Annotated in this window: 54 protein-coding genes (1 of these 54 cut by a window edge); 32 read left to right on the plus strand and 22 right to left on the minus strand. The window is 67.2% G+C overall.

All coding sequences use genetic code 11. The annotated features are described in order from the left end of the window. From IEW19_RS11165 to IEW19_RS11175, 3 genes are all read right to left on the minus strand, one after another. The coding region (locus IEW19_RS11165) for a DUF3618 domain-containing protein (RefSeq protein WP_188571703.1) at nt 1–317 on the minus strand (317 nt) is incomplete at its 3' end. Then, nucleotides 314–745, minus strand: a complete 432-nt coding sequence (locus tag IEW19_RS11170) for a phage holin family protein (RefSeq protein WP_188571704.1) — start codon at nt 743–745, stop codon at nt 314–316. The genes IEW19_RS11165 and IEW19_RS11170, both read right to left, overlap by 4 nt. Then, the gene (locus IEW19_RS11175) at nt 745–1719 is read right to left on the minus strand and encodes a hypothetical protein (RefSeq protein WP_188571705.1); all 975 of its coding nucleotides are present in this window, start codon (nt 1717–1719) and stop codon (nt 745–747) included. The genes IEW19_RS11170 and IEW19_RS11175 overlap by 1 nt, the downstream gene beginning before the upstream one ends. A gap of 185 nt (nt 1720–1904) precedes the next feature. Here IEW19_RS11175 and ccmD point away from each other — a divergent pair, with 185 nt between their 5' ends. Beyond that, nucleotides 1905–2558, plus strand: a complete 654-nt coding sequence (ccmD, locus tag IEW19_RS11180) for a heme exporter protein CcmD (RefSeq protein WP_188571706.1) — start codon at nt 1905–1907, stop codon at nt 2556–2558. A gap of 46 nt (nt 2559–2604) precedes the next feature. Here the strand turns inward: ccmD and IEW19_RS11185 are convergent, their stop codons facing one another. Beyond that, nucleotides 2605–3648, minus strand: a complete 1044-nt coding sequence (locus IEW19_RS11185) for an NAD-dependent epimerase/dehydratase family protein (protein ID WP_188571707.1) — start codon at nt 3646–3648, stop codon at nt 2605–2607. 147 nt (nt 3649–3795) lie between these two features. Here IEW19_RS11185 and IEW19_RS11190 point away from each other — a divergent pair, with 147 nt between their 5' ends. From IEW19_RS11190 to IEW19_RS11240, 11 genes are all read left to right on the plus strand, one after another. Further along, nucleotides 3796–4755 carry a sigma-70 family RNA polymerase sigma factor gene (locus tag IEW19_RS11190; protein WP_188571708.1) on the plus strand — a complete coding sequence of 320 codons (960 nt, stop codon included), beginning with the start codon at nt 3796–3798 and terminating at the stop codon, nt 4753–4755. 237 nt (nt 4756–4992) lie between these two features. Then, a complete protein-coding gene (locus IEW19_RS11195) occupies nt 4993–5529 on the plus strand; it encodes a D-glycero-alpha-D-manno-heptose-1,7-bisphosphate 7-phosphatase (RefSeq protein WP_188571709.1) in 537 nt (178 codons plus the stop codon). Continuing rightward, nucleotides 5529–6617 (plus strand): glycosyltransferase family 9 protein, encoded by a 1089-nt coding sequence (locus IEW19_RS11200; protein WP_188571710.1) that lies wholly within the window; start codon nt 5529–5531, stop codon nt 6615–6617. The genes IEW19_RS11195 and IEW19_RS11200 overlap by 1 nt, the downstream gene beginning before the upstream one ends. Continuing rightward, nucleotides 6614–7648 carry a glycosyltransferase gene (locus tag IEW19_RS11205; RefSeq protein WP_188571711.1) on the plus strand — a complete coding sequence of 345 codons (1035 nt, stop codon included), beginning with the start codon at nt 6614–6616 and terminating at the stop codon, nt 7646–7648. The genes IEW19_RS11200 and IEW19_RS11205 overlap by 4 nt, the downstream gene beginning before the upstream one ends. Beyond that, on the plus strand, nt 7645–8910 hold the full coding sequence (locus tag IEW19_RS11210) for a glycosyltransferase (protein WP_188571712.1): 1266 nt from the start codon (nt 7645–7647) through the stop codon (nt 8908–8910). The genes IEW19_RS11205 and IEW19_RS11210 overlap by 4 nt, the downstream gene beginning before the upstream one ends. Then, on the plus strand, nt 8907–9632 hold the full coding sequence (locus IEW19_RS11215; RefSeq protein ID WP_188571713.1) for a D-sedoheptulose-7-phosphate isomerase: 726 nt from the start codon (nt 8907–8909) through the stop codon (nt 9630–9632). Before IEW19_RS11210 ends, IEW19_RS11215 begins: the two co-directional genes overlap by 4 nt. Continuing rightward, nucleotides 9629–11026 carry a PfkB family carbohydrate kinase gene (locus tag IEW19_RS11220; RefSeq protein ID WP_188571714.1) on the plus strand — a complete coding sequence of 466 codons (1398 nt, stop codon included), beginning with the start codon at nt 9629–9631 and terminating at the stop codon, nt 11024–11026. Before IEW19_RS11215 ends, IEW19_RS11220 begins: the two co-directional genes overlap by 4 nt. Nucleotides 11027–11071: 45 nt before the next feature. After that, complete coding sequence (locus IEW19_RS11225; protein WP_188571715.1) at nt 11072–11788, plus strand: SDR family oxidoreductase; 717 nt, start codon at nt 11072–11074, stop codon at nt 11786–11788. Between the two features lie 86 nt (nt 11789–11874). Then, entirely contained in the window at nt 11875–13332 is a 1458-nt protein-coding gene (locus tag IEW19_RS11230) for an aldehyde dehydrogenase family protein (protein WP_188571716.1), read from the plus strand. Beyond that, complete coding sequence (rfaE2, locus tag IEW19_RS11235) at nt 13329–14864, plus strand: D-glycero-beta-D-manno-heptose 1-phosphate adenylyltransferase (protein ID WP_188571717.1); 1536 nt, start codon at nt 13329–13331, stop codon at nt 14862–14864. The genes IEW19_RS11230 and rfaE2 overlap by 4 nt, the downstream gene beginning before the upstream one ends. 32 nt (nt 14865–14896) lie before the next feature. Continuing rightward, nucleotides 14897–15826, plus strand: a complete 930-nt coding sequence (locus IEW19_RS11240; RefSeq protein ID WP_188571718.1) for a spermidine synthase — start codon at nt 14897–14899, stop codon at nt 15824–15826. 55 nt (nt 15827–15881) lie between these two features. Here IEW19_RS11240 and IEW19_RS11245 read toward each other — a convergent pair whose 3' ends face one another. After that, complete coding sequence (locus IEW19_RS11245; RefSeq protein ID WP_188571719.1) at nt 15882–16823, minus strand: LysR family transcriptional regulator; 942 nt, start codon at nt 16821–16823, stop codon at nt 15882–15884. Nucleotides 16824–16950: 127 nt separating this feature from the next. Here IEW19_RS11245 and IEW19_RS11250 point away from each other — a divergent pair, with 127 nt between their 5' ends. Next, nucleotides 16951–18327, plus strand: a complete 1377-nt coding sequence (locus IEW19_RS11250; protein ID WP_188571720.1) for an MFS transporter — start codon at nt 16951–16953, stop codon at nt 18325–18327. Nucleotides 18328–18403: 76 nt separating this feature from the next. Then, the gene (locus IEW19_RS11255; protein ID WP_188571721.1) at nt 18404–19153 is read left to right on the plus strand and encodes a 3-hydroxybutyrate dehydrogenase; all 750 of its coding nucleotides are present in this window, start codon (nt 18404–18406) and stop codon (nt 19151–19153) included. Here the strand turns inward: IEW19_RS11255 and IEW19_RS11260 are convergent. Then, entirely contained in the window at nt 19150–19413 is a 264-nt protein-coding gene (locus tag IEW19_RS11260) for a hypothetical protein (RefSeq protein WP_188571722.1), read from the minus strand. The genes IEW19_RS11255 and IEW19_RS11260 overlap by 4 nt on opposite strands. Nucleotides 19414–19580: 167 nt before the next feature. Continuing rightward, nucleotides 19581–19955, minus strand: a complete 375-nt coding sequence (locus IEW19_RS11265; RefSeq protein ID WP_188571723.1) for a winged helix-turn-helix transcriptional regulator — start codon at nt 19953–19955, stop codon at nt 19581–19583. 120 nt (nt 19956–20075) lie between these two features. Between IEW19_RS11265 and IEW19_RS11270 the strand changes: the two genes are divergently transcribed. Beyond that, a complete protein-coding gene (locus tag IEW19_RS11270; RefSeq protein ID WP_188571724.1) occupies nt 20076–20939 on the plus strand; it encodes an SDR family oxidoreductase in 864 nt (287 codons plus the stop codon). An 88-nt stretch (nt 20940–21027) separates the two neighbouring features. On the opposite strand, the gene IEW19_RS11275 is transcribed toward IEW19_RS11270, so the two are convergent. The 3 genes from IEW19_RS11275 to IEW19_RS11285 form a co-directional block, all read right to left on the minus strand. Then, the gene (locus IEW19_RS11275) at nt 21028–22110 is read right to left on the minus strand and encodes an ABC transporter substrate-binding protein (protein ID WP_188571725.1); all 1083 of its coding nucleotides are present in this window, start codon (nt 22108–22110) and stop codon (nt 21028–21030) included. A gap of 69 nt (nt 22111–22179) precedes the next feature. Continuing rightward, the gene (locus IEW19_RS11280; protein ID WP_229748436.1) at nt 22180–23043 is read right to left on the minus strand and encodes an ABC transporter permease; all 864 of its coding nucleotides are present in this window, start codon (nt 23041–23043) and stop codon (nt 22180–22182) included. Next, nucleotides 23040–23879, minus strand: coding sequence for an ABC transporter ATP-binding protein (locus IEW19_RS11285; protein WP_188571726.1), 840 nt, complete (start codon nt 23877–23879; stop codon nt 23040–23042). The genes IEW19_RS11280 and IEW19_RS11285 overlap by 4 nt, the downstream gene beginning before the upstream one ends. Nucleotides 23880–24110: 231 nt before the next feature. Between IEW19_RS11285 and IEW19_RS11290 the strand changes: the two genes are divergently transcribed. From IEW19_RS11290 to IEW19_RS11300, 3 genes are all read left to right on the plus strand, one after another. After that, nucleotides 24111–24884 (plus strand): IclR family transcriptional regulator, encoded by a 774-nt coding sequence (locus IEW19_RS11290; protein ID WP_188571727.1) that lies wholly within the window; start codon nt 24111–24113, stop codon nt 24882–24884. Between the two features lie 140 nt (nt 24885–25024). Beyond that, nucleotides 25025–26353, plus strand: coding sequence for a CaiB/BaiF CoA transferase family protein (locus IEW19_RS11295; protein WP_188571728.1), 1329 nt, complete (start codon nt 25025–25027; stop codon nt 26351–26353). After that, nucleotides 26353–27282, plus strand: a complete 930-nt coding sequence (locus IEW19_RS11300; RefSeq protein WP_188571729.1) for a hydroxymethylglutaryl-CoA lyase — start codon at nt 26353–26355, stop codon at nt 27280–27282. The genes IEW19_RS11295 and IEW19_RS11300 overlap by 1 nt, the downstream gene beginning before the upstream one ends. Nucleotides 27283–27339: 57 nt before the next feature. On the opposite strand, the gene IEW19_RS11305 is transcribed toward IEW19_RS11300, so the two are convergent. Then, nucleotides 27340–27507 (minus strand): hypothetical protein, encoded by a 168-nt coding sequence (locus IEW19_RS11305; protein WP_188571831.1) that lies wholly within the window; start codon nt 27505–27507, stop codon nt 27340–27342. Between the two features lie 200 nt (nt 27508–27707). On the opposite strand from IEW19_RS11305, the gene IEW19_RS11310 reads away from it, so the two are divergent. The 4 genes from IEW19_RS11310 (at nt 27708) to IEW19_RS11325 (ending at nt 32465) form a co-directional block, all read left to right on the plus strand. Further along, nucleotides 27708–28535, plus strand: coding sequence for an IclR family transcriptional regulator (locus IEW19_RS11310; RefSeq protein WP_188571730.1), 828 nt, complete (start codon nt 27708–27710; stop codon nt 28533–28535). Between the two features lie 128 nt (nt 28536–28663). Next, a complete protein-coding gene (gene hutU / locus IEW19_RS11315; protein ID WP_188571731.1) occupies nt 28664–30361 on the plus strand; it encodes a urocanate hydratase in 1698 nt (565 codons plus the stop codon). A 103-nt stretch (nt 30362–30464) separates the two neighbouring features. Then, nucleotides 30465–32057 (plus strand): histidine ammonia-lyase, encoded by a 1593-nt coding sequence (hutH, locus tag IEW19_RS11320; RefSeq protein WP_188571732.1) that lies wholly within the window; start codon nt 30465–30467, stop codon nt 32055–32057. Between the two features lie 162 nt (nt 32058–32219). Then, nucleotides 32220–32465 (plus strand): hypothetical protein, encoded by a 246-nt coding sequence (locus IEW19_RS11325; RefSeq protein WP_188571733.1) that lies wholly within the window; start codon nt 32220–32222, stop codon nt 32463–32465. Nucleotides 32466–32555: 90 nt separating this feature from the next. Here IEW19_RS11325 and IEW19_RS11330 read toward each other — a convergent pair whose 3' ends face one another. Then, entirely contained in the window at nt 32556–32816 is a 261-nt protein-coding gene (locus tag IEW19_RS11330; protein WP_188571734.1) for a hypothetical protein, read from the minus strand. A gap of 205 nt (nt 32817–33021) precedes the next feature. Here IEW19_RS11330 and IEW19_RS11335 point away from each other — a divergent pair, with 205 nt between their 5' ends. Then, on the plus strand, nt 33022–33912 hold the full coding sequence (locus IEW19_RS11335; RefSeq protein ID WP_188571735.1) for a fumarylacetoacetate hydrolase family protein: 891 nt from the start codon (nt 33022–33024) through the stop codon (nt 33910–33912). A 1-nt stretch (nt 33913) separates the two neighbouring features. Here the strand turns inward: IEW19_RS11335 and IEW19_RS11340 are convergent, their stop codons facing one another. The 4 genes from IEW19_RS11340 to IEW19_RS11355 are packed head-to-tail and all read right to left on the minus strand — an operon-like array spanning nt 33914 to nt 37403. After that, nucleotides 33914–34306, minus strand: a complete 393-nt coding sequence (locus IEW19_RS11340; protein ID WP_188571736.1) for a universal stress protein — start codon at nt 34304–34306, stop codon at nt 33914–33916. After that, the gene (locus IEW19_RS11345) at nt 34303–35892 is read right to left on the minus strand and encodes a tripartite tricarboxylate transporter permease (protein ID WP_188571737.1); all 1590 of its coding nucleotides are present in this window, start codon (nt 35890–35892) and stop codon (nt 34303–34305) included. Before IEW19_RS11345 ends, IEW19_RS11340 begins: the two co-directional genes overlap by 4 nt. Then, nucleotides 35893–36396, minus strand: a complete 504-nt coding sequence (locus IEW19_RS11350; RefSeq protein WP_188571738.1) for a tripartite tricarboxylate transporter TctB family protein — start codon at nt 36394–36396, stop codon at nt 35893–35895. It lies immediately after the preceding gene. Then, the gene (locus tag IEW19_RS11355; protein ID WP_188571739.1) at nt 36393–37403 is read right to left on the minus strand and encodes a Bug family tripartite tricarboxylate transporter substrate binding protein; all 1011 of its coding nucleotides are present in this window, start codon (nt 37401–37403) and stop codon (nt 36393–36395) included. The genes IEW19_RS11350 and IEW19_RS11355 overlap by 4 nt, the downstream gene beginning before the upstream one ends. A 236-nt stretch (nt 37404–37639) precedes the next feature. Between IEW19_RS11355 and IEW19_RS11360 the strand changes: the two genes are divergently transcribed. Both IEW19_RS11360 and IEW19_RS11365 read left to right on the plus strand, forming a co-directional pair. Then, entirely contained in the window at nt 37640–39220 is a 1581-nt protein-coding gene (locus IEW19_RS11360; protein ID WP_188571822.1) for a sensor histidine kinase, read from the plus strand. After that, complete coding sequence (locus IEW19_RS11365; protein WP_188571740.1) at nt 39217–39882, plus strand: response regulator; 666 nt, start codon at nt 39217–39219, stop codon at nt 39880–39882. Before IEW19_RS11360 ends, IEW19_RS11365 begins: the two co-directional genes overlap by 4 nt. 18 nt (nt 39883–39900) lie before the next feature. Here the strand turns inward: IEW19_RS11365 and hutG are convergent, their stop codons facing one another. Next, nucleotides 39901–40890, minus strand: coding sequence for a formimidoylglutamase (gene hutG, locus IEW19_RS11370; protein WP_188571741.1), 990 nt, complete (start codon nt 40888–40890; stop codon nt 39901–39903). Between the two features lie 194 nt (nt 40891–41084). Between hutG and IEW19_RS11375 the strand changes: the two genes are divergently transcribed. After that, entirely contained in the window at nt 41085–42389 is a 1305-nt protein-coding gene (locus IEW19_RS11375) for a cation:proton antiporter (RefSeq protein WP_188571742.1), read from the plus strand. Here the strand turns inward: IEW19_RS11375 and IEW19_RS11380 are convergent, their stop codons facing one another. Then, entirely contained in the window at nt 42390–43832 is a 1443-nt protein-coding gene (locus tag IEW19_RS11380) for an NCS2 family permease (RefSeq protein ID WP_188571743.1), read from the minus strand. It abuts the gene before it with no gap. Nucleotides 43833–43943: 111 nt separating this feature from the next. Here IEW19_RS11380 and IEW19_RS11385 point away from each other — a divergent pair, with 111 nt between their 5' ends. Then, nucleotides 43944–44588 carry a copper resistance CopC family protein gene (locus IEW19_RS11385; protein WP_188571744.1) on the plus strand — a complete coding sequence of 215 codons (645 nt, stop codon included), beginning with the start codon at nt 43944–43946 and terminating at the stop codon, nt 44586–44588. A gap of 55 nt (nt 44589–44643) precedes the next feature. On the opposite strand, the gene IEW19_RS11390 is transcribed toward IEW19_RS11385, so the two are convergent. Next, a complete protein-coding gene (locus IEW19_RS11390) occupies nt 44644–45282 on the minus strand; it encodes an FAD-dependent monooxygenase (RefSeq protein WP_188571823.1) in 639 nt (212 codons plus the stop codon). Between the two features lie 424 nt (nt 45283–45706). Here IEW19_RS11390 and IEW19_RS11395 point away from each other — a divergent pair, with 424 nt between their 5' ends. From IEW19_RS11395 to IEW19_RS11415, 5 genes are all read left to right on the plus strand, one after another. After that, nucleotides 45707–46747 (plus strand): universal stress protein, encoded by a 1041-nt coding sequence (locus IEW19_RS11395; protein ID WP_188571745.1) that lies wholly within the window; start codon nt 45707–45709, stop codon nt 46745–46747. Between the two features lie 86 nt (nt 46748–46833). Next, nucleotides 46834–49680, plus strand: a complete 2847-nt coding sequence (locus tag IEW19_RS11400) for a PEP/pyruvate-binding domain-containing protein (protein WP_188571746.1) — start codon at nt 46834–46836, stop codon at nt 49678–49680. 9 nt (nt 49681–49689) lie between these two features. Next, complete coding sequence (locus IEW19_RS11405) at nt 49690–50871, plus strand: LolA family protein (RefSeq protein ID WP_229748437.1); 1182 nt, start codon at nt 49690–49692, stop codon at nt 50869–50871. Between the two features lie 29 nt (nt 50872–50900). After that, nucleotides 50901–51893: an ABC transporter ATP-binding protein gene (locus IEW19_RS11410; RefSeq protein ID WP_188571747.1), complete on the plus strand. Its 993-nt coding sequence runs from the start codon at nt 50901–50903 to the stop codon at nt 51891–51893. Then, entirely contained in the window at nt 51883–52767 is an 885-nt protein-coding gene (locus IEW19_RS11415) for an ABC transporter permease (RefSeq protein WP_188571748.1), read from the plus strand. The genes IEW19_RS11410 and IEW19_RS11415 overlap by 11 nt, the downstream gene beginning before the upstream one ends. Before the next feature lie 46 nt (nt 52768–52813). Here IEW19_RS11415 and IEW19_RS11420 read toward each other — a convergent pair whose 3' ends face one another. The 3 genes from IEW19_RS11420 to IEW19_RS11430 all read right to left on the minus strand — a co-directional run. Then, complete coding sequence (locus IEW19_RS11420) at nt 52814–54352, minus strand: C40 family peptidase (RefSeq protein WP_188571749.1); 1539 nt, start codon at nt 54350–54352, stop codon at nt 52814–52816. 183 nt (nt 54353–54535) lie between these two features. Next, nucleotides 54536–55456, minus strand: a complete 921-nt coding sequence (locus IEW19_RS11425) for a cation diffusion facilitator family transporter (RefSeq protein WP_188571750.1) — start codon at nt 55454–55456, stop codon at nt 54536–54538. Between the two features lie 10 nt (nt 55457–55466). Continuing rightward, a protein-coding gene (locus IEW19_RS11430) for a metallopeptidase family protein (RefSeq protein ID WP_188571751.1) crosses the window boundary here: on the minus strand, nt 55467–55762 show its 3' portion. 166 nt of this gene lie beyond the right edge of the window; 296 of the gene's 462 nt are visible here — the last part of the coding sequence; the start codon falls outside the window, past its right edge; its stop codon occupies nt 55467–55469.

A 55762-nucleotide genomic window follows, 5' to 3' on the forward strand; every position in this document is an offset into this window, starting at 1 on the left:
GAGACGGCGTGGCCTGCGTCGGTGAGTTTGGCCGAGACGGTGTCTGATGCCTGGTGCAGGCTGTCGCCGGCGGAGTGCATGGCGTCGGTGGTGTGGCCGGTGCCGGCAGTGGTGGTGTGGTGGACGTTGGTGGTGGCGGTGTCTGCTGCGCCCATGATTTTCTCCTTCACCCCGGTCATTGCGTCGCGGACTTTGTCGGTTTGGCGGTGGACGATGTTGGACGGGGTGACTTTGTCGGCCACGGCGTCAACGTTGGTGCCCAGGCGTGCCCGGGTGGCTTCTATGTCTGCGCGGATGGCATCGGGGTTTTCGCTCATCGGTTTACCTCACCTGGTTTTAGGGTTGGGGGAATTCCTGAGAGGGTTTCGCCGGTTTGGGGCAGGCCCTTGATCTGTTTGAGTTCCTTGCGGCCGATCGAGGCCAGGACTGCGGCGATGATGGCCCAGATCACGGCGACGATCAGCGCGGCCCAGCCCAGGGCCATGATGGCGCCCAGGGCCCACATCAGGGCCAGGGAGAGGAAGATCAGGACGAAGTGTCCGCCCACGCCGGCGCCGGCGAGCATGCCGGCGCCTTTGCCTGCGCGGGTGGTTGTTTGCTTGAGTTCGGCCTTGGCGAGTTCGACTTCCTGGCGCATCAGGGTGGACAGGTCGCGGGTCACGTCTCCGAGCAGTTCACCGATTGAGGCGTTGTCCGCTTTGACGTGCGCCGCGCTGGGCGGCGGCTCGGGAATCTGGCTACTCATCACAACCCACCCGTCTGGCCGCCCCGGGTGCGGTCCTGGGTGAAGGGATCGTTTGCCATCGGATCGTCGGCGAGGGCGCGGTCACGCAGGGGGTCGTTGGAGAACTGGTTCCCTGACCAGGGTTCCTCCACCAGTTGCGGGCTGTCGAGGCCACTGGCCGGCCCTGCGGCCTCGGGATAGCTGCTGCCCGGAGCCCCGCCGTCGTAGCCGGCCGTGGTAGTGGCCGGGCCGGGGAGCTGGACCGGCGGGGGCGGAACCGTCCCACCGGCAACGGGATATGACTGGTTGTACTGGTCACCGTAAGTGGTGCCGGAGTACTGGCCGGACAGGCCAGCCGCGCCGGTGCCGGCAGGGGCATTGGCGGATGTTTCGGGGGCGCCTGCGGTGAGGCCGCGGGTGAGGCGTCCGGCCAGGACACCGGCGCCGGCGGCGAGGAGCAGGAACGTTCCGGGACGGTTGCGGGCGAACCGCTGGACCTCGTTCAGGAGGTCACCGGGCTCCCGGTTTTCCAGCCAGGATGCGACCGAGGAGGTTCGCTCGGCTGCCTGCCGGACCAGGTCGCTGGCCATGCCCTGCTGGTCCGGTGCGCTGGCCATGCTGTGCAGTTGGCTGGAGATGTTGCGGATGCCCTCGGCAGCCTTCTGCTGTTGGGTGCCTGCCTCGCTGGTCAGTCCCGACTTCGCCTGGTGCAGCAGGTCCTGGGCATTGGCCTTCGCTTCATGCGCCACGTTCGCGGCCTCACCCTTGGCAGTCTGGGCCACGTTCTGCGCGGACCCCGCGGCGGTACGGGCGACGTCGGCGGCTTCTTCCTTGGCTGCGTCCTTGCGCGACGAACCGGAGGTGTCAGCAGCCTGGCTGTCTCCGGAAAGGGGAGTGGCGGCTGATGGGAAGGTGGCGGGCTCCCGCTCGCCAGGGATTCCGGTATTGGCCGGGGGAGCCGTGTAGGGATCCGCGGGCCATTGGTTCTCTGTCATCTTCGCTCTCTTTCCAAGAAGGCCGGTTATTAATCAAGAACCAGCAATACTGGCCGTAAAATGATAAGCATGATTACTAATAAAAGGTAAGTACCCTTGCTAGGCGAGTTATAACCGTTCCAAAAAATGTCAGCCGGATGGCGAGGGCCTGCCCGGTCGCAACGAAGTGGAAAGTGGTGGGAAACGTGGACACAGCTCCATGGGTATGGGTGGTAGTTGCCGTTGTTGTAGTGGCGCTGATCGTGCTGCTTCTTCTGGCCGGTGGAAGGCGCCGGAAGGCAATGCAGGAGAAGCGGGACCGGGAGCACCGCGAAAAGGCGGCCGAGATACGGCGTGAAGCCGAAAATATGGAAATCGACGCCCGCGAACGGGAGGCCAAGGCCATTCGGGCGCGTGCCGACGCCGAACAGGCCCAGGTTGATGCGGCGCGGCTCCGGCAGGAAGCTGAACAGCGCAGCCAGGAGGCCCAGTCCCTGAGGGGCGACGTGGCCAGCCATGCCAGGAAGGCGGACGAGCTCGATCCGGACGTCGGAAGGGATGGCAGCCCGCGCGACCACCGGGAGGTTCATGAGGGCCGGCAGGTGCAGGCCGACGGTGCCGTCCGTAACGGGCGTGGGCCGTCCAACGTCGGTCCCGGCCAGGAGGCTGGCCGGCAGGCGGAGTACGTGGACGGCGGACATGCCGACGTCGGGCAGGGCCACGGGAGCCGTGAACCTCTCGCGGGTGACGCCGGGACAAGCATCCCGGAAGCCGAACCACGGAGGCGTCAGTCCGACGCCACGGACACCGCCGCGGGGCATGATGTGCGCGACGAGGGAAACCCGCGCACCGGCATCTGAGGCTGGTGGTCCGGTGCCGGCATAGTCGCCGCTGCTAAGACCGCTGCTAGGGCCGGCGCCGGGGCCTTAGGACGGGGGAAGGGTGAACCCCTTCCCCCGTTCCCATGCCCGCGAGAAGTTCCTTGACGGCGTCGATCGATGACACTCTTGGTTCCCACCCCAGAATCCGCCGGGCACGGCCAGTGTCCATGATGGGCACGCCGGCGGCCATCTCCACCCATCCTGAATCCGTGGGCTGAACCCGTGCCCGCCAGGTCAGGTCCACAACTGTGTGGAGGAGCCGCATGGGGATGGGGAGGATTCTCCTGGCACCAAGGATGCGGGCCAGTACCTGGGGAGTTAGGACGGGTTCGGCAGCGATGTTGAACGCGCCGCTGGCACGCTGGTCCACCACGCGCCAGTAGGCCTCTGCCACATCGTCCGCGTGGACCGCCTGGAAGATCAGATTGTCCGGGAGGGGCAGCAGCGGAATCCAGGGCCTGCGCGGTACGAGCCGCGGAAAAAGGTGCCCCAGGAAATACCTGCCGATTTCACTCCCCGCTTTTCCCTGGAAGATGAGCGCGGGCCGCAACCTGGCAACGGAAATGGCTGGCTCTTTAGCCGCGAATCGGTCCAGGAGCCTTTCCTGCTCGGCTTTGTGGCGGCTGTAGTGTGAGCCGGCCATGCCTGTTGCCGGCCAGGACTCGTCCCTGCGCTGGTCCTTGCCCGCCTTGCTGTAGGCGCCCACCGAGGACGCGCAGACAACCTGTTTCACGCCCACCTTGGCGGCGGCTGCCAAGACATTTTGCGTACCGGTGACATTGGTCCGGTGCAGGAGCGCCAAATTGCGGTTCGGCTGGATTTGCCAGGCCAGGTGCACCACGGCATCAACCCCGGCGAGCGCCGTCTCCAGCAAAGGCCTGTCCTGTTCCAGGCCCACATCCAGGGTGTGCCACTGCACGCCGCCGTAGGGCTCCGCGGACGTATCAGGCAGCCTGCGGCTGATTCCAACCAGTTGCAGGCTGCCGGGCTTTCGGGCGAGCTGGCCCTGCAGGTTGCGAAGCAGTGCTGTTCCGGCGTTTCCGCTGGCCCCGGTGATGGCGATGCGCATGACAAAGACTCCTTGGCGGGTTGGTCTGGGTGCCGGTTAACCCCGAGCCTACAGCGGAGGAGGATTGTTTTATAAGCAACCTTATGATTTGCTGCTTCTAAGTCTTGCCGCAGGCTTTCGGAACCAGACCGAGGGAAACCAACACTCATGCCCGAATCCTTTGCCACGCTCGCCGTTGAAGCTGCGCCTGTCCACGATCAACAGCCGGAACCGACACAACAACCGGCTCCTCCCGCCACGTCAGGGCGGCTGCGGGAGACGTTCGAAAACGACCTGGTCCTCCGGTACCTGGACCTCGCCGAAGCCCTGGCTGCGCGGTTTGAGGCCCGCGGCAGGGAGCGGGCGGACCTGAACCAGGTGGCCTACTTGGGCCTGGTGAAGGCAGCCCGCGGTTTCGACCAGGCCAAGGGGGAGAGTTTTCCTGCCTATGCGGCACCCACCATCACCGGCGAACTCAAGCGGTACCTTCGCGACCGGACGTGGGTTGTCCGTCCGCCGCGCCATATCCAGGATTTAAGGACCCGGTTGTTCCGGGCCGAGCCGGAGTTGACCCAGTCGCTTGGCCGGAATCCCAGCGTGGCGGAACTCGCCGGCGAGCTGGAGACCGACCCGGCTGACGTGCAGGAGGCTATTTCGGCGTCCAGCAGCATGCACCCGGACTCCCTCGACGCGGTCAACCCGAACTCGGACGCACCCTCCATCGGCGAGGTGCTGGCCTGCCCGGAGACTCCGCTGGAGCGGCTTGAAGAGCTCGCCTGCCTCCGTGATGCCATGCAGGACCTCGACGACTCTGACCGCGAACTCCTGTACCGGCGCTACTTCTGCGAGGAAACACAAGTGCAGTTGGGGAAGCGGTTGGGAATGTCCCAGATGCAGGTGTCCCGCCGCCTGGCCAAGGTGTTGGTGGAACTGCAGCGCCGGCTGGAGGCAAGTGCCCATTTCGGGGACACGGAGGCCGCAGCCGGCAACGGAACGTCAACGCGCGTTGGGTTGGCGGAACGCCGGCCCGGGACGGTTGCGCCGTTCCGCCAGGCTAGGAGCGCTGGAACCCCCGGCATGTCCGGCAAGGGAACCGGCCGCTGCCTCGGCGGTACAAGAAGCAGGTAGGGCCCCTACCACTGCGGTAGCGGAGCCGCGCGCATTCGCATGGGACGACGGCGTGCAGCCGGTTCAGTGGCGCCCGGACATCATGCCGAGCTGGCTTTTTGGGCGGAGTCCGGGAAGAACAGCTGCAGTCACGGAATTCGTATCTTGCCTGCTCAAGGCCCCACCGGAGCCCGCTCCTGCAGCCGAAACAGCCCAACGCCGTGTTTAGGAGAAGCAGCAAGAGGGAACAGGTTGATTATGGAAAGCTCTGAAACCTCCAAGCTCCGGGCTGTCCTGTTCGACCGGGACGGGACCCTGGTGGTCGATGTGCCCTACAACGGGGATCCCGGCAAGGTGCGGCCGGTGGCCGGTGCCAAGGCAGTGCTCGACAGCCTGCGGGCAGATGGTATGGCCACGGGTGTGATCACCAACCAGTCGGGTATTGCCCGCGGCCTTATCACGGCTGAAGACGTGGCAAAAGTCAACGCCCGGGTGGAAGAACTGCTGGGACCGTTCGATGTGTGGGAGGTCTGCCCCCACTCGGAACAGGACGGCTGCGCCTGCCGCAAGCCCGCTCCCGGCATGGTCCACAGTGCCTGCCGCAAACTGGGGATCTCCGAATCTGAAGCCGCCCTGATTGGCGATATCGGCGCCGACGTGGGGGCTGCCGAAGCCGCGGGTGCTACTGGAGTCCTGGTGCCCACCCCCGTTACCCGTACCGAGGAGGTAGGGGCAGCGCGGCTGGTCGCCCCGGACTTGGCGTCCGCCGTCGGCCTGCTGCAGGGGACGCCCTGATGGGGCGCGTCCTGGTGGCCCGGCTGGACAGCATGGGCGATGTCCTGCTGACCGGTCCGGCTGTCCGCGCGGTGGCCAACGGCCGCTCCCAGCACGGCGGCAGCACGAACCATGTGGTGATGCTGTGCGGCCGGCAGGGTGAAGCCGCCGCCGCCATGCTCCAGGGGGCCGCCGAGGTCTACAGCTGGGACAGCCCCTGGATCATGAACCCGGCGCCCCGGATGACAGGCCCCCACGCTGACAGGCTGATCGAATACGTCCGCAATTCCCGCATCACCGAAGCCGTCATCCTCACCTCCTTCCACCAGTCGCCGCTGCCGCTGGCATTGTTGCTGCGGCTGGCAGGCGTTGAGAGGATCACCGGCGCCTCCACCGATTACGCCGGCTCGCTGCTTGACGTGAGGCTGAAACCGGGGGAGGACTTCCCCGAGGACCAGCCCGAAGCGGAACGGGCGCTCGGCATCGCCGAGGCCGCAGGCTTCCGGCTTCCGCCCGGTGACGACGGAAAGCTTCACCTCAACTCCGTCCCTGACGTGACGGACCTCGTGGGCGCGGAGCCCTACGTTGTGGTCCACCCGGGTGCAGCCGTTCCGGCCAGGGCCTGGCCCCCGCTGCACCATGCTGCCGCCGTCGAACTCCTCCAGGGTGCCGGGTACCGGGTGGTGGTCACCGGCGGCCCCGGCGAGAAGTCGCTGACCGCCACGGTGGCCGGCCCCTCCGCCCTTGACCTTGGCGGCCGCACCGACCTTCCCACCATGGCAGGCGTCATGGCGGGGGCTGATGCCGTGGTCAGCGGCAACACCGGCCCCGCCCACCTGGCAGCCGCGGTAGGCACACCCGTAGCGTGCCTGTTTTCCCCCGTCGTCCCGGCGATCCGCTGGGCGCCGTACGGCGTGCCCCTGGAACTCCTCGGGGACCAGAATGCGCCCTGCCGCATGTCACGCGCCCGGATTTGCCCTGTCCCCGGCCACCCCTGCCTCGACTCGGTGTCGCCGGAGGAAGTGGTGGCGGCGGTGGAACGCCTGATCAGTGGAGTGAGCTCCTTCAGCACCCACGTCAGCACCCGTAGAAAGGCCCGCAACAGATGAGAATCCTGCTCTGGCATGTCCACGGTTCCTGGACGGACGCCTTTGTCCGCGGCCGCCACGAGTACCTTCTTCCCGTCCTGCCCGCAGGTGGGGCTTGGGGACTGGGCCGCGCGGGCAGGGACTGGCCGGAATCAGTGCGGGAGGTGGACCTGGCGACGCTCGACGCCGACGCCGTGGACGCCGTCGTCCTTCAACGGCCCGAAGAGATCGACGAAGTGGCCGGCAGGCTGGGACGGGTGCCCGGCGTGGACCTCCCGGCGGTGTTCGTTGAGCACAACACTCCCAAAGGGAATTTCCCGAACACCCGCCACCCGCTCGCGGACCAGAGCAGCATCCCGGTGGTCCACGTAACCCATTTCAACCGGCTGGCCTGGGACAACGGCTCCGCCACCACCACGGTGGTTGAGCACGGCATTCCCGACCCCGGACAGCTATACACCGGCGAGCTCCCGGAACTGGGCGTGGTGGTCAACGAGCCCGTGCGGCGCGGAAGGGTCACGGGAACCGACCTGCTGCCCGCCTTCGCTTCCGTAGCGCCCCTGCAGGTGTTCGGCATGAAGACGGACGGCCTGGCGGCGGCTGCGGGTATTGAGGCGTCCCGGCTGGCTGCCAGGGGCGACCTGAAGACCCGGGAGCTGCACCGGGAGCTTGCCCGCTGCCGGGTCTACGTCCACCCGATGCGCTGGACCTCGCTTGGGCTGTCCCTTTTGGAAGCCATGCACCTGGGCATGCCGGTGGTGGTGCTTGCCACCACCGAGGCACCGCGGGCCGTACCGCCGGAGGCCGGCGCTGTTTCCGCAGACATCGACGAGCTGCTCCGCTGCGCGGAGCGGCTGGTTGCCAACCCGGAGGAAGCCCGACGGCGGGGACTCTCCGCCAGGGAGGCGGCGCTGGAGCGTTACGGCCTGGGCAAGTTCCAGGACCGCTGGGATGAGCTCCTGGCGGACCTGCGGAACCGTCCCCGGCACTCCGCCAACGAGCGGCCGGACGAGCGGATCCTCGTTCCGTCGCGGGAGAGGAACACCCCATGAAGATCGCCATGATTTCTGAACACGCCAGTCCGCTGGCGGCGCTTGGCGGGGTGGATGCCGGCGGGCAGAACGTCCACGTTGCCGCCCTGTCCGAGGCCCTCGCCAAGCGTGGCCACCACGTCACCGTCTATACCCGCAGGGACGCAACGGAGCTTCCCGAACGGGTCCGGGTGGGACACCAACTGGAGGTGGTGCACGTGGACGCCGGGCCGGCCCGTCAGGTGCCCAAGGATGAGCTGCTGCCCTACATGGGCCAACTCGCGGACGGCGTGGCCAGGGACTGGGGGCAACGGCCGCCGGATGTGGTGCACGGCCACTTCTGGATGTCCGGGCTCGCTGCCCTGGATGCTGCCAGGCGGCCCGACACCGGGTACCGCGTGCCGATGCTGCAGACATTCCACGCCCTGGGCACCGTCAAACGGAGGCACCAGGGCGCCGAGGACACCAGCCCGGAAGCCCGCCGCTGGCTGGAGCCAGGCGTGGGACGCTCCGCGGACCGGATCATCGCCACGTGTTCCGATGAGGTCTTCGAGCTCAAGGCCATGGGCATCGCCACGGGCAAGGTCTCCATCGCGCCCTGCGGCGTGGACCTCAGCTTCTTTTCGACGGACGGGCCGGTAGCCCCAAGGAAGCGCCGCTACCGCATCCTGTCCGTAGGGCGCCTGGTGCCGCGCAAAGGCGTGGACCTGGTGATCCGCGCGCTCCCGTACCTCAAGGCGGCAGGATTCGACGACGTCGAACTCCTGATCGTGGGCGGCGGCGGTGACTCGAACGTGATGCACGCCGACCCGGAAATCCGCCGCCTGCTGGACCTTGCCGCCGAACTTGGCGTGTCCGAACAGGTGACGCTGCAGGGACAGGTGCCGCGGGCCGACATGCCGGGGATCTTCCGCAGCGCCGACGCCGTGGTGTGCGCACCCTGGTACGAGCCCTTCGGCATCGTACCGCTCGAGGCCATGGCATGCGGCGTCCCCGTGGTGGCTGCCGCAGTGGGTGGGCTGCGGGACACGGTGGTGGACCACGCCACCGGCCTGCACGTGCCACCGCGGGACCCGGAGGCCATTGCCTCCGCCCTGTCACTGCTGCTGGACAACCCCACGCTCAGGACAAAGCTCGGCCAGGCCGGAGAACGGCGCGCCCGCACCCGGTACTCCTGGGACCGGGTGGCCGCGGAAACTGAAAAGGCCTACCAGCTCGCCATCGCCGGTACCCAGGCCGGCGCCAGGGCTGGCATCGTACCAATGGAAGGAGCCGCACTGTGACTGCCGAATCGTCCCTGCGGGAAGTAGACCTGCGCACCCTGACCGCACCGCCGGCGCTGCCTGCAGCGCTCCCCGCCACGTTCGTGGACCCGGCAAGTGCCGACGCCGTCCGCAGCCACCTGGACAACGTGCTTCCGGCGCTGGATTCACTGCGCAGCCAGTCCGGCCGGCTCGCCGCGTGGGGTGTGGAGTTGGCGCAGCGGCTGCTGCGCGGACAGCGGCTCCTGGCAGCCGGCAATGGCGGCTCGGCCGCGGAGGCACAGCACCTGACCGCCGAGCTGGTGGGCCGGTTCGACGGCGAGCGGGTCCCCTTCTCGGCCATCTCCCTGCACGCCGAATCCTCCGCCATGACCGCCATCGCCAATGACTACGGCTTCGACGATGTCTTCGCCCGGCAGGTGCGCGCGCACGGCCGCTCCGGCGACGTGCTGTTGCTGCTGTCCACCAGCGGCAGGAGCCCCAACCTGCTGCGCGCCGCGGAAGCGGCCTCCCGGCTCAATGTGACCACCTGGGCGCTCACCGGCTCCGGACCCAACCCGTTATCGGAGGCCTGCGACGAGGCCGTGACAGTCGACGCCCTGAACGCCAATGCCCAGGAAGGGCACCTGATCGCGTTGCACGCAGTCTGCCGCGCCTTCGACCTTGAGGTTGCCCGGCACACCCCGTCCCTTGTCCCCGGGCCGGCAAAAGTCCCCGGGCCGGCGAACGGTGCCCGGCCATGAGGATCGTCGTCGTGGGAGACGTGATGCTCGACGTCGACCTCTCCGGCGAGGCCACCCGGCTCAGCCCGGACGCCCCCGTCCCGGTGGTGGACGTGTCAGCTATCCGGCGGCGCGCCGGCGGCGCGGGCCTGGTGGCGCGCATGCTGGCCCAGGACGGCTGGCCAGTCACCCTGGTGACGGTCCTGGGGGATGACGACGCCGGGAACCAGCTGCGCACGCACCTCGCCGGGGTCCGGGTCGTGGCGGGGACCAGCAGCTATTCCTCCCCGGTCAAGACCAGGATCCGCGCCGGCTCCCATCCGGTGGTCCGCTTTGACCAGGGGTGCGAAAAGACGCCGGTTCCGGACGTCACTCCCGCCATGCTCCGCGCCGTGGAAAAAGCCGCCGTGGTCATCGTTGCCGACTATGGCAGGGGATTGGCAGCCAACCCGCAGCTGCGTGACCTGCTGGCCCGCTTGGCGGCTGAGGTGCCCGTTATCTGGGACCCGCACCCCTCCGGGCCGGATCCGGTTCCAGGAGTGGCTGTGGTGACGCCGAACATCTCTGAAGCAACCAAGGCGGCGCAGGCCGCCGCCGCCAACGTCCCGGCGTCAGCTGAAGCTGTTTCGCAGGTCCTGCTGGAGCGTTGGCGCAGCCAGGCTGTCCTGGTGACCAAGGGCGAGGAGGGGGCTGTCCTGCTCCGGCAGGGAGACTCTTCGCCGAGTGCCGTTCCCGCGCCAAGGGTGGAAGCCGGTGACCCCTGTGGGGCCGGAGACCGCCTGGCGGCCAGCCTGGCAGTGCACCTCCTGGCTGGCCGCGACCTGCCGGAGGCGGCGGCCTTGGCAGTCCATGACGCCGCCGATTTCCTGGCCGCCGGAGGGGTTTCGGCGCTGCCTGATACCGACGCGGAAGATACTCCCGCCGGAAAGCCCAGGACTTCACCGGCACCGGGCCGGCGCACCACCGAACCGCTGCTGCTGGCCCGCTCCGTACGCGAAAGCGGCGGAAAGGTGGTGGCCACCGGTGGTTGTTTCGACCTGATCCACGCCGGCCACATCCGCTCCCTCGCCGCAGCCAGGGAACTGGGAGACTGCCTCATCGTGTGCCTGAACTCCGACGACTCGGTCCGGCGGCTCAAAGGGCCGCAGCGTCCCATCATCGGCCAGCACGACAGGGCGGAACTGCTCCTGGCGATGGAATGCGTGGACGCGGTGATGATCTTCGACGAGGACACCCCCGAAGCCGCGCTGGACCGACTCCGCCCCGATATCTGGGTCAAGGGCGGCGACTACAAGGGATCGCGGCTGCCCGAGGCGGACCTGGTTGAAAGCTGGGGCGGCCGCTGCCTCACCGTCCCGTTCCACCCCGCCCGCTCCACCACCGGCCTGGCGGACGCACTCGCCAAAGTCAGCTGAACCCTCTTTCCCCACTGTCTTGTTTTTCCCATTGAAAGGAACACCGTGACCGCAGAATCAACTCCAACTGCCTCCACCACCCCGGGCCGCGTCCTGGTCACCGGAGGTGCCTCCGGACTGGGGGCCGCCGTCGTCGACGCCGTCCTTCGCTCGGGCGGCACCCCGGTGGTCCTGGACCGCGACATCAGCAGCGTGTCCGGCGTTAAGGCGTTCGAAGTGGACGTTGCGGACCGCACGGCCGTGGAGCACGCGGTCCGTGAAGCCGCCGAAACCCTGGGCGGCCTGGACGCCGTGGTCACCGCTGCCGGGATCGACCGCTGCGGCAAGCTCGCCGACGTCGAAGCGACCGAGTGGGAAAAGGTCATCGGGGTCAACCTGATGGGCACCGTTTCCGTGGTGCGCGCAGCACTGCCCTACCTCAAGGAAACCCACGGCCGCGTGGTGACAGTGGCCTCCACCCTGGGCAAGCGCGCGGTGGCCGATGCCACCGCGTACTGCGCCTCCAAGTTCGGCGTCGTGGGGTTCAGCCACGCCCTGGCCGCGGAAACCGGAGGCGAAGTCGGCGTGACCACCATGATTCCCGGCGGCATGAAGACCCGGTTCTTCGATGACCGTACCGAGCAGTACAAGCCGCAGGACGACTCCCGGCTCAACGACCCCGCCAACACTGCCCAGGCCATCCTGTTCGCCCTGAACCAGCCCACCGGCTGCGAGGTCCGCGAAATGCTGATCTGCCACGAAGAAGAGGGCTCCTGGCCCTAAGCCGCAACGGGCCACAACATCGTTGGTGGCCACAACAGGACCACCAGCACCGACCATATCCAGCACCGAAAGGCGGGAGGAACACCATGCCCACCACAGCCACCGAAACAACCGCAGGCAACGAAACAGTTGAGGGCTCCGGCATCATCATCCAGGACCCGCGAACAGGTGAAGAGCTTTGGACGGTGCCCGAAGCGGGGCCGGACGCAGTGAACGACGCCGTGGCCACGGCCCGCACGGCAGCACCCGGCTGGGCCGCAACCGCCCCCGCAGAGCGGGGTGCGGCACTCCGCGCCGCCGCCAAGGCGCTTAACGGAGCCGCGCAGGAGCTCGCCGGGCTGAACGCCAGCGAAACCGGCCGCCCGGTGGAGGAAGCGCTGGCCGGCATTGCCGCGGCCGTCTCCACCCTGGAGCAATACGCCGAGCTGGGCCCGGTCCACCGCGGCCACAGCCTCCGCGGCAGCCGGCTCGCCTCCGATTACACGGTTGCCGAGCCGCGCGGCGTCGCCGTCCTGCTGACCCCGTGGAACGACCCCGTGGCTGTGGCCTGCGGGCTGATCGGCGCCGCACTGGCCACCGGCAACACGGTCATCCACAAACCCAGTGAGCGGTGCCCGCGCCTGGGGGAGGCGCTGGGCGAGGTCCTGGCACCGGCCTTCCCCGCCGGCGTGTTCCTGACCGTCCCCGGCGGGGCGGAGGTGGGGGCCGCCCTTTCCCAAGCGGACGTGGACGTGATTGCGCACGTCGGGTCGAGCGCCGCCGGTGCCCGGATCGCCCAGGCGGGAGCGCTCACCGGCGCCCACGTCATCAGGGAAAACGGTGGCAACGACCCCCTGTTGGTGGACCGCGACGTTGACCCCGTGTGGGCTGCCGAGCAGGCTGCCATCGGAGCTTTCAGCAACAGCGGCCAGATCTGCACCTCGGTGGAGCGGATCTATGTCCACAAGGACATCGCTGCAGCGTTCTGCACCGCACTGGAAGCTGAGGCCGCGCTCCGGAACAGCAATGGCACCGTGGCACCGCTGGTGGACCTCCGCATGCGGGACGCCGTCCACTCGCACGTGACCGACGCCTTGGCGCAGGGCGCCCGGGCCGTGGAAGGCGGTGCCCTTCCGGACGGACCGGGCTCGTTCTACCCCGCCACCGTGCTCCTCGGCTGCACCGGCGGGATGCAGGTCATGACGGAGGAAACGTTCGGCCCGGTTGCCCCGGTGCAGGTGGTGGAAACGTTCGACGACGGCCTGCGCCTTGCGTGCAGCGGCAGGTACGGCCTCGCAGCCACAGTCCTGAGCAGCAACATCGCGCACATCCAGCAGGCAGTGGCCGCACTGCCCGTGGGTACCGTGAAGGTCAACGCGGTCTTCGGCGGTGCTCCCGGAGGCGCAGCCCAGCCCCGCGGCGAGAGCGGCGCCGGTTTCGGCTATGGACCCGAGCTGCTGGACGAGTTCAGCCAGGTCAAGGTGGTGCACATCGCCGCTCCGCCGGCGCCCGGCGGCAACGGCGCGGAATCCGTGGCCGGCAGCGGTGAACAGGACCTGCCATGAGCGGGTCGCCGGAACCCATCGACCTTTCCACCCAGCGGGCATTGTCGGACTGGCTGCCCGGCCGGCTGGCCGCTGAACAGCCCTCCATCCTGGTGATCGGCGACGTCATGCTCGATGGCTGGTGGAGCGGCAGCATCGAACGGCTGTGCCGGGAAGCCCCTGCCCCCGTGGTGGACCTCCAGACCCGCGAATCGGTTCCCGGCGGCGCAGCCAACACCGCCATGAACCTGGCCGCCCTGGGCGCAAAGGTGTCCGTAGCCGGCATCATCGGCACCGACGACGCCGGCGCGGACCTGCGCGGACAGCTTGCCGCCGCCGGCATCGACGTGCAGCACCTGCACACCCACCCGGACATGGTCACCACCACCAAGATCCGGATCAGCAGCGGCGGCCAGGTAATGCTGCGCCTGGATGACTCGGCCAGGACTGTCCCGGCCGACGCCCTTGACGCGCTCGCCGCCTCGGTGCGTGCCGCCGTCGAACGCCAGGATGCCGTCCTGGTGTGCGACTACGGAACCGGCGTGGTGGCGGACCCCGTCCGCGCGGCACTCACCGGTGTCCTTGCGGGTGACGCTGCTGGAAAAGACCGCCCCTTGGTGGTGGTGGATGCCCACGACCCGCGGGCATGGGCAACCCTGCAACCTGACCTGGTAACCCCTAATGCCCTGGAAACCGCGCGGCTACTCGACCGGAAACTGCCGGAGGGCCAGGCTCGGGTTGAGGCCGTGGGCGCGGAGTCGGAGGCGCTGCTGAACGGCACCGGAGCCCGGGCCGTGGTGGTCACCCTGGACCGGGACGGAACCGTCCTGCTGACCTCCGACGGCGTGCGGCACCGTACGTGGGCCCGCCCTGCCGCGGAGAAACAGGCGTCCGGGGCGGGCGACACGTTCGTGGCGGCGCTGACCTTGGCCCGCGCCGCCGGGCTGCCGCTGACCGCGAGCCTGGACCTTGCCCAGTCGGCCGCGGATGTGGTGGTCCACCAGCCCGGTACCTCCGTCTGCAGCACTGCCCAGCTCAGCCGGTACCTGGAGGCCTTCGCGGACACTGCCCTGGGCGAAGACGAGCTGGAGCGGCAGATGGAGCTGCACCGCGCCCAGGGCCAGCGGATCGTGCTGACCAACGGCTGCTTCGACGTGCTGCACAGCGGCCACACCCGCTATTTGAACCAGGCCAAGCAGCTGGGTGACATCCTGGTGGTGGCGCTGAACAGTGACGATTCCGTCCGCCGGCTGAAGGGCGCCGGGCGGCCCATCAACAACATGGCGGACCGCGCGGCGGTGGTGGCCGCGCTGAGTTGCGTGGACTACGTGACGGTGTTCGACACCCCCACAGCCACCCCGCTGATTAAGCGGCTCCGGCCCGAGGTGTACGCCAAGGGCGGGGACTACACGCCGGAGATGCTGGCGGAGACCCCGGCCGTGGAGGAGTACGGGGGCCGCGTGGCCATCCTCGACTACGTGGCTGAACGGTCCACCACCGCGGTGGTGGACCGGATCCGGGGCGGTAAGGGGGCCGCCAGCCCGGTCAACTAGGGTTGAAGCATGACTGAAGCGGGGCACGGGTAATGGGCAAACGCGGAAGGTCTGCAAACCGGGCCGGCCGAGCTATGGCGGGCGTGGTAGAGCTTCCGAAGGGTTCCACGCCACCACCCGGTCCCGTGGAGGGTGTCTACTACATCGACACCGGCGACTGTGAGCTGATCGCGGACCAGGACAACTCCACCGGTTGGCTGCTGAAGATCAACGGCGTCATGAGCTCGCACATCGACCTCGCCGATCCGCTTTTCCTGGACTTCGAGTACATGCGCTGGATGGCGGCGCTCATCGAGTCCCGCTGGCCGCCGTCGGACGCTGCGGGCCCGTCGACTGGAGCCGCGGGGCACAAGCTGCGCGGGCTGCACCTGGGCGGCGGCGCCTGCTCCCTGGCACGGTACTTTTCCGCTTCCTACCCGGATGCGCGCCAGGTGGTGGTGGAACTGGACGGGAAACTGGCCGAGTACGTGCGCGGCTGGTTCGACCTTCCCAAGGCACCCCTGCTGCGGATCCGCGTGGGGGAGGCGCGCGCGGTGACGGAGACCCTCACCGCCCAGACCCGGGACTTCATCATCCGCGACGTCTTTGCCGGCGCCCACACCCCGCGGCCGCTGACCACCGCGGAATTCAACCAGCACGTCAAACGCGTCCTGGCCCCCGGCGGCCTGTATGTGGCCAACTCCGGTGACGCGCCGGACCTCAGGAACGCCCGGGAGGACGCCGCCACCATCGCGGCCGCCTTCACGCACACGGTGATCATCGCCGATCCCGCCATGCTGAAAGGCCGGCGGTACGGGAACATGGTGATGGCCGGCAGCGACATGCCCTTCGGGGACGACCCGCAGCTGCGGCGCCGGCTTCTGGGCGGGGCCGTCCCGGCCCACCTCTGGGACGACGCCCAGGTCCGGGCGTTCGCGGCTGGCACACCAGTCCGCCACGACCCCGCCCCACCTACTGCCTAACGGCCGTTTTCAGCGGTCAAAGGGGCAGCGTGTGGGCCCACGCCCGCCGGGTTCCCTAGCCGAGCTTGCGAGGCGAGGGCGCGGGTGGGGAGGATGGGGCTTTGCCCTTGCCCAGGAGTGCCCCGCGGTGCTCGGCCATCCGTTCCCGGAGGGCCTGCACGACGGCGGCCACCGCGGGGCGGCGCAGCGAGTCCGGGCGGAGAACCATCCAGTAGGGGAGAAGCTCGCCGATCTGGTCGGGCAGCAGGCGGACCAGATCATTGTGGAGGTCGGCCATGAAGCACGGCAGGAAGCCCACGCCCGCCCCGGCCCGGGTGGCCTCCACGTGGACGAACACGTTGGTGGAGGTCACGCCGTCGCGCATAGCGGGAACCAGCCGCCGCGGTGCGTCGAGGTCGTCCACCTGCAGCATCGAGTCCACGAAGTAGACCAGGGGGTGCTGGTTGAGCTCGGCCACGGTGGCAGGGATTCCATGCTCGGCGAGGTAGGTGCGGGAGGCGTACATTCCCAGCCGGTATTCGCCCAGCAGGATGGCCTCCGCCCGGTGCACCTGCGGCTCGCCCACCACCACCTCGATGTCCAGCCCGGACCGCTGCTGCAGGGCCCGGCGGGTCATGGTCACCACCTCCACGCTCAGGCCCGGATGGTCCCGCCGCAGCCGGGCCACGGCAGGAGCCGCAATATAGGCGCTGAAACCGTCGGTCGCGGTCATGCGCACCACGCCGGCAACGGGGTCGGGTGCCTGGCCTGCCGGTCCCAGCGTGGCCAGGACCGCCTCCACCTGTTCGGCAGCCAGCACGGCCCGTTCGCCGAGCTCAGTCAGTTCCCAGCCGCCTGCGGCGCGGGAAAGGACCCGGCCGCCGAGCGACTTCTCAAGCGCGGCGATCCTCCGGGAAACCGTGGTGTGGTTCAAGCCCAGGGCCTGGGCCGCCGTCGTGAACTTTGCCGAGCGTGACACCGCGAGAAGGACCAAGAGGTCATCGGGGTTCGCATTCATATCTGCAATTGTGCACACATTGGCTGCCTGTTTGGCCATTGAAGTGCCAGGCCTGTGCAGCAATACTCATCTGAGTCACTTGTGCTGGAGATCACAGCGCGTGTCAATGTGGACACTAGGAGAAACCATGAGCGTAGAGCAACAGCGGGCCAACGAGGCCGGGCATCCACCCAAAGGATCAGGACTGAAGAAAATCGTCGCCGCCTCCATGGTGGGGACGGTGGTGGAGTGGTACGAGTTCTTCCTCTACGCCACGGCTGCCACGCTGGTCTTCGGCAAGTACTTCTTCCCCGCCACAGGCAATGACCTGGACGGGATCATCCAGGCCTTCCTCACCTACGCCGTGGGCTTCATCGCACGCCCGCTGGGCGGCATCGTGTTCGGCCAGATCGGCGACAAGCTGGGCCGCAAGCCCACGCTGCAGCTCACCATCGTGATCATCGGTGTGTCCACGTTCCTGATGGGCTGCCTCCCGGGCTTCGCCGACATCGGCTACCTGGCGCCGGCACTGCTGGTGGCCCTGCGGTTCATCCAGGGCTTCGCACTGGGCGGCGAATGGGGCGGCGCAGTCCTCCTCGTCGCCGAACACAGCCCCAACAAGACCCGCGCCTTCTGGTCCAGCTGGCCCCAGGCCGCGGTTCCCGTGGGCAACCTGCTGGCCACCCTGGTGCTGTACATCATGTCCACCACGCTCAGCAGTGAGGCCTTCCTGGGCTGGGGCTGGCGGGTGGCCTTCTGGCTCTCTGCCGTGATCGTCTTCGTGGGCTACTACATCCGCACCAACGTCAGCGAGTCGCCCATCTTCCTCGAAGCCAAGGAACTGGTGGAAAAAGAACAGGCCGTCAGCTACGGCGTGTTCGAGGTGGTGCGCAAATACCCCAAGGGCATCTTCCAGGCCATGGGCCTGCGGTTCGCGGAAAACATCATGTACTACCTGGTGGTCAGCTTCGCCATTGTCTACCTCAAGAGCGTCCACAAGTACGACACGTCATCGCTCCTGCTGGCACTGCTGATCGCGCACGTCATCCACTTCGCCATCATCCCGCAGTACGGCCGCCTGGCTGACCGGATTGGCCGCAAGCCCGTCTACCTCGCCGGCGCCGTCCTGGGTGCCACCTGGCCGTTCTTTGCCTTCCCGATGTTCGATACCCGGAACCCGGTGGTCATCGTCCTTGCCGTGACCATTGGCCTGTGCCTGCATGGCCTCATGTACGCCGGGCAGCCGGCCATCATGGCGGAGATGTTCCCCACCCGCATGCGGTACTCCGGCGCATCCCTCGGCTCCCAGGTGACGTCGATCTTCGCCGGGTCACTCGCGCCGCTGCTGGCCACCCAGTGGCTGAAGGACACCGGATCGTGGGTGCCCACCGCCATCTACCTCGTGGTCGCGTGTGCCATTACCGTGGTATCCGTACTGAGCCTGAAGGAAACCAAGGGCGTCGCCCTGGAGGACGTGGACAAGGAAGACGCGGCCCGCGAGGGTCTGCTGACTGCCAACCGCTGAGCCGGCACCGGCTGGCCCGGCTGCCACTGAAGCGCCGGAGCTGTCCGACCGCCCGGGCGCACAAAGGAGAACTGGAATGGACAATACGTTGAATGGACGCAAGGCGCTGGTCACCGGCGGTGCCAGCGGAATCGGTGCCGCGTGCGTGCGCGCACTTGCCGCGCGGGGAGCGAAGGTGGTGGTGGCCGACGTCGACTCCGCCGCCGCTGCAGCCCTCGCCGATGAGGTGGGCGGGAGCGCCTGGGGCGTGGACCTGCTGGACGTTGACGCCCTCACCACCCTCAGCCTGGACTGCGACATCCTGGTCAACAACGCAGGGATCCAGCGCATCAGCCCCATCGAGGAGTTCGACCCTGCGGACTTCCGCCGGATCATCACCCTCATGCTTGAGGCGCCGTTCCTGCTGATCCGGGCCGCCCTGCCGCACATGTATGCCAACAAGTTCGGCCGCATCATCAACCTGTCCTCCGTGCACGGCATCCGGGCCTCCCCGTTCAAGAGCGCCTATGTCTCCGCCAAGCATGGGCTGGAGGGACTGAGCAAGGTGACGGCGCTGGAGGGCGGCCCGCATGGCGTCACGTCCAACTGCGTCAACCCCGGCTACGTCCGGACGCCCCTGGTTGAGTCGCAAATCGCGGACCAGGCGCAGGTGCACGGCATCCCCGAGTCCGAGGTCCTGGCCAAGGTGATGCTCACCGAGGCCGCCATCAAGCGCCTGGTGGAGCCGGAGGAGGTGGCATCCCTGGTGGCCTGGCTGGCCTCCCCGGATGCCGGCATGGTGACCGGCGCCAGCTACACGATGGACGGCGGCTGGTCCGCACGCTAGTCCAGGGGCTTGACCAGCCGGTGGTCAAAAAAGAAGACGCCGTACGGGGTTTTCACTCCCACTGATCTTCGGTCCTGCCATACGACGACCCCTTCGCGCCTGCCGCTGAAGGGGTCGTCGCCTATGACGGTGTCCCCCACCCGGTAGGGGCAGCGGGGGCTAAAGGCCGTCAGCGTCCGGCCCCACGCGCCGGCAAGTGCGGTGCCGAGGCTGACGGGCCGGCCCATGCGGGCAAGATCCTGCGTGTAGTCCTTGGCCATGCGACCAACTCCTCCAAGCGGCAGCCTGCCGCCTGCTAACGGTGCTGGTTGGCGGAACGCTCCCAGCAGAGGATGGTCCTCCCATTCCGGCCGCCACCGTGCGTTCACGCTATGCGCTGTTCACACCAGTCACACCAGTAACAGGTACTCAAATTCGGGAAGCGGTACTACTTGTCCTGCTGAATCCCGTTGATGATTACCTCGGCGTTCTCGAACGTCCACGCCGCCAGCGGCACCAGGAGCGCGGTCAATTCGTAGCCCCGCTCGGTCAGGCTGTAGTCCACCCTGGGTGGAATGACCGGCTGCGCGTCCCTGCTGACCAGGCCGTCGCGCTCCAGTGTCTTCAGCGTCTGCGCCAGCATTTTCTCGCTGATGCCCTCGGCCCGCCGTCGTAAATCACTCCACCGGTGCTTGCCCTCGGACAGTGCAAGCAGGATCAGGACGCCCCATTTGCTGGTGATGTGGTCCAGCAGGGTCCTGCTGGGGCACCCGGCAGGAAACACGCCGTCCGCAAAGGCGAGGGGCTGCGGGGCTGTTTTCATGACTCCAGCTTACCCAAAGGTCGGTACCTTACTTTGAAGTGCGTACTCCCTTTTGGGAAGTTCCCGTAGCATGCCGTGGTTGTGCCCCCTGACAGAGCAAAACTCCCGAAAGGAATCATCGTGAGCATCGTTGTTACAGGCGCCACCGGACAGTTGGGCCGCCACGTCATTGAAGCCCTCCTGGAACGGGGAGCACCTGCCGGGGATATCGTGGCTGCCGGCCGGTCAGTGGAGAAGCTCGCAGACTTCGCTGCGCGGGGCGTTCAGGTGCAGCCCATGGACTATGCCGACGCCGGTTCGGTTGCCGCTGCCCTCGAGGGTGCCCGGCGGGTGCTGCTGATCTCCGGCAGCGAAGTGGGCCAACGGGTCGAGCAGCACCGCACCGTGATCGACGCCGCCAAGGCCGCAGGCGTGGAGCTGCTGGCGTACACCAGCATCGCCAACGCCGACTCCACCGGCATGAAACTGGCCGACGAGCACAAGGCCACCGAGGCGCTGCTGCGTGACTCCGGAGTCCCCTTCGTGCTGCTGCGCAACGGCTGGTACCTGGAGAACTACACGGAGCAGCTGCCGGGAACCCTCGCGCAGGGTGCCGTCGCGGGCAGCGCCGGGGAGGGCAAGGTCAGCGCGGCCGCACGGGCCGACTACGCCCATGCCGCCGCCGCGGTCCTGGTGGCCGATGACCATGCCGGCAAGGTCTACGAACTGGGCGGCGATGATGCCTTCAGCATGGCCGACCTGGCATCGGAGATCAGCGAGGCCACCGGCAAGGCGATCAGCTACAACAACCTCCCTGCGGAGGAGTACGTTGGCCTGCTCACCGGCGTGGGTGTGCCCGAGGCTTTCGCGGAGATCCTGGCGGATTCAGACCTGGGCATTGCGCGCGGCGATCTCCTGGTGGGCACCGGCGACCTCCAGAGGCTGATTGGGCGTCCGACGACGTCCCTCGGCCAGGCAGTGCGGGCCGCCGCCGCTTCCAGGTAAGGGAGCGGAACGGCCAGGTGCCCGGCCCCTTCCGGGGAGCCGGGCACCTTTTGCTGTGGGACGGCCCTTAATCTGCCGCTGGCTGCAATTACTTCACGAGGTCGTTGGTGTACGTCTCGGAAAGCTTGATCTCCTTGCTTCCAACGTCCGCGTTGGCTACCTGCTGGGTCTTCAGGACGGCCTGGACGCCGTCGTCGGTGAATGTGCCGTCCTTGCTCAGGGTCTTCTTGAGGTCCTCGATGACCTTGGCGTAGAGCTCCTTGTCTCCGCCGGCAAAGCTTTCCGGCATCTTGGCCGCTATTTCGGCGCCGGAGTGACCGTTGATGTACTCAAGGGTGCGCTTGATGGCCTTTGCCAGTTTGGCGGCCGTGTCCTTGTTCTGGTTCAGCCAGTCAGTCTTGGCATAAAGGCAGGCGGAAGGCCATGAATCGGTGGCGAACACTTCCTTCAGTCCCTCGGAGGTGCGGACGTCCTCCAGCACTGTGGGATTGTGGCCAATGCGCTTCGTGAGAACCGAGACATCCGGTTCGAGCATCACGGCTGCGTCCACCTGGCCCTGCTCAACAGCGGCAACGGCGGAAGATCCCGCGCCGATGGCGGATACCGCTGCGTCGGACTGCTGCATATTGTTCTTGGCCAGCAGGAACTTCACGAACATATCGGTGGAGGAGCCTGGGGCCGTCACTCCGACGTTCTTGCCCTTAAGGTCGGCAATGGTTTTGATCTGGCCTTCGTTCTTCGGTGCCACCAGCAGGGCAAGGCCGGAAGACTGGCCCATGTCAACGAAGGCCTTGATCTGCTGGTTCTTGGCCTGCATCTGTATGGTGTGCTCGTAGTAGCCGCTTGTCACATTGGTGCTGCCGCCAACCATGGCGGTCAGGGCCTTTGAGCCGCCCTGAAGGTCCTGGAGCTCGACGTCCACGCCCTCATCCTTGTAGTACCCAAGCTGCTGGGCCAGTGTTGTCGGAAGGTAAGTCAGGAGGGTCTGGCCGCCTACGCCGATAACCACCTTGCCGCCTCCGCCTCCGCCGCCGGCAACGGCTGATCCACTCTGGCCGGGAGGAGCTGCGGCGGGAGCGCCACAGGCCGAGAGCGCCACGGCAACGGCAGCAATCAGGGTCAGCGGCCGAAGGAGGACCCGGCCACGATGCCGGGTTGCTTTATGCGTCATGGGTATCCCTTTCAGGAGGTTTTGTGGGGTTTCTGTGCCGGCTGGCCGGCCCTTGTGTGACGCGGCCGGTCAGGAAGACCGGACCGGGCGCCATCTGAGCAGGTGCCGCTCCAGGCGGTTGACGAGGAGGTCGATGATCAGGACCGCAATCATGAGGATGAACATCCCGGCGAAGACGCCCTTGGTATCGAATACGCCTTGGGCCTGCGCAATGGCGTAGCCCATGCCGCCCGAGGCGCCCAGGTACTCGCCCACCACTGCGCCGGTGATGGCGAAGCCCACGCTGATATGCAGGCTGGAGAAGATCCATGTGAGGGCACTTGGAATGAAGACGTGGCGCAGGAGCTGCTTTTCGCTGGCCCCCAGCATTTTGGCGTTATCCACCAGGACCCGGTCTACGCTCTTGACGCCTTCCAACGTGTTGAAGAAAACGATGAAGAACACAAGGGTGAAGCCGAAAGCGACCTTCGACCAGATACCCAGCCCGAACCAGAGCAGGAAGATTGGAGCGAGGACTACGCGCGGGAGCGCGTTGAACATCTGGAGGAAGGGGTCCAGCAGCCGTTCCAGGAAACGGACCCGGGCAAGGATAAAGCCCAGGAGGAGTCCGACGGCGGCCCCCACCAGGAAGGCGAGGATGGCTTCCTGCATGGTCACCCAAAGATGCGGGAACACGAATCCCGAGGACACCCAGAGCCACACGGTCTGGAAGATGTCTGAGGGAAGGGGAAAGAAGAATTGGTCTATCACCCCGGCGCGCCCCAGGAGTTCCCAGGCGCCCAAGACAAGGATCGTGAGGAGGAGTTGCACGCTGCGCATGGCCAGCGCCGACATCTCTCCGCGGCGTGGCTGCCGGTGGGCGGTGTAGCGGTCCTGTCCTGCGGAGGAACCGTTCTTCGTTGAACCTGGTTTCCTTGAGCCGAGGATGGTCACGCGGCCTCACCTTCTTCCGCGAGCGCACTTTCGTATGTCTTTGAGACTTCGACTTTCAGCCTGCCCCAGATTTCCCGGTGCAGCGCCACGAAGCGGGGGTCGTCCCGGATGTCCAGCAGATCGCGGGGGCGTGGAATGTCGATTTCGTAGCTTCCCACCACCGTGCTTCCGGGGCCCGCTCCCAGGATCACCACCTCGTCGGACAAGGCGATCGCTTCGTCGAGGTCGTGGGTAATGAAGACCACTGCCTTGTCGGATTCCTGCCAAAGCTGCAGAAGTTCGTTCTCCATGATCTGGCGTGTCTGGACGTCCAAGGCGGAGAAGGGCTCGTCCATCAGGAGGATGTCCGGGTTCACGATCCAGGCCTGGGCAATGGCGGTGCGTTTGCGCATGCCGCCGCTGAGTTGGTGCGGGTAGCGGTCCGCAAAATTCTTGAGGCCCACCTTTTCAAGCCAGCGCCGCGATTCTGCATGGGCCTCCGCCTTGGAGACGCCTGCCATGGTCAGGCCCAGGCTGACATTGTCGATGACGGTCTTCCACGGCAGCAGGGCATCCTGCTGGAACATGTAGGACGCGCGGCGGTTCACTCCGGTCACGGGTTCTCCGAAGCTTTTAACCTCCCCGAAGGTGGGAGTCAGCAGGCCGGCTGCCATGTTGAGGATGGTGGACTTGCCCGATCCCGTAGGACCAACGATCGAGACGAAGCGGCCGGGCTCGACTTTCAGGTCGATGTCCCGCACGGCGAAGTAGGTCTCGCCTCCGGATGTTGGAAACTCTTTGGTGCACCCGGTGAGCTCCACCGCATATCCGGACGTGCCTGGCTGTGCAGCTGGCATCTTTGCCTCTTCCCGGCCGGCTCCGGCCGCTTGTTCCCCCTGCTGGTTCACGCTTGCGGAACGAAAGTGGTGCATCGGTCCGCGTACGGAGACCTGCTTGCGGACTCCGGTGTTATTGCTCAAAGCAGGTCGTGTTCCTGCCACATCGTGGGTTCTCCATCATGATGTGGACCTGATGCTAACAGTTACTCCGGTCACACTCAACGCCTCCGCGACTCATACACTTTCCCCATGAGCTCCAGCGAAACGTCGGCCACACCCTTGTTGGTCCTTCGGAAGATCACCGCCATCCTCGATGCTTTCTCCCTCGCGCAGCCCGAGCTGTCGCTGGCCGAGATCCGTTCCAGCACGGGGGTGCCGCATTCCACAGTCCAGCGGCTGGTTGCGAACATGGTGCAGGAGGGGATCCTGGACCGGCATGGGGACCGGTACCGGGTGGGGGTGCGGATGGCCCACTGGGCGGCGCCTGCAACACAGGGGTTGGATTTCCTGGAGCTGCTGACCCCGGTGCTGCGCCGGCTGCGTGATGAATTGGGTGAGACGGCATGCATTTTTCGCGAGTCCCAGGGGAAGCGGGTTTGCATCGCCTTGGCAGAGACCCGGCGCATGCTCCGGCGCGTTGTGAGCGTGGGTGAGATCATGCCGCTGCACGTCGGCGCGGCAGGGCGCGTCCTCCTCGCCTGGAATCCGGACGTCGCGGAGCAGGTGTACCGGTCGGGCCTGAAATCCCTGACCAACCAGACCATCACCAATGCCGCGAGCCTGCAGGAGGCGGTTGCCAAAGCGCGCGCAGACGGTTACGCCATTACCACCGGTGAGCGCGTGTCCGGGGCTAGCGGTATTTCAGCGCCAATCTTCGGACCCCAAGGTGAACTCTTCGGGGCACTCACCGTGATGGGGCCCGCCCTGCGGATGCCCTTCGACGTCTGCGCGTCCTGGGTGGAACAGGTCCTTTCCGCTGCCGAGGAGGCCACCCGGGTTATCGGAGGAACCATTCCCCAATAGCGCGGTTTTCCGCTCCTCTCTATCCACATGGTGAATTTCGGTCCACAATATGAGTTGTTGTCAACGATTGCTTCGCGACCCGCGGCAGGCCGGGCAACGCGGCCCGGGCGCGGGCTGCCGGCAGAACAGGAGTCCCAAAGATGGTGGAAACTTCACAAACCGCACCCCCTGACGGAACGCGCGGTGGTCAGAACCCGGGTCCTGTACCTGCCCCTCAGGCCGGGACCCGGCCCGGCGCTGCCCCTGATCGCGGCGCTGCCCTGGGAACGGTCAGCGGGCCTTTGGCCGGCGTGCGGGTGTTGGAGCTGGGATCACTCATTGCGGGTCCCTTTGCCGGACGGCAGCTGGCGGACTTCGGCGCGGAGGTCATCAAGATAGAGTCTCCTGACCGTCCCGATCCCATGCGCGAATGGGGCCGGGCCCGGGTACAAGGCCACACCCTCTGGTGGTCGGTCCAGTCAAGAGGGAAGAAGTGCGTGACGTTGGACCTCAAGTCGCCCCGTGGGCGGGAATTGTTCCTGGAGCTCTGCAGGGACGCCGACGTCATCCTTGAGAATTTTCGCCCCGGAACACTTGAGAAACTCGGGCTTTCACCCGAAGTGCTCTGGCAGGGCAACCCGGGCCTGGTCATCGCCAGGGTCTCTGGCTATGGCCAGACCGGGCCGGACGCGAACAAGCCAGGCTATGCATCCGTGGCCGAAGCCCGCGGTGGCCTGCGCCACCTCAACGGATACCCGGACCAGGCACCGCCACGGACAGGCATCTCGTTGGGGGACAGCCTGGCGTCGCTTTATGCGCTGCAGGGAATCCTGCTGGCCTTGTATTGGCGGGACGCCCGGGGAGGGACAGGGCAAGTCGTGGACGTTTCCCTCGTGGAGGCCTGTTTTTCCCTCCTGGAAAGTGCCGTGCCGGACTACGCGGCTGCGGGGATCGTCCCCGGACCCAGCGGCTCTGGATTGAAGGGAATAGCGCCGTCGAATATCTTCCGCTCCAGCGACGGGAAATGGGTGGTGATCGCTGCCAACCAGGACTCGGTGTTCGTGCGGCTGGCCGCTTCGATGGGCATGCCGGAGCTGGCCTCCGACCCCCGGTACAGCAACCACGCTTCCCGCGGAGCCAACCAGGATGAGCTGGAACAACTGATTGCCGAATGGGCCGCAGGATTCAACCACGGGGACCTGGTGGCGCGCCTTGACCAGCATTCTGTTCCCAACAGCACCGTCAGCACCATCGAGGACATTTTCGAGGATCCCCAGCTGCGGGCACGGAGAATGCTGGTGGAAGTCCATGATGAGAAGTTGGGAGCAGTGGTCCAGCCGGGCATTATTCCCAAGCTGTCCCGCACCGGCGGCGGCATTGCGTGGAACGGGCCCCTGGTGCCGGGTTCCCACAACACCGATGTCTACGCCGGCCTGCTCAAGCTCAGTGCCGAAGAACTGCAGGATGCCAAGGATGAAGGTGCGATCTGATGAACGGAATTGCGGGAACCGATAAGTCCAAGGGTGCAGTTTCCATCGTGGACGTCAGTCCCCGGGACGGGCTGCAGAACGAAAAGGTTCCAGTCAGTACCCACGACAAGCTGCGCCTCATCAACGACCTGATCGCCTTGGGGGCCAGGCGAATCGAGGCCGTGAGCTTCGTGAATCCCAAAAAGGTTCCACAAATGGCTGATGCCGACGCCGTCATGGCGGGGGTGCCGCGGGATGCCGACGCCAGCTACATCGGCCTGGTTTTGAACACGCGGGGCGCGTACAGGGCAGTGGATGCAGGAGTGGACGAGATCAACTACGTTCTGCCCGTCACGGATGCCTTCGCGGCGGCCAACCAGAACACCACGGTCGCCGCCGCCCTCGATGCCTTGGAGGAAGTAGCCGGAATCGCTGCCGCTGCCGCCATCCCGGTCAGCGTCACGGCCGCCGTCGCCTTTGGCTGCCCGTACCAGGGCGACGTGTCCGGGGAACAGGCCCTTTCTGTAGTCCGAAGCGCACTCCAAAGGGCCCAATTGGCCGAAGTTGCCCTGGCGGACACCATCGGTTGCGCCGTCCCCTGGCAGGTAAAGGAGGTTTTTGCTGCCCTGGCAGCGGAAACGGACGTGCCGCTGCGTGCCCACCTGCACGAGACCCGCCACACTGCGTTGGCGAATACCTATGCGGCCATGGCAGCTGGGGTGAGGATCTTTGACAGTGCTGTGGGAGGCCTGGGCGGTTGTCCGTTCGCCCCCGGCGCCGCCGGCAATGTCTCCACAGAGGACCTGGCCTGGATGCTGGAGCGGGCAGGCTTTTCCACGTCAATCGACCCACGTGCCGCCACAGAGTTGGGCCGCTGGATCTGCGCCAAGGTGGAGACGGCTCCCCGCTCCGGGCTCGCCGGCGCGGGAGTGTTCCCCAAAGCGGCATAGGCCAGGGGCGTACTCCGCTCCAGCACCCATGCTGCCCGGGCATTGGCCCTTTCGGGCTTAGTTCCGCCTACGCCCGGCAAGCGCCGTTGTCCGGACTGAGGAGACCACCGGCAACGGCGACGTCTCGTCCTCAAGGTGGGCCCGGCGTCGGCCGTCACCTTTGATCCACAGGCGGTAGGCGAGGGCCAGCAGTCCCAGCCACGCGGCCGCGAGATGGCACTTCACGGCAGTCCTGCCGTGGAACATTGCCTTCAAATGCCATCTCGCAGGAGTTTTTCCAAGGACTGCTGTCACCAAGGAAGCTTGAAGCAACTGTCTGGTATTCGAGACGCTGCTGACGTGGATGGATCATTAAATGTGCCAATGAGGGCGCAAGCTTAAGTACGGGATACCGGACAGAGCTACCCAGAGAGACCTTTCCACACATGAGCACTGCACTGAGCACGGAAACCCAGGCTCTCCGCATGCCGGCCAAGGCGCCTTCGAAAGTTCCCGCCGCGGAAAACACCCTGCGCATCCTGAAACTCCTTGCTTCGCGGCGAGGACCGATGGCGGCGTCGCAGATTGCCTCCAGCCTGGACCTGCCCCGGTCCAGCGTCTATCACCTCCTGGGGGTAATGGAGGCCAACGGCTTCGTCCTCCACCTCCACGAGGAGCAGCGCTACGGGCTGGGCATCAGCGCCTTCGAACTCAGCTCGGCGTACTCCCGGCAGGAGCCGCTGTCGCGGCTGGGCCGTCCCTTGCTCGCGAGCCTGGTGGATGCCATCGGCGAGAGTGCCCACCTTGCCGTGCTTCATGGCCGCGACGTCCTGTACATCGTGGAGGAGCGGGCCAAGAACCGCCCGTCCTTGGTGACCGACGTCGGCGTCCGCCTTCCCAGCCACCTCACTGCCAGCGGGCGGGCCATCCTCGCCGCGTTGCCCAAATCGCAGGTGCGCGTCCTGTACCCGAACGCGGAGGCCTTTACCGCCCGGCACGAGGTGGAGGGCGCCATCATGAAGTACTCGGCGTTGTCCTCGCACCTCGACCAGGTCCGCCAGCGGGGGTACGCCACCGAGCACGGCGAGGTGACCCCCGGCTTCGGCTCCATCGCTGCCGCGGTCACCGACCATCTGGGCTGGCCCACGGCCGCCGTCGCCGTCACCTTCCTGGAGGACAAACTGCCCGCGGACCAGTGGCCGGTGCTCGCCGCCCGCGTCCAGAAGGTTGCCGATGAACTCTCCGTCCGGATCCACGGACGCCCTGTCAAATAGGGTCCGGCGTTTGTCTGGCATTCCGGACAGGGCAGCCGCGAAAGCCCTGTGAAGCCTGTTCTCCAAGGGCTTTAGTGGATACAGAACTTCTTTCCGCCAACAGACACACCATTGAGAAGGAGCCCACCATGGCACCCGCCGATTTCACCACCGGTGCCCGCCCGGTCAAAGCAGCCCGCGGCACCGAGCTCACCGCCAAGTCCTGGCAGACCGAAGCGCCGCTCCGCATGCTGATGAACAACCTGGACCCCGAGGTCGCAGAACGCCCCGACGACCTGGTGGTCTACGGCGGAACGGGCCGCGCCGTCCGCTCCTGGGCCGCATTCGATGCCATCACCCGCACCCTGGAAACAATGGAAAAGGACGAAACCCTCCTGGTCCAGTCCGGCAAACCGGTTGGTGTGTTCCGCACCAACGAATGGGCGCCCCGCGTGCTGCTGGCCAATTCCAACCTCGTGGGCGACTGGGCCACCTGGCCCGAGTTCCGCCGGCTCGAGGCCGAGGGCTTGATGATGTACGGCCAGATGACCGCCGGTTCCTGGATCTACATCGGCACCCAGGGCATCCTGCAGGGCACGTTCGAGACGTTCGCAGCGATCGCCCGCAAGCTCACCAGCGACGAAAACGGCACCCTCGCCGGCACGTTGACGCTGACCGGCGGCTGCGGCGGCATGGGCGGCGCCCAGCCGCTCGCCGTCACCCTGAATGAAGGCGCCTGCCTGATTGTCGACGTCGACGAGACCCGCCTGCGCCGTCGGGCCGGCAAGCGCTACCTCGACGAAGTGGAAACCGACCTCGACGCCGCCATCGCCAAAGTGCTCAAGGCCAAGGAAGAGTGCCGCGGCTGGTCCGTGGGCTACGTGGGCAACGCCGCCGAGGTCTTCCCGGAACTGCTTCGCCGCCACCACGCCGGCGAGCTGACCGTGGACATCGTCACCGACCAGACCTCCGCGCACGACCCCCTGAGCTACCTGCCCGAGGGCATCACCGTCGAGGAATGGCATCGCGAGGCCGCTGCCGACCCCGAGGGCTTCACCAAGAAGGCCCAGGCGTCGATGGCCAAGCACGTCCAGGCCATGGTGGAATTCCAGGACGCCGGCGCCGAGGTCTTCGACTACGGCAACTCCATCCGCGACGAAGCCCGCAAAGGCGGCTACAACCGCGCCTTTGAATTCCCCGGCTTCGTCCCCGCCTACATCCGGCCGCTGTTCTGCGAAGGCCTCGGCCCGTTCCGCTGGGTTGCCCTCTCCGGCGACCCCGAAGACATCCGCGTCACGGACAAGGCCATCAAGGAACTCTTCCCGGACAACAAACACCTGCACCGCTGGATCGACGCCGCCCAGGAACGCGTGGAGTTCGAGGGCCTGCCGGCGCGCATCTGCTGGCTGGGCTACGGCGAACGGGCCAAGGCCGGGCTGCTCTTCAACCGGCTGGTGAAGGACGGCAAGGTTAAGGCGCCCATCGTCATTGGACGCGACCACCTGGACTCCGGCTCCGTCGCCTCCCCCTACCGCGAGACCGAGGCCATGGCGGACGGTTCGGACGCCATCGCTGACTGGCCGATGCTCAACGCCCTGCTCAACACTGCTTCCGGCGCCACCTGGGTGTCCCTGCACCACGGCGGCGGCGTCGGCATCGGCCGCTCCATCCACGCCGGCCAGGTTTCCGTTGCCGACGGCACCGACCTCGCCGCGGAGAAGCTCGAACGCCTCCTCACCAACGACCCCGGCATGGGCATCATCCGCCACGCCGACGCCGGCTACGAACGTGCCCTCGACGTCGCCAGGGAGCGCGGCGTCCGCATCCCCATGAACGAAAACAACTAACTGACATCCCGCTGACCCAACTGAGTCGCAGTAGATGTCGTTTTGAAGCCTCATAACGACATCTACTGCTACCCAGTTGGGAGCAACCACCGAAGTAGGAACCATGACCACGATTACCCACGAACCGCTGACCGTCACCCTCGGTCCCGCCGGCGTCACGCCTGAGGATGTGCTCGCCGTCGCGCGCCACGACGCCAAGGTAACCATCTCCCCGGATGCCTTGGAAACCGTCGCCAAGGTGCGCGCCCACATCGATGAGCTCGCGCACAGCGAGACCCCGGCCTACGGCATTTCCACCGGCTTCGGCGCACTGGCCAACCGCCACATCCCCAACGAACTGCGCACCCAGCTGCAGAAGTCCCTGATCCGAAGCCATGCGGCGGGCATGGGACCGGCCGTGGAACGGGAAGTGGTCCGCGGCATCATGTTCCTGCGCGCCAAGACCCTCGCCTCCGGCCGCACCGGTGTGCGCCCCGTAGTCCTGCAGGCCATGGTGGACGTCCTCAACGCCGGCATCACCCCGGTGGTCCGCGAATTCGGCTCGCTGGGCTGCTCGGGCGACCTGGCGCCGCTGTCGCACTGCGCGCTGGTCCTGATGGGTGAAGGCGAGGCGGAAGGGCCCGACGGCGTCAGGTACGGCGGGCGCGGAGAGCGGCCTGTCGCTGAACTGCTGGCAGGGCACGGCATCGAGCCGGTCACCCTTGCCGAAAAGGAAGGCCTTGCGCTGGTCAACGGCACCGAGGGCATGCTGGGCATGCTCCTGATGGCCATCGCGGACCTTCGCCAGCTGCTGGCGACGGCGGACATTACCGCAGCGCTCAGCGTCGAGGCCCTGCTGGGCACCGACCAGGTGTTCCTGCCCGAACTGCATGCCGCGCTGCGGCCGCACCCGGGCCAGGCGGCCAGCGCTGACAACATGCTGCGGGTGCTCTCGGATTCACCGATCGTCGCTTCCCACAAGGTAGGGGATTCCCGGGTGCAGGACGCGTACTCGCTGCGCTGCGCCCCGCAGGTGGCCGGCGCCGTCCGCGACACCGTTGACCATGCCGAACTGGTGGCCACCCGGGAAGTGGCGGCGGCCATCGACAACCCGGTGGTCCTGCCCGATGGCCGCGTGAGCTCCAACGGCAACTTCCACGGCGCACCCGTGGCGTACGTCCTGGACTACCTGGCCATCGCCGTCGCCGACCTCAGCTCCATCGCCGAGCGCCGGACTGACCGGATGCTGGATCCTGCGCGTTCGCACGGACTGCCCGCCTTCCTCGCGGCAGACCCCGGCGTGGACTCGGGACTCATGATCGCCCAGTACACCCAGGCCGGCCTGGTCTCGGACAACAAGCGGCTCGCTGTTCCGGCGTCCGTCGATTCCATCCCAAGCTCCGCGATGCAGGAGGACCACGTGTCCATGGGCTGGCACGCGGCCCGGAAGCTGCGCAAGGGGCTGGAGAACCTCCGCCGCGTGCTCGCGATCGAACTGGTGACCTCGGCACGGGCCCTGGATATCCGGACGCAGCTCTCAGGCGGGGTCCTGACACCTGGTCCGGCGGGCGCGGCGGTGGTGGCTGCCCTCCGCGGTGTGGTGGAGGGACCGGGGACTGACCGTTTCCTGTCTCCGGAACTGGAGGCCGCTGACCGGCTGGTCGCCTCAGGAGACGTGCGCCGCGCGGCCGAATCCGCCGTCGGGCCCCTCGCCTGAGGCCGAAGAAACTTCAGCACCTGCTGCGCCTCCGTCCCAAGGGCGGAATTTCCGGTGCCACGGCCCGCCGTGGCACCGGGACTGTAGTAGAACTGAAGATGTAGTGAAAGTCACATCAACGAAGCTGTGGCAGCAGAACGATACAAAGGGGTAGAAGTTCAAATGAAAGCACGTGGGGACGTCCTGTCCAGGCGCAATGCCCATTCCGCTGCGGTGTCCAACTGGAAGGCCCTCCGGGCCGGGGACCGGGTCGAAATCATCAAGCACGCTCATGTGGTGGCCGCCGGGGAAGTCGAAGAGGTGTCGCAGAGTGGCAACGTCCTTTGGCTGGTCCCGGCCGGCCCGTCGGGAGCAGCGGAAAAGGAGCTTTTCCTGAAGTCCGACGGCGTCCAGGTCCGCCGCGGCTAGCAGGCACTCGGGCAGCAAAAAGCAACCAATTTGCAGCAACGAAAAGTCCCCGCACTCCGAACGGTGTGCGGGGACTTTTTGTGGGGTTGGTCAGGCAGCGAAGGACTCGTACGTTTCGCCGAAGGGTACTGATTCGTCCAGGGCTACCGTGTAGCGGCCAGGGTGCTGCCTGGTGACGAGGATGCCGCAAGTGGCGTCTTTTGCTGCCACCTCAATCAGTTTGGCGACCGCTTCTTCCAGTCCCGCGTGGACCTCGCTGGCGTTGGAAAACTCCAGGCTGATGGACTGCAAGGCAGGTCCTTCGGTGGTCTCGGCAGCGACGGGGACGCGCTCCAAAGTGGCTGTAGTCATTTACTGAACTTTCTGTGTTTCGTGCCGGGATGGCTCCAACATTCTACCGGCTGCTTCTGTTATATGTCAGATGACCGTCCTTTGGAAGCCCTCCCTTGCGGTCACAATGTGTCTGTTGGCCGGGCCGGAGGGAAATCAGGGGACCATGGAAGCGGGCCCGCGCAGGCCCTGGAAACCCATCGGTACAGCTTGAGGAGAATTCGGTATGAAGATCATGCGCCTGGGCGAAAGCGGCAGCGAACAGCCCGCCGTGCTGGTTTCCTCAGCGGATGGCCATGAGCGGTATTTCAGCCTGCTGCCCCTTACCGCTGACGTGGACGGCGCATTCCTTGCCGCCGGAGGCCTGGACAAGGTCCGGAAGGCGCTGGCGGCGGGGGAACTTCCGGTCCTGGAAGAGGCGGCCGCGCTTCGGGTCGGTTCACCCGTGGCCCGGCCTGGCTCGGTGGTGGGCGTCGGGATGAACTACGCTGCCCATGCCGCAGAATCGGGCGCAGAGCCGCCGACGATTCCCGTCGTCTTCCTCAAGCCAACCAACACGGTCACCGGCCCCTATGACCCCGCACCGCTGCCGCCCCGCTCCACCCAATACGACTGGGAGGTGGAACTGGGCATCGTGATCGGCAGGGAGGCCACCTACCTTGGCTCCAGGGAGGAAGCAGCCGCATGCATTGCCGGCTACGTCACGGCCGATGACTTCTCCGAGCGTGAATACCAGCTGCCGGGAGCTGCCGGGCAATGGACCAAGGGCAAATCGCTTCCCGGGTCAACGCCCCTGGGTCCGTGGCTGGTTCCGGCTGGGGAGATCGACGGCGGCAACCTGCGGCTGCGCAGCTGGGTGAACGGCGAGCCGCGCCAGGATTCCACGTCTTCGGAGCTCATTTTTGATGCTGCCACGCTGGTCCACCACTGCAGTCAGTACATGCTGTTGGAGCCGGGCGACGTGATCCTTACCGGGACCCCGCAGGGTGTGGCATTGAGCGGCCGCTTCCCCTACCTCCAGCCAGGCGACGTGGTGGAGGTAGAGGTTGAGGGCCTGGGCCGCCAGCGCCAGGAGCTGTTCCGGGCACGGGCGGCCGCTACGGCCCAGACGGCCTGACTCAGCGGGCCTTGACGGCCAGGACCGGGCAGTCCGCCTCCAGCAGGATGCGCTGGGACGTGCTGCCCATGATCAGCTTGCCCACCGGGGTACGGCGGCGCAGGCCAATCACGATCAGTTCAGCGTTGTGCTCCTCGGCGGCGTCCAGCACTTCGGCCGCAGCGTCATGGCCGCGGACCGGTCGCTTGATCAGGTACTGGATGCCTTGGCTGGGCAGCCGCTCCCCGATGTCCTGGATGTCGCCTTCCTCGGCGAAGCGGTCATCCACCGCGGCTTCGCCCTTGGAGGAGTTGATCAGCACCAGGGTGGTGTTGCTTCTCCGGGCTTCGGTGATGGCCTGCGTCAGGGCAGCTTCGCCCTCAGGGGTCGGGACGTATCCCACAACAACGGTCATGGTCGCTCCTTATGGTTGGTGTAGACGGCATTGTGGTTCGAGTGGACCGCATCACCGGCTTCTGTGGCAAGGGGCGCTGCCCCGCCGGCAGGAGCCGCAACCGGACGGCTGCGGCGGAACAGCTTGTACGCAAAGGGCCAGAGCAGGATGAGGCCAATGATGACATAGATGCCGACGGCGATCGGCTCACCCAGGAGCCCTGCCGGGTCGCCCGCGCTCAGCTGCAGGGTCTTGCGGAGCTGCCCCTCGATCCGCGGACCCAGGATCACGCCGAGGATCAGCGGCAGCACGGGAAGCCCGAAGCGCCGCATCATGAACCCTAGTGCGCCCAGGACCAGCAGGATCACCAGGTCGAACGCCTGCAGGTTCACCGAGTAGGCGCCCAGCGTGGCGAAGAACAGGATGCCGGCGTACAGGTACGGGCGGGGGAGCTGCAGCAGCTTGGCCCACATCGGTGCCAGCGGCAGGTTGATGATCAGCAGCAGGAAGTTGCCGATGAAGAGGCTGGCAATCAGCGCCCACACCAGGGGACCCTGGCTGGTGAAGAGCTGCGGGCCCGGCTGGATGCCGTAGGACGTGAAGGCGGCGAGCATCACCGCGGCCGTGGCGTTGGTGGGCAGGCCCAGGGCCAGCATCGGTGTCAGGGTGCCTGCGGCGGCAGCGTTGTTGGCTGCTTCCGGCCCGGCAACACCTTCAATGGCGCCCTTGCCGAACTCCTCCGGGTGCTTGCTGAGGCGCTTCTCCGTGACATAGGACAGGAAAGTGGGGATCTCGGCGCCACCGGCGGGCAGCGCACCGAAGGGGAAGCCGAACGCGGTACCGCGCAGCCACGGCATCCAGGATCGCTTCCAGTCGAACTTGCCCATCCAGGGCTGCCCCACCGGGATCGCGTGCAGCGGGGTCCGGCGCAGGTACGCGGCCACCCAGAGGGCCTCACCCACGGCGAAGATGGCCACTGCCACCACCACGATGTCCAGGCCGTCCGCCAGGAGCGGCTGGCCGAACGTCAGGCGGCGCTGGCCGGTGACGGAGTCCATTCCCACCAGGCCGATGGCCAGGCCGAGGCCCAGGGAAGCAAAACCGCGCAGCCGCGAGGAGCCGAGCACCGCCGTGACGGCCAGCAGGGCAAGCACCATGATGGCGAAGTAGCTGGGGGCGCCAAGGCTGACGGCGAACTTCACCACGATCGGTGCGCAGACGGCCAGCAGCGCCGTGCCAATGGTGCCGGCGACGAACGAGCCGATGGCCGCCGTCGCAAGCGCCTGCGCCGCCCGGCCCGCCTTGGCCATCTTGTTGCCTTCGATGGCCGTGACCACGGAGGACGATTCACCGGGTGTATTGAGGAGGATCGAGGTGGTGGAGCCGCCGTACATGCCGCCGTAGTAGATGCCGGCGAACATGATGAAGGCGCTGGTGGGTTCCAGGGCGTAGGTGACGGGAAGCAGCAGGGCAACGGTCATGGCCGGGCCCAGGCCGGGGAGGACGCCGACGGCGGTGCCCAGGATGACGCCGATCACGGCGTACATGAAATTCATGGGGGTCAGGGCGGTGGCAAAGCCGTCCATGAGGGAGGACCAGACGTCCATTTAGAGAATTCCTTCCAGGAGGCCGGCCGGCAGTGCGATGCCCAGGCCGAGGTAGAAGCCGTAGAAGGTCAGCAGGGACAGCGCCACGGAGATCAGCCCGTCCCGGACGTAGTGGCGGCTGCCGAGGGCCAGGACGCTGCCCCAGAACAGGATGGTGCCGGAAATGACCCAGCCGGCCCAGTCGATGAGCAGGATGTTCAGGATGAAGGCCCCCGCCAGCGGCAGGATGGTCTTCCAGTCGGCGGGGTGCGCCAAATCGACGTCCTCGCCGCCCTCAGCCTCTCCCTTGCCGCCGCGCAGGACGTTCAAGGCCAGCAGTACGGCGCAGACTTCCAGCATTCCGGCCACGATGAACGGAACGGTTTTGGGCCCTACCGGGTCGGACTTCGAATACGGGGTTACCAGGCCGTTGGCATCCAGGAAGACAAGGACGCCGGCCGCCCCGAGCAGGAGTGCGACTCCCAGCTCGGAGCGGCCTTTGAGACCTGTGGTCAGGGATGTCACGCCAACCCAAGCTTGGTGAGGACGTCCGCTACCCGCTTGTCCTGCTCGGTGAGGAAGGTCTTGAACTGGTCGCCGGTGATGAAGGCGTCGGTCCAGCTGTGGGTCTTCAGCGCTTCCTTCCAGCCCTCCGTGCCGTGCATCCTTTCCAGCGCTGCGATCAGGGCAGCCTTGTCCTTGTCGCTGATGCCCGGAGGGGCCACGACGCCGCGCCAGTTGGTGAACACCAAATCGATCTTGGATTCCTTCAGCGTGGGAGCGTCCACGCCGTCGAGGCGCTTTTCGCCGCTGGTGGCCAGGACGCGGACCTCGCCGGACTCGATCTGCTTCAGGTACTCGCCTGCGCCGGAGGCGGCGAAGCCCAGCTTGTTGCCGAGGATCGCGGGCAGGAGGTCGCCGCCGCCGTCGTAGGAGACGAAGTTGACCTTGGTGGCGTCGATGCCCACGGCACCCGCAAGCTGCATGGGCAGCAGGTGGTCCGGGCCGCCGGGGGAGGAGCCGCCGCCAACGGCGATGGAGCCGGGATTGGCCTTCCAGGCCTTGACCAGGTCATCAATGGTCTTGTATGGGGAGTCCTTGCTGACCATGATGGCGCCGGGCTCTTCGATGAGGCGGGCCAGCGGGGTGGTGTCGGTCAGTTTGGACTCGGACTTGTTGGTGTAGCTGGCGCCCACCACGCCCAGGCCCATGAGCATGGCAAGGTCGCCGTTGCCCTTCTCGTTGACTATCCGGGCCAGGCCCACGGTGCCGCCGGCGCCGGCGAGGTTGAAGACCTCGGTATTGGTGGAGATCTTCGCGTCGTCGAGGACCTTCGCGGCGGCGCGGGCGGTGGTGTCGTATCCGCCGCCGGGAGTGTTCGGGACCATGATCTGCAGGCCGGTGATGGGTCCGGCGGCGGCGCCGGAGCTTTCCGAACCGGTGGAGCTCTTGCTGGTGGCACCGCAACCGGTGGCCATCAGGGCGATGCCGGCAGCAACGGCGGCAATTCGCAATGCGCGGATCTGGCGCATGTGTTCCTCTTCTCTCAAACAAATCTGATCAGCATCGGCTGACTTGTGGTTCCGATGCTAGGGGCGGCCGTGACGGTGATCACTCTTGTGTACGCAGAGAAAGTTGTGTTCACTGCGTTCACGTTTCCAAGAGCGCACCAAATGCGCACAAAGAGCCGGTCCACGGCCCTTGGGATATAGTTCCCGGGTACCACCGCCGGACCACCAGGAAGACCATTGTGACTCGACGACGAGGAATGTCACTTGCGGGGCAATACCTTCTGCTGCAATTGCTCATTGTCCTGGCGGTCCTGGTGGGCGTGGTGGCCATTTCCCTGGCCCAGTCAGCGGCGGCCTTCGAACGGATTGAAGGCCGGCGCGCCCTGTCGGCCGCGGAGGCCCTGGGCGGCAATCCCGTGGTGCGTGAACTCCTCCCGGAGACAGAGCCGGGTGGCGGGGCAGTACTGCCCGCGGTGGCGGAGTCCGTACGGATCGTCTCGGGCTCGTCGCGGGTGGCGCTGGCAAAGCTGGACCGCATCGTGGTGGCGTCTTCGGACCCCAGCCTGCTGGGCCTGCCGCTGGAGCTCGGCGCAAGCAGGGTGATGGAAGGCCGTGGCTGGACGGGAGTAGTGGGCGGAACCCCTGCCCCGCTCCTGTCGGCGCACGTTCCGGTCCTGGACGACACTGGACACATGATCGGGATCGCTTCCATCAGCCGCAACTACCCCACTGTGCTGGAGCGGCTGGGGGACGCCGTGCCCAACCTCCTGACGTACCTGGGGGTGGCGAGCGTCCTGGGCGTCGCCGGTTCGCTGTTGCTCTCACGGCGGGTCAAGCGGCAGACCCTGGGCATGGAACCCAGCGAAATCACGGGCCTGGTGGAGAACCGCGAGGCCATGCTGCACGGCCTCAAGGAAGGCGTGGTTGCGCTGGACCTGCACGAGCGGATCACGGTGGCCAACCACAGCGCGCGTGCGCTCCTGGGCCTACCGCGGGACTGCGTGGGCAAGCGCGTGTCCAGCCTCGCCGTCGAACCCGCCCTCAAGGAAGTCCTCACCCGTGAGCAGCCCGGGCCGGACCAGCTGTTGCTCGTGGGGGACCGGCTGGTGGTGATGAACCGGGTGCCCTTCCAGTCGCGCGGCAGGGTGATCGGCTCGGTGGCTACCCTTCGTGACCGCACGGAGCTCTCGGCACTGGAGCATGAGCTCGGCACCACCCGTACCGCCACGGACACCCTCCGTGCCCAGGCCCACGAGTTCGCCAACCAGCTGCACGTCATCTCCGGCCTGATCCAAATCGGCGAATACGATTCCGTGGTCCAGTTCGTCAACGGTGCCACCATGGACCGGACCCGCCTCAACGACGAGGTGACCGGCCGGATCAAGGACCCGGCGCTCGCCGCCCTGCTCATCGCCAAGTCGAGCCTTGCCGCCGAACGGGGCGCGGCCCTGCAGCTGGATCCGGACTCCATTTTGGACAAGGTCGATGAGGGGCTGTCCCGTGACCTCACCACCGTGGTGGGAAACCTCGTGGACAACGCGTTCGACGCCGTCACGGGGCTTTCGCACGCAGCCGTCAGGGTGCTGGTGGACGGCAAAGCCGGGGGAGACGTTGTGGTGACGGTGCGGGACAACGGTCCCGGAGTCCCCGGCGGTTCCAGCGACCACATTTTCCGACAGGGCTTCACCACCAAGGATCCAGGCCCGGCGGGCAGCCGGGGTTTCGGGCTCGCCCTGTCCCGGGTGGTGTGCCGCCGCGGTGGGGGAAACCTGACGGTGGCCAACGATAATGGGGCGGTCTTTACTGCTGCGCTGAAACGAGGAATTTCCCAGCCATGATCAAGGTCCTGATCATCGACGATGACTTCATGGTGGCCAAGGTGCACGCCGGCTTCATCCAGCGCACGCCCGGTTTCACCGTGGTGGGGGCGGCACACACCGGTGCCCAGGCTGTTGCCGAGACCGGACGGCTCCAGCCGGACCTGGTGTTGCTGGACATCCACCTGCCGGACATCAATGGCCTGGACCTGATGCAGCGGCTGCGCGGTGTGGCGCCGGAACTGGACGTGCTGGTGATCAGTGCCGCCCGCGAAGTGGAGACCGTGCGGAAGGCGCTCCGCGGCGGCATTGTCCACTACCTGATCAAGCCCTTTTCGCAGACGGACCTGCAGGAGCGGCTGGAACATTACCGCAACGCTTACCAAAGCCTGGATGCTTCCAAGGACGTGGCCGAACAGTCCGACGTCAACCGGGTTTTCGGTCTGGACCGCGCCGAACGTCCACTGCCCAAGGGATGCAGCATCGAGACGCTGAAGCTGGTGGAGGCTGCATTGAACGCTGCCGCCGGTGATGTGTCAGCGGCTGAAGTGGCCCAGGAGCTCGGCACCTCCCGCGTCAGCGCCCGCCGTTACCTCGAATACCTGCATGATGAAGGGACGCTGGACGTGCGGCTCAAGTACGGTGTGGGACGGCCGGAACGGCGGTACGTGCTGAAGGCCTGACCAAGCTGCAACTGCCGGTCAGCGCAGCAGCGTGTCCACCAGCCGCGCGGCAGTCCGGGCGGTGCGGCCGTCAATGTCGCATGCCGGGTTCAACTCCGCCACGTCCAGGTGCAGCAGCTTCCCGCTCCGGGCCACCTGCCGGCACACCGCTGAAATGACCGGAAGCGGCACGCCGTAGGCCGCAGGTGCGCTGACGCCCGGTGCCACCGCGGCGGGCAGCACATCCAGGTCGATGGTCAGGTACAGGACATCGATGTCCGCCAGGAAGGCAGCCACGAAGTCCTGGACCCGGTCCGCTTCGCAGTCCTCGTCCAGCAAATACCGCACGCCCAGCTTCCCGGCGGTGCCGAACAGGACCTGGGTGTTGTTCGGCTCCGAGATGCCGACGACGGCGTAGCGGAATTCGCGCCCCGCGTCCGCCTCCGCGCGGGCCATCTGCAGGAACGGTGTCCCGGAACTCGGAAGGGGCTCGTCGCGGAGGTCGAAGTGGGCGTCAAGGTTCAGGACGCCAAGGCGCCGCCCTGTTTGGACCGCCCGCGATGCGCTGACGCCCAGGTAGCTGGCGTAGGCGGTCTCGTGGCCCCCGCCCAGCACCACGGTCTGGTGGCCGGCGTCGAGCAGGGCCGCCAGTGCCTCACCAAGCCGCTCCTGCCCGGCCTCCAGGTCCTGTCCGGACACCACCACGTCGCCGATGTCAGCCACCGTGCGGTCCAGGTGGAAGGCCAGCGAGGCCAGCGCCTTCCGCAGCGCTGCCGGGGCGGCGGCTGCTCCGGTACGGCCCTGGTTGCGGCGCACCCCCTCGTCGCTTGCGAAGCCCAGCAGGGCAGCCGGCCTGCGGACTGAAGGTGCCGGACGCCCGGCGCCCTGGGAGCCTGCCGCTTCTGCCGGCCCCGGCTGGCTTTCCTGGTTCACCGCCTGCCACCAGCGGCGGTGGCGGGGGCCGTCGCCGTCGAACCTCCCTGTCCATGGCTGGGGCGGGACGTCGACGGCGGGGAGCTGGAGGGACATGCCTCAAGCTCACCGCATGCCGGGCGTGAAAACCAGCAACACCGCCGTCGTCCTGTCCGGAATCCAAGAACCCGGGCGGCAGGCGGGCGGGGCGGACATGTCCGCCGCAGGGGATATGGTGAGAGCAGTCCGCCCGATCGAAGCGTGACGTGCCCGTGCCGGACGCACGCAACAATTCCAGGCTGGAGACCCCCATGTTCGAAGCCCCAGACATCATCTTTGCCGTGGCCGGCCTGGCCGTGTTCATCGCCGCGGTGCTGCCCAAGCTGCTGCGCGGCATGCCCCTGTCCATGCCGATGGTCTTCCTGGGCGCCGGGATGGGCGCCTTCGCACTGATTCCCTCGCTGCCGGATCCAAATCCGGTGGAGCACAGCGATTTTGTCATGCACCTGGCGGAGGTCTGCGTGATCATTTCGCTGATGGGAGCCGGACTTGCCCTGGACCGCCCGGTGGGACGGAAGCGCTGGTCCACCACGTGGCGGCTCCTGGGGATCGCCATGCCGCTGTGCATCCTGGGGCTGACCCTGCTGGGCATGTGGTTCCTGGGCCTGGGGCTCGGTGCCGCGCTGCTGGTGGCCTCCAGCCTGGCCCCCACGGACCCCGTCCTGGCTTCCGAAGTCCAGGTGGGCGAGCCCGCGGACCAGGACGCCCCCACTGACAAAGAGGACGAGGTCAGGTTCGGCCTTACCTCGGAAGCCGGGCTCAATGACGGGCTGGCCTTCCCGTTCGTCTACCTGGCCATCGCCATCAGCGTGGTGGGCGCAAACCCGTCCGCCTGGTTCGGCGAGTGGTTCGGGCTGGACGTGCTGTGGCGGCTGGCCGTCGGGCTGCTCGTGGGCTTCCTCACCGGCAAGATGCTGGCCAGGCTGTTCTTCTCAGCCCGTGCCGAGAGCCTCAGGCTGTCCAACCACTCCGAAGGCTTCGTGGCCCTGGCGGCAACGTTCCTGGCCTACGGGCTGACGCAGATGGTGGAGGGCTACGGGTTCATCGCGGTGTTTGTCTGTGCCGTGACCATCCGCGCTGCAGAACGTACCCACGGCTACCACCGGGTGCTGCACTCCTACGTGGAGCAGTTGGAACGGCTCCTGACGGTGGTGATCCTGATCCTGCTGGGCGGTGCCATCGCCCGCGGGCTGCTGGCAGGCGTCGGGCTGACGGAACTGTTGGTGGCGCTGGCGTTCCTGCTGGTGGTCCGGCCGCTGGCGGGCTGGCTGGGGCTGCTGGGCGGCAAGACCGGTCCGCGGGAACGGGTGGCGCTGTCATTCTTTGGCATCCGCGGAATCGGATCGCTGTACTACCTGGCCTTTGCCCTGGCCGGGGGCCACTTTACGGAGCAGGCGCACTGGCTCTGGTCCTTCATCGGGCTGGTGGTGGCGCTGTCCATTGTGATCCACGGCGCCACCACCTCGCCCCTGATGAACCGGCTGGACCGGCTGCGCCAGAAGAAGGCGCTGGCGGTCTCCGGCGACGAGGGGCTCGCGCCGAACACTCCGGTGTAGCTACTTGATTCCCAGAGCGGCCTCGATGGGGCCGATGGCGAAGAACAGCGCGAAGGCCGCGGCCACGGCCCACATCAGCGGGTGGATGTCCTTGACCCTGCCCTGGACCGTCCGGATCAGGACGTAGGCGATGAAGCCTGCGCCCAGGCCGTTGGCGATGGAGTAGGTGAAGGGCATCAGGGTGAAGGTCAGGAACGCAGGGATGGCGATGCCCCAGTCCTGCCAGTCGATCTTGCCCACCTGGGAGACCATCATGAATCCCACCACCACCAGCGCCGGGGCCACGGCCTCGAAGGGGACCAGGTTGATCAGTGGGGTGAAGAACATCGCCACCAGGAACAGCAGGCCGGTAACAACGGAGGCGACGCCGGTCCGGGCGCCTTCGCCGATGCCGGCACCGGCTTCGACGTAGATCTGGTTGGAGGAGACGGATGCGCCGCCGCCGATAATGGCGCCGAGTGCGTCCACCTGGAGCACGCGGTCGACGTCGGGGATGTTGCCGTGCTCATCCACCGTGCCCGCTTCGTTGGCCAAGCCCACCATGGTGCCCATGGCGTCGAAGAAGATGCTGAGCAGGATGACGAAGGCCAGCAGCGTAGCGGCCACGAAGCCGAGGTGCCCGAAGGCCCCGAACGGGTTGGCTTTGCCGATCAGGGAAAGGTCCGGGGCGGCCCAGCCGGAGAACGCAGGGGCCACCAGGGACCAGCCCTGCGGGTTGAAGTTCTTGCCGTCGAAGCTGGGACCGATGTGCAGGGTGGTTTCAAGGATGACGGACACCACCGTGGAGGTGATGATGCCGATGAGGATGGCGCCCTTGACCTTGCGCACCACCAGGGCGATGGTCAGGATCAGGCCGAAAACGAAAACGGCCGTGGGCCAGCCGAGCAGCTTGCCTTCGAAGCCCAGGCCGACGGGCACCGTGGTGCCGGCAACGTCCGGGATGCGGCGGACGAATCCGGCGTTCACCAGCCCGATCAGGGCGATGAACAGCCCGATGCCCACCACGATTGCCGTCTTCAGCCCGTCCGGGACGGCCTTGAACACGGCGGTGCGGAAGCCGGTGAGGACCAGGATCAGCATGGTGACGCCGGAGAGGACCACCAGGCCCATCATGTCCGGCCAGGTGAGTCCCGGGTTGGTGGCCACTGTGACGGCCACGAAGGCGTTGACGCCCAGGCCGGTGGCCAGTGCGAAGGGGTGCCGTCCCCAGGCCCCCATGAGGATGGTCAGGATGCCTGCCACCAGCGCGGTCACTGCGGCCACCGCCGTGAAGCCCAGCGTGGTGCCGTTGGAGTCCGGGCCGGACAGGATCAGGGGGTTCAGCACCACGATGTAGCTCATGGCGAAGAACGTGGCGAACCCGCCGCGGATCTCGCGGGAAAGGTTGGAACCGCGCTCGGTGACCCTGAAATACCGGTCCAGGGCAGAGCCTTGCTTAAGCATTAGTCCTCCGGGGAAGTGTGTGGGAATACCTGCATCCTAAGGGGCCGGCAGGGGGTGGGCCGGCAAATTCGCCTAGTCTGTAAGGAAGCCAACACAAGGAGCAGCCCAAACATGCGCCACGTCCGCCGCCAGTTGCTGGGCCTTGTGCTCGGTTTCTTCATCCTTGCAGCCGCCATCCTTGGCATTGCGGGGCCCGCCTCTGCCCACGACGCTGCAGAGTCCACCAGCCCCGCCCAGGGAGCTGCGCTGGCGGCCCCGCCCAACGAGGTCTCGGTGACCTTCGGCAACAAGCCGCTTGGCATCGGTTCGTCCTTCTCCGTCAAGGATGCCGCCGGCACGGAATGGGCTGACGGCTCTGTCCAGATCGTTGACAACGTGGCCACCCAGAAGCTTCGGTCCGGTGGTCCGGCAGGCGCGTACACCGTGGCGTGGCGGGTGGTCAGCTCCGACTCGCACCCCATCGAGGGCACCTTCACGTTCACCGTGACTTCAGGTCCCGCCCCGTCCGGAGCTGCCTCGGCGGGGTCCGGATCGCCCGCACCCGGTGCGACGACGGCGGGCGTGGTCCCAGGGATGGGCACCCCACAGCCCGGCGTGACGGAAGAGCCATCCAGGCCTGCCAATGCGGGCGAGCCCTTCCAGTGGAGCATCGTGATTTTTGCAGTCGTCGCCGTGGGGCTGCTGGTGGCCCTTGGCGTGCTTGCCCGGCGGCGGCTTACGGTCGACGGGGATAGCGGGGAAGAGGGCGGGGAATAGCCCCCGACGGCGGGACCGGGTGGATCCAGCTTGCACGTGGGCACGTGGCGGGCCCTCAGCAGGTCAGCATCGCAAAGCCTCCCGTTGCCGGGAAGGCGCCGCTGGACGGACGAAGGCTGTCCGGGTTGACCTTGGCCGAGATCGCGTGGCCCACCGTCTTGGCCTGGCGCAGCACTTCCTTCGGTGACGGCGTGATCAGCTCGCCCACTCCCACCAGGTAGATGCCGATGGCCCGCATCGCCGCTGCCACGTTCCGGCCAACGGCAATGCCGAAGTCGTTGAGCATGCGGCGCAGCTGGCTGTGGGCGCACCGTGTCAGGACGATGTGGTCGGCCACCAGGATCCCGGTGGGGGTGTGGACCTGCCACTGCGGAGCGGTGTCCTGCTCCGAACCTTCAAGCATGGTCAGCTGGACCGCACGCGTGGTGTTACGGATGTCAACGCTGTGGCTTGCCGCGTAATTGCGCAGGTGGCGCAGGATCTCGTTGCGCTCCCGGAGGGTATCGCTGTCCGCCGCATCGCAGCGCTGCAGGGAAGACGTGTTTGCGGGCTGGCTGGCGCCCAGGATGTCCAGTCCGTCCACCACAATGGAGTCCACCCCATGGCGGCACAGTTCAGCGGCCACGGCCAGCCCGGACAGTCCGGTGCCAATGATGACAGTGGTGGTCTGTTCGGTCCCGGCATCCCCAGGCATGCTTGACACTACAGTTTCCCTCCTTCGAAGTTTCGGCAGGTGCCGGCATCCTCGCCGGCTCGCGTCCCGTTACCCCCAAGTACGGCCGCAGCGCATGGCCGGGACCGTCCTGACAGGAAGTTGCAGTTGGCGTCCCGGACCAACAATGTCCTGAAGACTACAGAACAAATGCGGCCAGGGATAGCCCAATGAAGAAAACATCCTGTTCCCCTGAAGGCGCTTTCGGGTACGGGCTGAAAGCCTGTGGATAACCTCGCCCAACTGCCCCTGAACAGGCTTGCTAAGCCATTGGGGACGGAGAATAGTGGGAATCAGGAGCGGTCCTTTTCCTGCCGGTGCCGCTGGTGGGCGGGGTGCGCGGGAAGCGGCCCGTTTTCTGGCAGAATAGCCGCAACATCAGGCGTATCGCGAGGAGGCGGCCCCCATGGGCGCACGAGAGTTGCATCCGGACCCGGCCCGGGACAGTGGTGGTGCCTCTGCCGCTCCCCAAGGCATCGTAGTGGGCGTCGACGGTTCGGACCACGGCCAGTGCGCCTTGGTGTGGGCCGCGCGGGAAGCCCAGCGGCGCCGTCGTCCCCTCCATATCGTTACCGCCTATTCCGTGCCCATCTTCGCCGCATCAGGCCTGGACGGCGGCTATGCCACGGTGGACGATTCCGTCATCCGCGAAGGTGCCGAGGCCATTGCCAGGCAGGCCCTCGAGAAGGTTTCCGGTTACGACGTGGACGTCAGCTCCTCGGTGGAGAATGGCGATGCCGCAGGAGTCCTGCTGGAAATCTCCGAAACTGCGGAACTCCTGGTGGTGGGCACGCGCGGCCGCGGCGGCTTCGTGGGACGGCTCCTGGGATCGGTCAGCAGTGCCCTGCCCGCCCATGCGAAGTGCCCAACCGTGACGGTCCCGTTGTTCTGCTCGGACCGGCTGGGCGAAACCACCGAGGACCGCCGGGTCAAGGCGGAGCAGGCCAAATCAGGGCACCGGACGGTGGAGAACGTCGTGGTGGTGGGCGTGGACGGCTCCGAGCAAGCACGCGTCGCCGTCCTGGAGGCAGCCGACCAGGCCGAACGCCTTGGTGCTTCACTCCGCGTGGTCTGCGCCGTTCCCCAGTACAGCGGTTCCCTGGCCTGGGTTCCCGCCCCCATGGACCGGAAGGCCCTGTTCGACGACATCCGCGTCACCCTGGACGCCGGCATGGCGTGGCTTCGCAGCCACTATCCACACCTGCAGGCCGATTACGAGCTGAAGGGCGGTTCGCCGGTGGACGTGCTCGTCGAGGAAAGCCGGCACGTGGAATTAGTGGTGGTGGGTACCCGCGGCCGTGGCGGCTTCACCGGAATGCTCCTGGGCTCAACGTCCGACGGCGTGCTCCACCACGCCAAGGGGCCGGTCATGGTGGTTCCGGACCGGGAGGACCCGCGCCTGGCCGATCGTGCCCGGTTCGGTCCCATCCTGGGCGACGCCGCCTGACCCGCGCCCGCACCGGCTTTGCAGCAGGGCATCCCGGATATAGGGCACCAAGGACATAGGGCACTGGGAACAAAAGGCACCTGGACATGGAGCATCAAGGTCTGTCGGTAGTCGGCACCAGCAGGGAGGGTGGCCTGGTCCTGGAGCTGGGCCGCCTCGACGCCGAAATGCTGGCGCTGGTGGGTGGCAAGGCAGCCAACCTCGGTGAGCTGTTGTCCGCCGGGTTGCCGGTCCCGGAGGGTTTCTGCCTCACCACCGCCGCATATCGGCAGGCTGTGGGTGCCCCCGATTCCCTGCTTCCGGCACTGGGGGCGGTTTACGCAGCCCTGCGCGACCCCGCACCGGCCGCCCATGGGGAACCACTCGACGTGGCCAGGCTGGCCGGAACGGCTCGGGCGGCAATCCTGGCAGCTCCGCTTCCGGCGGCCGTTGGCGAGGCGGTGCAGCAGGCCTACGTGGCCCTGGGTCCCGATGTGCCGGTGGCGGTCAGGTCTTCAGCCACCGCTGAGGACCTGCCGTTCGCCAGCTTTGCCGGCCAGCAGGACACCTACCTCAACGTCGTCGGGGTGCCTGCGGTGCTGGAGGCTGTCCGGAAATGCTGGGCATCGCTCTGGACGGACCGGGCAACCGCATACCGGGCAAGCCTCGGGATCGACCCTGCCGGCGTCGCGCTCGCAGTGGTGGTGCAGCGGATGGTGGACGCAGACACCGCAGGCGTGATGTTCACTGCAAACTCCCTCACCGGCAGTCGGCGGCAGGTGGTTATCGATGCCAGCCCCGGCCTCGGCGAGGCCGTTGTTTCCGGCGCGGTCAATCCGGACCACTTCGTAGTGGACGCCCTGACGGGCCGGGTGCTGGAACGGAGCCTGGGCGACAAAGGGGTGGAGGTGCGGCCGCTTCCCGGTGGCGGGACGGAAACCCGGGTGCTGCCGGGCGCCTGCGACACTGCCTGCCTGACGGGCAGCCAGCTGGCCGCACTGACGCGGCTGGGACTGCAGGCCGAGGAGCATTTCGGTGCCCCCCAGGACACCGAGTGGGCTATCGACCGTGCGGGTGGCCTGTGGCTCACGCAGTCCAGGCCGATCACCACGCTGTACCCGGTCCCGAAGAGCAACGGCGCCGCCGGGAGGGTCCCGCAGGCCAGGTCCGCCGTGGGCGGGACCAGGGCGTACCTCTGCTTTAGCCTGGCCCAGGGGCTTACCCGGCCACTCACGCCTATGGGGCTCGCCGCGGTTCGCCTCATTGCCTCCTCCGTAGCCACAGCTGCCGGCTTCCCTGTCCCTGATCCCCGGCAAGGCCCCTCCCCCTACGCCGAAGCGGGGCAGCGGATCTATGTTGACTTCACCACCCCCATCCGCAGCACCGTGGGCCGCCGGCTGGTTCCCCGGATCTTCGACATCATGGAGGCGCGGACGGCAGCGGTCATGCGGCAGCTTTTCGACGACCCCGCATTTTCTGTGACCCGAAGGATGCCATTCGGGCTGCTGCACCACGTCGGGCCCGCGGCAACCCGGGCCAAAGTTCCCGGCACCCTGCTTCGTGCCTTGGTCCGGCCGCAGGCAGCCCTCCGCCGGCTGGACCGCTTCACCCGGGAGTTCGGAGCGTCGCTGGCTCCCGACGACGGTGCCGGCGCCCTGGCCCGCCTCGACCACGCCGAACAGTTGGTGGGCTCACGCCTGTTCCCCATTGTTCCGGCCATCCTTCCCCTTCCTGCCCTGGGATTCGCGATGCTGGGCGTTGCCGGAAAGCTGCTGGGCGGAAGTGCGTGGGACGAACTGCAACCGGTGATCCGCGGCCTGCCCAACAACATCACCACGGAAATGGACCTTGAGTTGTGGCGCCTGGCAACAGCAATCCGGGAAGACGCTGAATCCCGCACCGCACTGATGACACAGGAATCGGCCGCGCTGGCGGACGCTTTCCAGGCCGGACAGCTCCCGGCGCGCCTGGATGCCGGCCTGGCCAGGTTCCTGGACAGGTATGGTCACCGTGCGGTGGGCGAAATCGATGTTGGGCTGCCGCGATGGTCGGAGGAGCCGGCACACATCCTGGGCATCCTCGCCAACTACCTTCGGCTGGAGGACCCCGCCATGGCGCCCGACGCCCAGTTCAGCAAGGCAGCAGGGGACGCGGAAGCGCAGGTTGACCGGCTGGTTGCCCGCGCCGCCGCCAACGGCAGGATCCGCGGCAGACTGGTGCGGGCCGCCCTCCGGCGGGCCAGGCTGTTCGCCGGCCTGCGGGAGCTGCCAAAGTACCAGCTGGTTGTTGGCCTCGGGGAAGTCCGCCGGCAACTGCTCCTGGTGGGCAGGGAACTGGTCCAGGCGGCCACCATCGAACGGCAGGACGACGTGTTCTTCCTCGACTTCGCTGAAACCCGGCAGGCACTGACCGGCGACCCCGCGGAGAAGGGAGCCCCTGCCCAGGACTTCCGGGCACTCGTTGCGGCCCGGCGCCAGGATTACGCACTGGAACTCAGGCGCCGGCACATTCCCCGGGTGCTGCTCTCGGACGGTACGGAACCGGAGGCGGTGCGCACCGCCGTCGGGAATGCTGGGGAAGGAACCCTGGCAGGCAGCCCTGCTTCGGCGGGAACGGTGACTGCTGCGGCCCGTGTCATCCTGGATCCCGTCGGAGCCCGCCTTGAGCCGGGCGAAATCCTGGTTGCCCCGTCCACCGACCCCGGCTGGACGCCGCTGTTCCTGACGGCTGGAGGGCTGGTGATGGAGATGGGCGGCGCCAATTCGCACGGCGCCGTCGTGGCCAGGGAATACGGTATTCCCGCGGTGGTGGGGGTGGCGGATGCCACCGGCCTGATCAGCACAGGCGAAAAAATAACGGTCGACGGCGGTGCGGGAACCGTTGTGCCGGAACGTCCCGGCACCGCGAAGAACGGGCAAGTCCCCAGGGGCACGGACCCACCCGCACGGGCGTAGTCTTTACCTATGGGCTCCAACAGGCTGGATTCCAGCGCATGGTTCCAACGAAACAGCACAACGGGCCGCAGGGCGTGGCTGCGGTGGCTGCCTGCCGTCGCGGCTCCGGTGGCCATCGCCTCCGGTGCCCTGATCGGGTCCCTGCCGGCGGGGGCCAGCAATCCGCTGCCCGCCAAGACGCCTGCCCAGGTCCTGGAATTGGCGGCCAGCCACCAGGTGCAGACGTTCTCCGGGACGATGGAACAGTCCGCTGAACTGGGACTGCCGGAGCTTCCAGCCACCGGGAAGCCATCCGGGCCGGCATCCCCCGGCAGCGTAGCGTCGATGATTGAGCTGCTGTCCGGCAAGCACACCGCCCGCATCTATGTGGATGGCAAGGATAACGCCCGGGTGCAGGTGATGGACCAGTTGGCCGAACGGGACGTGGTCCGGCGCGGCAGCGACGTTTGGTTCTACTCTTCGAAGGACAACGCGGCAGCGCACTTGGCCATGCCCGCACACTCCCAGGGTCCGGCGGACGCAAAAGACCAGGCGCCTCCGAAAGATATGCAGGGCGCACCCGGCCTGCACACTCCGGCTGAGCTGGCCCAGCAGTTCCTGTCCAAGGTTGACCCCAGCACCGCCGTCTCCGTGGGCTCCGACGTTTCCGTTGCAGGCCGCGCCGCCTACAACCTCCTGATCGAGCCGCGCACGGACGCAACACTGGTGGGCAGGGTGGCCATCGCCGTCGACGGTGAAAACGGTATGCCGTTGTCAGTCCAGGTGACCGCGCGTGGAGCCGATAAGCCCGCCTTCAGCTCCGGGTTCACCAGCCTTTCCCTGGCCGCACCGGACCCGTCAGTATTCACCTTCACCCCGCCGCCGGGCGGCACGGTCAAGGAACTTCCGGTTCCTGACCGGTCACGCGAGCCCGCTGACGCGCACCAGGGCGCCATGCACAACGGTGCCAAAGGACGGGTGGCTGTGACCGGCACCGGCTGGGAGACCGTGGTGGGCACGGCGCGGGGATCTGCTTCGGCCGCCGAATCCATGCTGCAGGACCCGCTGCTGTCCCAGGCCGCCGTCGCCGTACCCGGTGGGCGACTGGTTTCCACGCCCCTGCTCAACGTCCTGGTTACCGACGACGGCCGGATCTTCGCGGGAATGGTGGCGCCGGAGAGGCTGCAGGCCGCGGCAGCAGCGGCCCAATAAGTGTCGGGCGGACGGGAAGCGGTAGCCGGATGGGGGACGGCCCGGTGACTGACGGGTTGGCGATTGAGACCCACGGCCTTAGCAAGCACTTTGGCCAGCAGGCCGCCGTCGACAGCGTGGACCTGGCTGTCCCGCACGGGACGGTCTTTGGTTTCCTGGGGCCCAACGGGTCCGGCAAGACCACCACCATCCGCATGCTGCTCGGCCTGGCAGCCGCGTCAGCCGGAACAGTGAACCTGCTGGGCCGGGAGATGCCGGACAACCTTCACGAAGTGTTGCCGCGCGTGGGCGCCCTGGTGGAAGGCCCGGCCTTCTACCCTTTCCTGTCCGGCGCCGCCAACCTCCACCGGCTTGACTCCGCCAGCCCTCACACCGTCCCGGGCACGCGCAAGGCCAGGGTGCAGCGGGCGCTGGAGCGCGTGGGCCTGGAGCACGCGGCAGGGAAGCGGGTCCACGCGTACTCCCTGGGGATGAAGCAGCGGCTGGGCATCGCCAACGCCCTGCTTTCGCCCAGGGAACTGCTCGTGCTGGACGAACCCACCAACGGCCTGGACCCGCAGGGCACCCGCGAAGTGCGCAACCTGGTGCGTTCCCTGGCACACCAGGGCACCACCATCTTTGTGTCCAGCCACCTGCTGGCCGAGGTGGACCAGATGTGCACCCACGCTGCCGTCATGAGTGCCGGAAAGCTCGTGGCGCAGGGGCCCCTGACTGAGCTGCGGCAGGCCGGGAGCACCCGTCTTCGGCTGGTGACGCCCGACGGCGGCGCGGCCCGGGAGGTCCTGGGGCGGCTGGGGCTGGTTCCCGAGCCGCCGGACCCCGGGCTGCAGGCACAGCCGGACGGGGAAACCATCGCGGTAGTGCTGGAAACCGCAGCCCAGCAGGCGGCGGTGCTTCCCGAGGACGTCGTGAGGCACCTGGTCCAGGCCGGCGTGCGCGTCCGGGGCTTCGCCGTCGAACGTGAAAGCCTTGAAGACCGCTTTGTTGCCCTGACCGGGGAAGGATTCGACGTTGCCCAGTAGTCTCCCCGCCGACATCCCGGAAGCTGCAGGAACCGCCCGGGCGGCCGCAGCGCCGCGCAGTTCCGGGCTGTCCCTGCTGGCGTCCGAGCTCAAAGTCCTGTTCGGGCGCCGGCGGACCGGGGCGTTGCTTCTGGCGCTCGCTGCCATCCCGGTCCTCATCGCCGTCGCCGTGAAGGTCTCCTCTGCGGTTCCAGCAGGGCGCGGTCCCGCTTTCCTGGACCGCATCACCCAGAATGGCCTGTTTGTGGCGTTCACCGCCATGCTGGTTTCTGTTCCGCTGTTCATGCCGCTCGCGGTGGGGGTGGTGGCGGGGGACACGATCGCCGGGGAGGCGAACCTGGGCACGCTCCGGTACCTCCTGGTGGCGCCGGCCGGGCGGGTGCGGCTCCTCCTGGTCAAGTACGCGGGTGCGCTGGCCTTCTGCATCGTGGCTCCTTTGACAGTTGGCCTCGCGGGAGCGGCCATCGGGGCGGCACTGTTCCCGGTTGGCCCGGTGACGCTGCTTTCCGGTGGGGTGGTCCAGCCCGTTGAAGCGGCCCTGCGCATCGTGCTGATCGCCGCGTACCTGGCTGTGTCGCTCGCCGGGCTCTCGGCCATCGGCCTGTTCCTGTCCACCCTGACAGTGGTTCCGGTTGGGGCGATGGCCGCCACCGTGGTGGTCTCCGTGGTCTCACAGGTCATGGACCAGCTTCCGCAGCTGGAGTGGCTGCACCCGTGGCTCTTCAGCCACTACTGGCTTGGCTTCGGCGACATGCTGCGCCAGCCCGTCCTGTGGGATTCCTTCGCCAGCAACGCCCTGCTCCAGGCCGGCTACGTGGCAGTGTTCGGGGCGCTCGCCTACGGCCGCTTCGTCACCAAGGACATCCTGAGCTGACGACGGCGGAGGGGAACTTTTAGTCGGGACAGTTCAGCCGTGAGGCTCAGAAGCGGGCAGCGTACGGATAGAGGTCCATGCCCACCATCGAGCTGATGGTGGAAACCGTGATGCCTTCCTGCGGGTTGAGGGCCTGCACAACCTGGCCGTTCCCCAAGTAGATGGCTACGTGGTAAAAGTTCGGTGCCGAACCCCAGACCAGCAGGTCGCCGCGGCGCGCCTGCGAAATGGGGACGTGGACCGGGGCAGCGGCATATTGCTGTGAAGCGGTGCGCGGAAGGTACGTGCCGGCCGCGGCGAAGGCGTTCTGCACCAGGCCGGAGCAGTCAAAGCCGTAGATCCCGGTGCCGCCCCACTGGTAGAAGTACGGAGCGCCGACCTTCCCCAAGGCGACCGAGATGGCTGCCTCGTAGGTACCTGAGCCGGTCGAAGGAGCCGGAGCCGGAGCCGGAGCCGGCGCGGGTGCGGGGGCCGGTGCGGGGGCAACTGGGGCCGGAGCGGGTGCGGGCGCAACTGGGGCCGGAGCGGGTGCAGGGGCAACTGGCGCCGGAGCGGCGGGGGCCGGATCAGCAGGAGCAGGAGCAGGAGCAGGAGCAGGAGCAGGAGCAGCGGGCGCGGGAGCAGCGGGGGCCGGTGCAGGTGCCGGTGCTGCCGGAGCGGGGGCCGCGTCCTGCCCGCGGTTGCTCTGCCCGGCGGGCTGGTTCTGGCCGCTCTGGTTCTGTGCTGCCTGGTTGCGGGCCGCGTTGTCCTGTGCAGCCTTATCCTGCGCCGCTTTGTCGGCGGCCGCGGACAGCGCGGCAAGGCGCGCCTCTTCGCGCTGCCGGTCCAGGGCATCCACGCGGGCCGATTCAAGCGCCACGGTGGTGTTGCGGAGCTGTGCGAGCTGGTCCACCAGAATGGTCCGCTGCGCCTTCGCGTCAGCCACGGCCTTGGCCTGTGCGGCGTTGGCCTGCTCCGCCTCGGACTTCCGCTGCTCAGCGGTCTTCGCTGCATCGTCAGCGGCCTTCGTGGCATCCTCGGCGGCTGCCGTAAGGGAACGGTACGCGGTGGCTGCAGCGTCCGCGGCTTCGAAGGCCCGGCTGCGGCTGGCCGAAAGGGCCTCAAGCGTGGCCGCCTGCTGCAGGCTTTCGCTGCCGCTGGCGAATGTTCCGAGCGTGGGGTTCAGGCCGCCGTTGCGGTACAGGTCACCGGCGAGCTGCCCCACCTGCTTCCGGGTCTTGTCCTGCTGCTCACGGGCGGACGAGGCCTTGGCGGAGGCAACTGACGCCGCTTCTGTCCTTTGCTGCAGCTCCACCAGCGCCTCGCTGTAGGAGTTGTTGGCCTGCATGGCCACGGCGAAGGCTGCCTGCTGTGCGGTGGCGGCGTCGGCCAGGATCCGCTCGATCGCGGTGACCTTGTCAGCCGTCGCGGCCTCGCTCGCCTTCGCAGCAGCGATGTCCTCGGGGGAGGGAATTTCCGGTGCTGCCGGAAGGGCCAGGGGAGCGGAGGGCGCCGGTACAGCGGCCGCGGGGGTTGCCACAGATGCAAAAAGTACGACGGCGGCGCACAGCACGGCCGTTCTGCGGCCGGATCCGGATAAAGCCATCAGCAGAGACCTCGCAACGGTAAGGCTGGGAGTGAGGTTCTGGATGCGGCACGACGGTGCCCCTCAGCTGCTCGCCAGCAGTCCGAGGTTACGTGACATCCTGCACTTTGGCAACAGCTGTCACATCAATAACATAAACCACAACTGTGTCATTCGCGCTGGATCTGCGGGGGCGTGTCGCAGTCAGGCGTGTTGGTGTTCCTCGTGCTCAGAGTGGCTGGCGGGCTCAAGCTGGAAGGTGCAATGGTCGGTGTCGAAGTGGGAACCCAGGCATGTGATGAGTTTGTCCAGCAACTGGTCCGCGCCCCGCGCATTCAGCACCCCGTCCTCTACAACGACGTGGGCCGAGAAGACGGGGACACCGGAAGTAATGGTCCAGATGTGGATGTCATGCACATCGGTGACGCCGGCCACCGAAAGGATGTGCTCACGGATCATCTGCACTTCCACGCCTTTAGGGCTGGCCTCCAGGAGGACATCAACCACGTCGCGCAGCAGGCTCCAGGCCCGCGGCAGGATCATCAGCGCGATCAGGACGGAGGCAATGGTGTCCGCCGCCTGGAATCCGGTCAGCAAGATTACTGCCGCTGCGATGATGACGGCCACGGAGCCAAGGAGGTCGCCGAGCACTTCCAGGTAGGCGCCGCGGATGTTCAGGCTCTCCTCCTGTGCCGTGCGCAGGATCAGGAGCGACACAAGGTTGGCCACGGCACCGAGGATGGCGGCAAACAGCATGATGCCGGTCTGCACTTCCGGCGGCGAGGAGAACCGCCGGATCGCTTCGGTGAAGATGACCACGGAGATCACGATCAGGATCAGCGCGTTGGCCAGCGCTGCGAGGACCTCGGCGCGCTGGTAGCCGTACGTCCGCTGGTCGCTCGCAGGGCGGCCGGCGATCCACGCAGCCAGCAGGGCAATGGTGACACCGGCAGCGTCAGAGAGCATGTGTCCCGCGTCTGCGAGCAGGGAGAGCGATCCGGAGAGCACGGCCCCGACGATTTGGATGATCACGACGCCAAGCGTTACGCCCAGGACGGCCACAAGTCGCTTCCGGTGCCGCCCGGTGGCGGTGATCCCGTGGCTGTGGCTGTGGTCGTGTCCCATGCTTACAAGGCTAGCCCCAGCCCAGCTCGTGCAGCCGGTCATCGGAAATGCCGAAGTGGTGGGCGATCTCGTGGACCACGGTGACGGCCACTTCGTGGATCACGTCCTCCCGGGAAGCGCAGATCTCCAGGATGGGCCCGCGGAATATTGTTATCCGGTCGGGGAGGGATCCGGCGTCCCACCATGAATCGCGTTCCGTCAGCGGCACACCTTCGTACAGCCCCAACAGCACAGAGTCGGGGTCGTCCCCCGGCCCCGGCACGTAATCGTCGTCGATGAAGACCGCCACATTGTCCATGGCGCGGG

The organism is Arthrobacter liuii (assembly GCF_014639275.1).
GTDB lineage: Bacteria > Actinomycetota > Actinomycetes > Actinomycetales > Micrococcaceae > Arthrobacter > Arthrobacter liuii.

Bases quoted from the DNA above. Each gene is read 5' to 3' on its own strand.
- IEW19_RS11170 (WP_188571704.1), bottom strand. From the start codon at position 745: ATGAGTAGCCAGATTCCCGAGCCGCCGCCCAGCGCGGCGCACGTCAAA.
- IEW19_RS11175 (WP_188571705.1), bottom strand. From the start codon at position 1,719: ATGACAGAGAACCAATGGCCCGCGGATCCCTACACGGCTCCCCCGGCC.
- IEW19_RS11185 (WP_188571707.1), bottom strand. From the start codon at position 3,648: ATGCGCATCGCCATCACCGGGGCCAGCGGAAACGCCGGAACAGCACTG.
- IEW19_RS11190 (WP_188571708.1), top strand. From the start codon at position 3,796: ATGCCCGAATCCTTTGCCACGCTCGCCGTTGAAGCTGCGCCTGTCCAC.
- IEW19_RS11195 (WP_188571709.1), top strand. From the start codon at position 4,993: ATGGAAAGCTCTGAAACCTCCAAGCTCCGGGCTGTCCTGTTCGACCGG.
- IEW19_RS11200 (WP_188571710.1), top strand. From the start codon at position 5,529: ATGGGGCGCGTCCTGGTGGCCCGGCTGGACAGCATGGGCGATGTCCTG.
- IEW19_RS11205 (WP_188571711.1), top strand. From the start codon at position 6,614: ATGAGAATCCTGCTCTGGCATGTCCACGGTTCCTGGACGGACGCCTTT.
- IEW19_RS11210 (WP_188571712.1), top strand. From the start codon at position 7,645: ATGAAGATCGCCATGATTTCTGAACACGCCAGTCCGCTGGCGGCGCTT.
- IEW19_RS11220 (WP_188571714.1), top strand. From the start codon at position 9,629: ATGAGGATCGTCGTCGTGGGAGACGTGATGCTCGACGTCGACCTCTCC.
- IEW19_RS11230 (WP_188571716.1), top strand. From the start codon at position 11,875: ATGCCCACCACAGCCACCGAAACAACCGCAGGCAACGAAACAGTTGAG.
- rfaE2 (WP_188571717.1), top strand. From the start codon at position 13,329: ATGAGCGGGTCGCCGGAACCCATCGACCTTTCCACCCAGCGGGCATTG.
- IEW19_RS11240 (WP_188571718.1), top strand. From the start codon at position 14,897: ATGGGCAAACGCGGAAGGTCTGCAAACCGGGCCGGCCGAGCTATGGCG.
- IEW19_RS11245 (WP_188571719.1), bottom strand. From the start codon at position 16,823: ATGAATGCGAACCCCGATGACCTCTTGGTCCTTCTCGCGGTGTCACGC.
- IEW19_RS11250 (WP_188571720.1), top strand. From the start codon at position 16,951: ATGAGCGTAGAGCAACAGCGGGCCAACGAGGCCGGGCATCCACCCAAA.
- IEW19_RS11255 (WP_188571721.1), top strand. From the start codon at position 18,404: ATGGACAATACGTTGAATGGACGCAAGGCGCTGGTCACCGGCGGTGCC.
- IEW19_RS11260 (WP_188571722.1), bottom strand. From the start codon at position 19,413: ATGGCCAAGGACTACACGCAGGATCTTGCCCGCATGGGCCGGCCCGTC.
- IEW19_RS11265 (WP_188571723.1), bottom strand. From the start codon at position 19,955: ATGAAAACAGCCCCGCAGCCCCTCGCCTTTGCGGACGGCGTGTTTCCT.
- IEW19_RS11275 (WP_188571725.1), bottom strand. From the start codon at position 22,110: ATGACGCATAAAGCAACCCGGCATCGTGGCCGGGTCCTCCTTCGGCCG.
- IEW19_RS11285 (WP_188571726.1), bottom strand. From the start codon at position 23,879: ATGCCAGCTGCACAGCCAGGCACGTCCGGATATGCGGTGGAGCTCACC.
- IEW19_RS11290 (WP_188571727.1), top strand. From the start codon at position 24,111: ATGAGCTCCAGCGAAACGTCGGCCACACCCTTGTTGGTCCTTCGGAAG.
- IEW19_RS11295 (WP_188571728.1), top strand. From the start codon at position 25,025: ATGGTGGAAACTTCACAAACCGCACCCCCTGACGGAACGCGCGGTGGT.
- IEW19_RS11300 (WP_188571729.1), top strand. From the start codon at position 26,353: ATGAACGGAATTGCGGGAACCGATAAGTCCAAGGGTGCAGTTTCCATC.
- IEW19_RS11310 (WP_188571730.1), top strand. From the start codon at position 27,708: ATGAGCACTGCACTGAGCACGGAAACCCAGGCTCTCCGCATGCCGGCC.
- hutU (WP_188571731.1), top strand. From the start codon at position 28,664: ATGGCACCCGCCGATTTCACCACCGGTGCCCGCCCGGTCAAAGCAGCC.
- hutH (WP_188571732.1), top strand. From the start codon at position 30,465: ATGACCACGATTACCCACGAACCGCTGACCGTCACCCTCGGTCCCGCC.
- IEW19_RS11325 (WP_188571733.1), top strand. From the start codon at position 32,220: ATGAAAGCACGTGGGGACGTCCTGTCCAGGCGCAATGCCCATTCCGCT.
- IEW19_RS11330 (WP_188571734.1), bottom strand. From the start codon at position 32,816: ATGACTACAGCCACTTTGGAGCGCGTCCCCGTCGCTGCCGAGACCACC.
- IEW19_RS11335 (WP_188571735.1), top strand. From the start codon at position 33,022: ATGAAGATCATGCGCCTGGGCGAAAGCGGCAGCGAACAGCCCGCCGTG.
- IEW19_RS11340 (WP_188571736.1), bottom strand. From the start codon at position 34,306: ATGACCGTTGTTGTGGGATACGTCCCGACCCCTGAGGGCGAAGCTGCC.
- IEW19_RS11345 (WP_188571737.1), bottom strand. From the start codon at position 35,892: ATGGACGTCTGGTCCTCCCTCATGGACGGCTTTGCCACCGCCCTGACC.
- IEW19_RS11355 (WP_188571739.1), bottom strand. From the start codon at position 37,403: ATGCGCCAGATCCGCGCATTGCGAATTGCCGCCGTTGCTGCCGGCATC.
- IEW19_RS11360 (WP_188571822.1), top strand. From the start codon at position 37,640: ATGTCACTTGCGGGGCAATACCTTCTGCTGCAATTGCTCATTGTCCTG.
- IEW19_RS11365 (WP_188571740.1), top strand. From the start codon at position 39,217: ATGATCAAGGTCCTGATCATCGACGATGACTTCATGGTGGCCAAGGTG.
- hutG (WP_188571741.1), bottom strand. From the start codon at position 40,890: ATGTCCCTCCAGCTCCCCGCCGTCGACGTCCCGCCCCAGCCATGGACA.
- IEW19_RS11375 (WP_188571742.1), top strand. From the start codon at position 41,085: ATGTTCGAAGCCCCAGACATCATCTTTGCCGTGGCCGGCCTGGCCGTG.
- IEW19_RS11380 (WP_188571743.1), bottom strand. From the start codon at position 43,832: ATGCTTAAGCAAGGCTCTGCCCTGGACCGGTATTTCAGGGTCACCGAG.
- IEW19_RS11385 (WP_188571744.1), top strand. From the start codon at position 43,944: ATGCGCCACGTCCGCCGCCAGTTGCTGGGCCTTGTGCTCGGTTTCTTC.
- IEW19_RS11390 (WP_188571823.1), bottom strand. From the start codon at position 45,282: ATGCCTGGGGATGCCGGGACCGAACAGACCACCACTGTCATCATTGGC.
- IEW19_RS11395 (WP_188571745.1), top strand. From the start codon at position 45,707: ATGGGCGCACGAGAGTTGCATCCGGACCCGGCCCGGGACAGTGGTGGT.
- IEW19_RS11400 (WP_188571746.1), top strand. From the start codon at position 46,834: ATGGAGCATCAAGGTCTGTCGGTAGTCGGCACCAGCAGGGAGGGTGGC.
- IEW19_RS11405 (WP_229748437.1), top strand. From the start codon at position 49,690: ATGGGCTCCAACAGGCTGGATTCCAGCGCATGGTTCCAACGAAACAGC.
- IEW19_RS11410 (WP_188571747.1), top strand. From the start codon at position 50,901: ATGGGGGACGGCCCGGTGACTGACGGGTTGGCGATTGAGACCCACGGC.
- IEW19_RS11420 (WP_188571749.1), bottom strand. From the start codon at position 54,352: ATGGCTTTATCCGGATCCGGCCGCAGAACGGCCGTGCTGTGCGCCGCC.
- IEW19_RS11425 (WP_188571750.1), bottom strand. From the start codon at position 55,456: ATGGGACACGACCACAGCCACAGCCACGGGATCACCGCCACCGGGCGG.